Source organism: Nocardiopsis quinghaiensis (assembly GCF_008638365.1).
Taxonomy (GTDB): domain Bacteria; phylum Actinomycetota; class Actinomycetes; order Streptosporangiales; family Streptosporangiaceae; genus Nocardiopsis; species Nocardiopsis quinghaiensis.
In genome coordinates this window covers 24,342-66,656 of the sequence record NZ_ML703342.1, presented here as the reverse complement: position 1 = coordinate 66,656, position 42,315 = coordinate 24,342, and the positions used below count along the sequence as shown (strand labels likewise).

The following is a 42,315-nucleotide window of genomic DNA, read 5'->3' as shown; positions in this document are numbered from 1 at the left end:
GTAGTGTGGGGCATCGAGGGCCTCCTGGTGGTTGGTGTAGACGTCGCAATCCACACCGATACCGGAGGCCCTCTTTGTGTGTGTCAGCCGGGTGGGTGTTACCAACCTCTGTGGTCAGTACATCTAGCCGTCGTGGCGTCGTTTCCGCCCGCGCTCGGAATCCCGGGCGCCCTCGTGTCCGTCGGCCACCGGGTCGTGGGAGGTGTCGCCCACCCCGCCCTCGATCGTGTGCGCCTGGATGAGGGTGCCCGACACGTTCCCGGTCACCGTGTTGGTCGTTCCACTGTTCCTCGGGGTGGGCGTGGAGGCGGTCCCGCCGTCGTCCGCGGCGGAGGCTCGGCGTGCCGTCCACACGGCCGTCGCCAACGCTCCCACGCCCGCGGCCAGCGACCCGACTCCGGACAGCTGGGAGAGCTGGTTCAGGTCCACGAGGAACCGGAACAGGACCCAGGCGCCCCCGAGCACGACCGTCACCGACACCAGAAGCCACACCCACAGCCAACGCATGCGGACATTGTGCCCTGCCCGGTGGGGCGCGGGTAGGCGGTTCGCCCGAACCGCAGGCGCCCGAGGACGGCCGTCCGAAGCAGGTCCGGGCCCGCGAGCCGGGCAAGCTCCCCGAACGCTCCCGGTGGCCGGTTCCGGTCACAGGTGTGCGGCGTGGTGAAAGGAGGCGTAGACGACCGCGGGCTTGGCTAACGTGTCCTGTCTGTACGGGCTTCCCCACGGCGGGGGAGCGTCCCCTGGTCCCACGGTGTGAGGCAGGTACCCCCATGACCGACACGGCACTGCTGGAGCGGGCGACCGCTCTTCTGGTCAACGCCATGGCCACCAGCGACGACCAGTCCTGGGCCCGGGTACGGCAGGCGTGCACCGCCCTGTCCTCCCAAGCCCACAGGGCGGTGGACGCCGAGCTGGAACTGAGCCGAGGCGAACTGCTCCAGCGGCCGGAACTGGCCGAGGAGGCCATCGGCGAGTGGAGGACCAAGCTGCGCCGGCTGGTGGAGGCCGACCCCCACGCCGCAGCGGCCCTGCGTGAGCTGGCCCGGACCCTGGCCGGCCAACGGGGCGGCCGGGTCGCCGAGGGCGGGGTGTCCAACACCATCATCGGCGACGTGTCCGGGACCGCGGTGCAGGCCCACACCATTCACGGCGGCGTCGGCAACACCGGTTGACAGGAGGACCACGTCGACCAGCGCGGTGCTCCGTCCGGGCGGGAGGACTCCGTGGAGCGGCTCCGCCAGGCGCCCGGGGCCCGGTGGGAGCGGGCGCCCGCTCCCACCGGGCCCGTCGGGGTCAGAACAGTTCCCTGCGGCCCGCCAGGGAGTCGAGCCACTGGTGCAGGTAGCCCGTCCAGTCACGTCCGGCACCGTCGTGGTGGTTCACGGTGAAACGGTGGAAGGTGTCGCGGCCCTCGGAGAAGAGCAGGCCCGGCTTCTTGTCCAGTTCCAGCACCACGTCCATGCCGTGCTCGTCGGTGACCAGGGACAGCTCCAGCTCTTTCAGGCCCTGGTAACGGCTGGGCGAGTAGAACTCGATCTCCTGGTAGAAGGGCAGCCGCTGCCTGGTGTGGGCGATGCGGCCCCGCTCCAGGTCGGCGTGCTTGAAGGTGAACCCCAGCGAGAGCAGTGAGTCCAGCACCGCGGCCTGCGTCGGGAGCGGTTCGACGCCCACCGGGTCCAGGTCCCCCGGGTCGACCGCGTTCGCCACGTGCAGGCGGGTGTTGACACCGATGTTCATGTGGTGCAGGTGGCGGCCGTGGTGGTTGGTGAGGGGGGTCTCCCAGGGGACGAAGAGCTCGAAGGGCACCTGGAAGCGCTGCCCCGGGACCAGGGTCGCCCCCTCGCCCAGGCGTACGCGCTGGAACTCCATGTCACTGTTGACCTCCTGGTCGCCGATCTCGGACTCGACCCGGGCCTGGAGACCGACGGTGAGCTGCTCGATCCGCTGCTCGACGTCACCGCCCTCGATGACGACGATGCCTCGCAGGGAGCCGCCGGGGGCGGTCACGGACGAGTCCAGGGAGGTTTCCACCGAGGCTCCGCCGAATCCGATACCGGCGAGCAGGCGCTTGATGACCATAGATACTTCCTCTTCCCGGTGGGTGCGTGGCCGGGACTTCGGGGATGGCAGGGGCACCCGGATTCTGGGGACGCGGCCGTGTCCGTGGGGTCGGCCGGCCGCATCAGTGTGGGCGCCCGGGTTCAGTGGTGCCCGGGCGCTCGTCTAGAACAGGCCGCGCTCGCCGGCGATGGCGTGGACCCATTCGTGGAGCTTGGCCGCGATCTCCTCGGGGTCGGTGTCCTCGTGCTCGATGCTCAGGCGCAGGAGGGTGTCACCGCCCTCGCCGAAGAGGACGCCGGGTTTCTTGTCCAGCTCCAGCACCACGTCCACACCGTCGTCGTCGGTGAGGAAGGTCAACTCCAGCGAGTTCAGGCCCTCGTACCGGCCTGCGGCGGAGTACTCGAACTCCTGGTAGAAGGGCAGCTTCTGGCGGGTGCCGGGAATGTTGCCCTTCTCCAGGTCGACGCCCTTCAGGCCGAAGCCCAGCGCGTGCAGCGCCTCCAGGACCGCGGCCTGGGCCGGAAGGGGCTCGATGAGCAGCGGGTCCACGTCCTTGCGGTCCAGGGCCTTGTCCACGTGCAGGCGGGTGTTGAGGCCCACGTTGTCCAGGACGTGCGTGCCTGCGACGGAGGTGATGGGCGCCTCCATGGGGACGGTCATCTCGAAGGGAAGCTCGAACTCCTGCTCGGGTCCCAGTTCCGTCTCCTCGTCGATGACCGTCTGCTCGGCGACGACCACGTCGATGGTGTACTCGCCCGAGTGCGTCTCGCCCTCGGAGTCCTCGTACTCGTACTCCTTCTCCACGTTGGCGCGAAGACCGACGCTGACGCCCTCCAGCGTCTGGGCGACCCTGCCCCCGGTGACCCTGAGGGTGCCGGTGACGGTACCGCCCGGCTGGACGGTGTCGTCGTCCAGGGTGGTCTCCACGGTGGTACCGCCGATGCCGACACTGGCGAGCATGCGCTTGAGGATCACAGCGTTCTCCTGCCTAGGTCCCTACCCGAGCGCCAGGGGTGCGAGCTTGTGGGACCGGTTGGGGGCGGTGGGGGATCCGGCGCTGTGTCGGTAGGACGCGGCGCCGGCCTCACCGGTTTCGGCATCCGTGGAGTTTTCCGTGCTTTCTCCGGTCTCAGCCGCTGCGCGGGGACAGTCCGCGCATCAGGGCGCGCAGCCCGAAGCCGAAACGGGCCTCGGCCTCGGCGGCGTCGGGAGCACCTTCCTCGTCCTGGTGGCGGACCTGGTGCACGACCGCGCCGACGCAGTAGGAGTGCACGGCGTCGGCGGCGCGCTCCACCTCGTCACCGGACAGGCCGGCCTCGGCCAGGGCGCGGTGCATCAGGGCGCGGGTGGCGTCGGTGCTGGGGGTGTGCGGGGCGCGGTGCACCAGCAGGGACAGTGCGCCGGAGAACTCCAGCAGGCGGGCGCGGTAGGCGTGGGCCCAGTCGGTCAGGCGCACGTCCCAGGGCCGGTTGTCCTCGGCCTCCTCGGCCTCCGGCGCCTGGCCGTCGGAGTCCTCGCCGGCCTCCTCCCCGGGTTCCTCCCCGGGTTCCTCACCGGGTTCGGTGGGGACGGTGCCGCTGGGCGCGGGAGAGGCCACGTAGGCGGCGATGGCGTTGAACAGTTGCTCCTTGCCCAGGGGGAAGTGGTGGTAGATGGCCATGGCCTCCACCTCCAGGGCGTCGCCCAGGCGGCGCATGGACAGTCCGCCCAGCCCGCGTCCGGCGATGATGTGCAGGGCTTCGAGGATGATGCGCTCGCGACTGAGTCCGGCGTAGTTCCTGCTCACAGTGGTCCTTTCGAGGGAGTACGCCGTAAAGGTGGCAGATGCGGGAACGGGCGGCCACCACCGACGCACGGCCCGGGTCGCCAGATGATATTCGTCACCTCTAGAGTGGCCCCGAACACCGATTCGCGTGTACGGAGCGCACACATGGGACTTGCCAAGCAGAGCACGACACAGGCGCGTCAGAGGCTGGAGGCCGACCGGAACCTGGCTGAGGGGCTGCCCGAACTCCTGCGTGCGGTGGCCGAGGCGCAGGAGGCACTGGACCAGGCACGCGAGTGGAACGCACCGGTGGAGGAGCTCCACCAGCGCGGGGTGGCCCTGGACGAGGCGCTGACCGAGGCGATGCGGGCCGCCTACGCCAGGGAACGGACACTGGTGGGGCCCAAGGGGTACGTGGACCGGATCTACCGGCGCAAGCGGCTGGCCCGTCCGGAGGTGCGTGAGGCCACGCAGACGGCCGAACGGCTGCTCACCGCTCGGGAGACCCACCGTCTGCACGGGATCCAGCGGGTGCCGCCCCGAGCCGCGTGAACCTGCCGGCCACGGTGCGTAGTCGCGGTGCGGCCCACACGCGGTAGGTTGGTGTTCGGCCCGTCCCGGGGCCGGACACCGCAGCAGGTGAGTGGGGAGCGCAGTAACAGATGGCGGATTTCATCCGCATCGATCCGACGTCGAAGGTACCGCCCTACGAGCAGATCAGGTCGATCGTGGCGATCGCGGCCGCCAACGGCGAACTGCCGGTGGGCTACCGGCTGCCGACGGTGCGCGCGTTGGCGGGTCAGCTGTCGGTGGCGGTGAACACGGTGGCGCGTGCCTACCGGGAGCTGGAGCAGGCCGGGGTGGTCGAGACCCGGGGCCGCTCGGGCACCTTCGTGGCCGCGAGCGGTGACGACCAGCGCGCCGAGGCCCTGGCCGCCGCACGTGCCTACGCCGAGGTGATCTCGCGGGTGGGCCTGGACCACGACGAGGCCGTGGAGATCCTGCGCGCGGCGCTCGGGAGCTGATCCGTTCCCACCCGTGGTGGCCGTTACCGGTCGGCTTCCACCCCTGCTGAACGACGCGCGTTGCGGCTACCGTCGGAAGGCGTGCCGCCACCCCGGGCGGCGCGCGCACCGAGGGAGGCGCCGATGGGCAAGGGAACTGGTGGACGAGCGGGAGGAAGCCCGTCGGGCGGCGCGTCCTCGCGCGCTGGGGGCCGCGGCGGTGCCGGAGGGAGCGTCCCGGGCCGCGGCGCGGAGTGGGGCCCGGGCGGGCGCCGGAAGCGTCCCGAGGTCAGGCCGGAGCTGAGCGGCAACCGGCGGCGCGACGACTGGTACCACGATGGCGACGACGACGACCACATGGTCGCCTACGCGGGTGACCGCCGTGTGCGCTCCTACGAGGAGGACAACCGCGGCCTCTACCGGCCACGTCCCGGCGCGGTCATCGCGCGGGTGGCCGTCGTCCTGGTCCTGCTGGGGCTGGTCGCCGCGCTGCTGTTCCTGGTCCTCGGCTGAGCGGTCCGGCCGGTCCGGAGGTCAGCGGCGCAGGCCGACGACCGATACGAGGTAGAACACGATCAGTCCGAGCCACACCAGCGGCAGGGCGGCGGGGTTGCCCAGGGCGGCGGTGATGCCGGAGATGGGGATGCTGACGCCCAGGCACACCAGGGAGAGCACGAAGCGCACGGTGTTGGAGGGCATTCCGGCCTTGGCCGGCGCGGCCCCGCCCTGTGCGGCCATGTGGTGGCGGACGCGCTCGGCGATGGTGTCGTCGATCCGCTCGACAAGGGAGGCGGCCACGGCTTCGTCGTACTCGGGGCCGAGTTCACGGCTGGCGTGCAGTGCGGCGGCGACCTCGTCGTCCCGCTGGCGCGGGGGATGGTTCGTCATGCCCCCATCCTGGCACCGCCGTGCCGCCCGCGGGAGGTCACGAGCGCGATACCAGGGACGAACCAGGGTTTCCCCGAGGCGATCGACGCCTCGCGGACACGGCTCGGGGCCGCCCCCGTCTGGGAGCGGCCCCGGTGCCCGGTCCGGCCGAGCCTCTAGCTGGCGAAGTCCAGCAGCTGCTGGGCGCGGCTGGGGTGGCGCAGCTTGGACAGCGACTGCTTCTCCAGCTGACGGATGCGCTCACGGGTCAGGCCCAGGTGCTTGCCGATCTCGTCCAGGGTGCGCGGGCGCCCGTCCATCAGGCCGAAGCGCAGGGACATGATGGTGGCCTCGCGCGGCTCCAGGTCCGACAGCGCGTTGCGCAGCTGGTCGGCCATGAGCTGGCGGTCCACCACCTCGGAGGCCTCCGAGGCGTCCACGTCCTCGATGAGGTCGCCGATGCGGGTCTCGCCGTCCTCGCCGATGGTGGAGTCCAGGCTGATGGGCTGGCGGGTGACCCGCAGCAGCTCCTCGATCTGGGTCGGGGTCTTGTCCAGCTCCAGGCCCAGTTCCTCCGGGGTGGGCTCGCGGCCCAGCGCCTGGTGCATGTCGCGCTCCAGGCGGCTCACCTTGCTCAGGAGCTCCAGGACGTGCACGGGCAGGCGGATGGTGCGCGCCGAGTCGGCGAAACCACGCTGTATGGCCTGGCGGATCCACCACATGGCGTAGGTGGAGAACTTGAAGCCCTTGGTGTAGTCGAACTTCTCCACGGCGCGGATCAGGCCGAGGTTGCCCTCCTGGACCACGTCGAGCAGCGACATTCCCCGGTCGCTGTACTTCTTGGCCACCGACACCACCAGGCGCAGGTTGGCCTCCAGCATGTGGGACTTGGCCTTGCGTCCGTCCTCGGCCACCCACTCCAGCTCGTCGACCTCGGCCTGGGCCAGCGGGAAGGACTCGTCGACCTCGCCGTGCTTGCCGAGCCGGTACTCGGCGTAGAGTCCGGCCTCCACGCGTTTGGCCAGGTCGACTTCCTGCTCGGCGGTGAGCAGTTGACGTCGGCCGATGGCCTTGAGGTAGGTGTGGACCGAGTCGCCCATGGCGGGGGACTGGTCGTCGAGGTCGGCCTCGCCGGTCTCCGGGTCGGTGGTGGCCTGGGTGTTCTCGGTCTTGGCGCGCCGCGTGGAGCGGGCCTTCCTCCGGGTGGAGGGGCCCTTGCGCGTCGCGGCCTTGCCGGATGCGGCCTTGATTGCCTCGTCGGTGTCGGGCACCGTGGCGATGAGAGTGTCTTCCAGCACGTCGTCCTCGGCGTCAGGATCGGCCACCGGTGTGGAGTCGTCGCCCCCGTTGGCGAGACGGACTCCGTTCTCGGTGAGTTCACGCAGGATGGATCGGCCGTCGCCAGCGGAGACTCCGGCCTCGGAGAAAGCGGTACGCAGTTCGGAGAGGGACAGGTGTCCCTGCGCGCGTCCGCGGGTGAGCAGATCAGCCAGGGTCGCGTCCGCGGCCGCGCCATCGCTGTGAGCGGTGTCAGCGGGGACTTCGGCGGTGGGTGCCGAAGCGGCTGGGGCAGTGCTCGTCATCTGGGCACCTCCCTCCCTTCCAAGGCGTGTGGCACGCGGCGGGCGGTTCCTGCCGACTGGACGCGCCAATATGTCCAACGTGTCAGGGAGTCAAATGTTCCCTGTCTCGATTGGATCTCAGCCGAAGTGGTATGGATCACTGTCCCGAGAGTGGCAAAACGCGGCGGGAAGCGGGTAAAGGAGCGTGCCCGGAACCGGTTCGGATGGAGGGACGGACCCAGCGGGGAGGAGGGCGCAGGAGCACGAGCGAGTGGACCGATGGCTGTCGCCAACTGCGGACCTCCTTGGGAGAGGGGCCGAGACCGGATACTCAGGTAGACGTCGGGGAGCTTTGGGAAGTTCCCTCCCTTTTGTCGGACACGGCCGTCGTCGACCGGGCCGGGACCGTGCGTGCGGGGGTCGGCCGGGCCTTCGCGTCGCACCGGTGGTCCACGGGGGTCGCGGGGTCGGTCGCGGCACCCGACGCGCCCCAGGGTCCCATGTGTTCGGAGTGCACCGGTACACGAACCTTCCCCGAAGGGCGCTGGTGAGGGTGCCGGGGAGGGTGGGAGGGGCCGCTGCCGGGTCAGGGGCGGGGGCCGCGCAGCGCCACCAGGTCGGGCTTGCCCGAGGCCAGCATCGGCAGGGCCCGGCGCACCTCCAACTCACGTGGGGCGGCGTAGGAGGGCAGGCGTTCGCGTACCCACGAGCGCAGTTGCTCCAGGGACGGCGGCGCGTCCGGGTCGGCGGACACCACGACCGCGCTCACCCTCTCACCCCACTCGGGATCGGGGCGGCCCACCACCACCGAGTCGGCCACCGCCGGGTGCTCCATCAGCAGGGCGTTGACCTGGTCGGGCACCACCTTGTGGCCGCCGGTGTTGACCACCTCGTCCACACGGCCGAGCACGCGCAGGCGCCCGTCCCCGTCCAGGCGCCCCAGGTCGTTGGTACGCAGCCACCGGGTCCCCTCGCCGTCGGTGGCCAGCGCCTCCGGATCGCCCTGGGCACCGGGAGCGAGCCGGTAGCCGCTCAACAGCATCGGTCCCGACAGCAGGATCCGCCCGGGTTCGCCGGGGGCCTCGGAGTCCACCCGCACCCGCACACCCCGCAGCGGGACGCCGTCGTAGACGCAGCCCCCGCAGGTCTCGCTCATGCCGTAGGTGGTCAGCACCCTGCCTCCGGCCGCCCGGGCGGCCTCCAGCAGCGCGGGTTCGGCGGCGGCGCCGCCGAGCAGGACGGTCCCGAACGTCGACGGGTCCACTCCGGCCTCCAGCAGCCGCCGCAGCTGGGTGGGCACCAGGGACACGTGCGGTCGCAGCTCCCGGGCCAGCTCCGCCACCCCCTCCACGGAGAAGGGCGCGTGCACCGCCTCGGTACCCGTGGCCAGGGCACGCGTCATCACCTGGATACCCGAGATGTGCCCGGCGGGCAGTACGCACAGCCACGCGTCTCCGGGGGCGGCGCCGATACGCGCCACCGACGCCCGGGCGGCCGAGCGCAGGGCGGCCGAGGACAACTCCACGCCCTTGGGGGCGCCGGTGGAGCCGGAGGTGGTGACGACCAGGGCGGTGTCCGCGCCCGCGGGGGCGGCTCCGTCGAGTTCGGTGACCCCGTCGGGGGTGCGCAGACAGGTCGGGCGCATCGCGGTGAGCAGCTCGTGAACACGAGCGTCGGGGGTCCCGTCGGGGATCGGCAGCAGGGCTGGTCCCCGCCCCTCCAGGGCTCGGGCCAGCAGATCGCCCAGGTGTTCGGGGGCCAGGCCGCGCACCGCCTGGAGAGGTCGCCCCCCGTGGGACGGGGGATGTGTCGCCGGAGCGCCGGCCTGTTTCTCGCGTGCCACGACCGACAGGGTACGCCCGCCGGGAGGGCCCGGGACCTCCCGGTTCCGGCTGGCCCGGGGGTGTGCCCGCGCGTGGCGGCCCGCCTGGCACAATGCGTAGGGTTGGCGCTTGGACGTGGCCGCCTTCCGGGTGCGTCCGCGCCGTCCCCAGTGTCCCCGTGAGGAGAAGCAGCAGCCGTGAACAGCGTGATCGAGTGGCAGCGGTCGGGCGAGTACTCCGACATCATCTACGAGACCGCGGAGGGTATCGCCAAGATCACGATCAACCGCCCCGAGCGGCACAACGCGTTCCGGCCCCAGACGCTGTTCGAGCTCCAGGAGGCCTTCAACCTCGCCCGCGACGACTCCGAGGTCGGCGTGATCGTCTTCACCGGCGCGGGTGACCAGGCTTTCTGCTCCGGCGGCGACCAGAAGATCCGCGGCGAGGACGGCTACATGGGCGACGACGCCGTGGCCCGCCAGGGCATCGGCCGCCTCAACGTGCTCGACCTGCAGGTGCAGATCCGCCGCACGCCCAAGCCCGTCGTCGCCATGGTCGCGGGCTGGTGCGTCGGCGGCGGCCACGTGCTCCACGTCTGCTGCGACCTGACCATCGCCGCCGACAACGCCAAGTTCGGCCAGACCGGGCCCAAGGTCGGCTCCTTCGACGGCGGCTACGGCTCCTGGCTGCTCGCCCAGACCGTGGGCCTGAAGAAGGCCCGGGAGATCTGGTACCTGTGCCGGCAGTACAGCGCCCAGGAGGCGCTGGACATGGGTCTGGTCAACACCGTGGTGCCGCTGGAGGACCTGGAGAGGGAGACCGTGTCCTGGGCGCGCGAGATGCTGGACAAGTCGCCGCTGGCGCTGCGCATGGTCAAGGGCGCCATCAACGCCGTCAGCGACGGCGCCGCCGGGATGCAGCAGTTCGCCGGCGACGCGACGATGCTCTACTACATGAGCGAGGAGGCCCAGGAGGGCCGCGACGCGTTCAAGGAGAAGCGTCGCCCGGAGTTCGACAAGTTCCCGCGTCGCCCGTGACACGTGTGGAACCCGCCCCGGCGGGGACTCCCGCCGGGGGGCGTGCCTTCGCCATCGGCCTGCGCAACCGCTTCCGCGGCGTCACCGTCCGCGAGGGCATGCTCGTGCGCGGGCCCGCAGGGTGGGGTGAGTTCTCACCCTTCGCCGAGTACGGGCCGCGCGAGTGCGCCCGCTGGTGGGCGGCCTGCCAGGAGGCCGCCCAGCGCGGCTGGCCCGCCCCGGTCCGTGACCGGGTGCCGGTCAACGTGACCGTGCCCGCGGTGGACCCCGAGCGCGCCCACGCGATCGTCGCCGCGGGCGGCTGCGCCACCGCCAAGGTCAAGGTGGCCGAGCGCGGGCAGGAGGAGGCCGAGGACCTGGCCCGCGTCGAGGCGGTCCGCGACGCCCTGGGCCCCTCGGGCAGGGTGCGGGTGGACGCCAACGGCGCCTGGGACCCCGACACCGCCGTGCGGATGGTGCGTGCGCTGGACGACCGGTTCGGCCTGGAGTACGTCGAGCAGCCCTGCGCCACCCTGGAGGAGCTCGCCGCGGTGCGCCGCCGGGTGTCGGTGCCGGTGGCCGCCGACGAGTCGATCCGCAGGGCCGAGGACCCGCTGCGGGTGCGCGCCGCCGACGCCGCCGACATCGTGGTCCTGAAGGTCCAGCCGCTGGGCGGGGTGCGCGCCGCGCTGCGCGTGGCCGAGGCGTGCGGCCTGCCGGTGGTGGTCTCCAGCGCCGTGGAGACCTCGGTGGGCCTGGCCGCGGGCGTGGCCCTGGCCGCCGCCCTGCCGGAACTGCCCCACGCCTGCGGTCTGGCCACCATGCAGATGCTGACCGCCGACGTCACCGCCGACCCGCTTCTGCCCGAGGGCGGCTTCCTGTCCGTGCGGCCGGTGGAGGTGGAGGAGGAGAGCCTGCGCGCGGTGGAGGTCGATCCCGCCGCGTGGCGGGACCGCGCCGAGGCGGCCTGCGCCGCCGCCGGCGAGGTCTTCGGCGCCGGATAGCTCCGGACGGCCTCCGCTCCGCTCCACCGAGGTGCGCCGGGACGCGTCCGGGTAGGGGCGGGGATGCGACGCACATGTGTGGTGGTCAACAGTCATGTTCGTTCCCACCGGGCTCCAGATGGGGGTTGACTGTAGGGAGCGGGTCCACATGGTGATACTTAGTACACATTGAGACGATCGAGAGTGTTGATGAATCCGTCCACCGCCCTGGCGCGGGTCCTGGTCGACGAGCTGATCCGCTGCGGTCTGGCCGAGGCCGTCGTTGCACCGGGGTCGCGCTCGACGCCGCTGGCCCTGGCCCTGGTCGCCCATCCCGACGTCAGGGTGCACGTGCGTATCGACGAGCGATCGGCGTCCTTCCTCGCCCTGGGGCTGGCGCGGGTCTCACGGCGCCCGGTCGCGGTGGTGTGCACCTCCGGCACGGCGGCCGCCAACTTCCACCCGGCGGTGCTGGAAGCCGGCGAGAGCGGGGTGCCGCTGCTGGTGCTGACCGCGGACCGGCCCCCGGAACTGCGCGGTACCGGCGCCAACCAGACGGTGGACCAGATCGGCCTGTACGGCGGCGCGGTACGCATGTTCGCCGAGGTGGGCACCCCCGACCCGGTGCCCGGCATGGCCGCCTACTGGCGGTCGCTGGTCTGCCGCGCCTGGGGTTCGGCGGTGGGCGGGCGCCCGGGTCCGGTCCACCTCAACGTGGCCTTCCGCGACCCGCTGACCCCCGACGCCGGGACGGAACCCTGGCCCGAACCGCTGGAGGGGCGCGAGGGCGGCAGACCGTGGATCAGCCGTCCGGGGCCGGTGGTCGAACCCGCTCCGTTCACACTGCCCGCCGTGGAGCGGGGCGTGATCGTGTGCGGTGACGGCGACTACGATCCGGTGCCGTTCCTGGCGTTGGCCGAGCTGACCGGGTGGCCGCTGCTGGCCGAGCCCACCTCCAACGCCCGCCGGGTGGGCGCGGTGTCCACCTACCGGCAGCTACTGGCCTCGCCGCGCCTGGTCTCGGGGCCGTCACCGGAACTGGTGGTGAGCGTGGGGCGGCCCAACCTGTCCCGGCAGACGCTGGCGTTCCTGCGCAGGGCCGGGCGGCACGTGGTGGTCAGTTCGGGAACGGTGGGCGATCCGGCCGCGAGCCTGCCCAACTCCTTCTCCGACCCGGCGCGCACCGCCACCGACGTGGTGGCCGCCGTCGCGCCCCCGGCCGGGCTGGACTTCGACTCGCCCCAGCGCACCGACTGGTCGCGGACCTGGGAGCGGGCCGAGTCGGCGGCGCGGACGGCGCTGGACGCGGTGCTGGACGGTGAGGAGACGCTCAGCGAGCCCCGTCTGGCCCGTGACCTGGTCTCGCACCTGTCCGCCGGTTCGCTGCTCTTCGCCGGGTCCAGTATGCCCATCCGCGACCTGGACGCGACCATGCGCGCCCGCTGCGGAGTGCGGCTGGTCGGCAACCGGGGGGTGAGCGGCATCGACGGGACGGTCTCCACCGCGGTCGGCGCCGCGCTGGCCCACCAGAGCGGTGCCGGGGGACAGGCCTACGCGCTGCTGGGCGACCTCGCGGTGCTGCACGACCAGAACGGGCTGGTCATCGGCCCCGGGGAGGCGCGCCCGGACCTGGCGGTCGTGGTGGTCAACAACGACGGCGGGGGGATCTTCTCCGGCCTGGAGCAGGCCGGGCACCCCGACTTCGAGAGGGTGTTCGGCACTCCGCACGGGATATCCATGGAACGGGTGGCGGCCGTGGCCGACCTGCCCTACACCCGTCTGGAGTGGGCCACCGACCTGCCCAAGGCCCTGCTGGGCGAGGGGCTGCGGGTGATCGAGGTGTGCACGCGCCGCACCGACAGCGCCGCGCTGCGCCGCCGTCTGCAGGCCGCGGTGGACGTCGCCGTGGACGAGGCGCTGTAGACCTTCCTCCTTCGGGCACGCGTGCCCGGTCCTGTTGACCCAACATGGGACAAAGCGGTGGATTGCTGGCGTGTCGTCGGGGGAAGGGGCTGTTCAAGGAGCGGCTTCGGTCGCTGGCGCCGGCGATTCGTGTGTGGCGAGGTGGAGGAATGCACTATGTGCTGCACATGACGGAGCTGGCCCGCTGGCGGTCCGGCGACGGAGACCTGGATGCGGAGAGCCTGCACACCGACGGGTTCGTGCGCGCCTTCGCCGACGAGAACACCGTCCTGACAGTAGCCAACAGCCTTTACGGCTCGGTCACCGAGCCCTACTGTGTGCTGGTGGTGGACACAGCGCGCCTGGCCTGCGAGGTGCGGTGGGAGGCCCCTTCCCCGGCGTTCGCGGCGCGATGGTACGACGACCGCGTCGAGGTGGACGATTCGACGCTCTTCCCCCACATCTACGGACCCATTCCGCGTGAAGCCGTGGTGGGGGTGCGCTATCTGCGCCGCGAGCCGCCCGGTGTGTTCACCGCAGTGGACCAGCGCGGCTCCACGGCCGAGGCCTTGGACCTGTTCCCGCATCCGGAGGGCGGCTGGTTCCGCTCACTGTGGCGCAGTGGGGTGTGGTCGCGCGCGGAGGGCTTCGACGGCGACCGCGAGACGGCCTCGGCCCTCCAGTTCCTGCTCGGGCCGGGGGAGCGGTGCCGGTGGCACCGGCTGCGCTCGGCGCAGATGTGGTCCTTCGGCCGCGGGGGTCCGGCCGTCATCGCACTCGGCGGCTCCGGGCCCTCTCCGGAGGAGGAGGAGCGGCACACCCTGGGACCGCACGTCGAGGCGGGGCAGGAACTTCAGGTGGTCGTTCCGGCGGGGACCTGGCAGACGGCCCACCCGCTCACCGCGCAGGAGACCCTGGCCACCTGCTTCACCTCGCCCGCCTTCGAGTTCGATGACCTGGAGATCGCCGACGCGGGCGACAGCCTGCGCTTCTTCCAGGCTCTGTGACCCAGTGTGCGCGGACGTGGCACCGGCCCTTGCACGGGTGGTGGGCGTCGCGGGCGGGTGCGGGGAGGCCGGCACGGCGCGCCGTTGGAGAGTGGCGGGGCGTGCCGCTTCCCGCCGGGCCGCCCCGGCGGGAAGCGGTGGGCCTCACCCGCGTTCGAAGTGCCGGCGGAGCTCGAAGTCGGTGACCGAGGCCGAGAACGCCGCCAGCTCCGCGCGGCCCGCGGCCGCGTAGTGGCGCACCACGTCCGGGCCGAAGCAGGACCGGGCGACCTCGCTGGACTCCCAGGCCACCACCGCCTCCTCCAGGGAGGCGGGCAGACGGGGCAGGTCCGCGGCCGAGGCGTCACCCGGGGTCGGGTCGGGCAGCGGCAGCGCGTGGTCGATGCCGTGCAGCCCCGCCGCGACGATCCCCGCCACCGCCATGTAGGGGTTGGCGTCCCCGCCCGGCACCCGGAACTCGATGCGCGCCGACTCGCCCGAGCCCACCACCCGCACCGGGCACGTGCGGTTGTCCAGCCCCCAGGAGACCGTGTTGGGCGCGTACCCCTGTGGTGAGAGGCGCTTGAAGGAGTTGACGTTGGGCGCGGACAGCAGCGCGAAGTCGCGCATGCACGCCAGCTGTCCGGCCACGAAGTGCTCCATGTGCTTGGACATGCCGTAACGGCCCGAGCCGTCGTCGGCGAAGACCGGGGAGCCGGTCCCGTCGCGCAGCGACAGGTGCACGTGGCAGGAGTTGCCCTCGCCCCCGTCGAACTTGGCCATGAAGGTCAGCGCCGCCCCGGCCTGGGCGGCCAGCGCACGGGCGCCCGCCTTGTACACCACGTGGTTGTCGCAGGCGCGCAGGGCGTCGCCGTAGCGGAACACGATCTCGTACTGGCCCGGGTGGCACTCCCCGCGCGCGGACTCCACCGTCATGCCGGTGCGCTCCATCGCGGTGCGGATGCGGCGCATGAGCGGGTCGATCTCGGTCACCTCCGGCAGCGCGTAGTCGGAGTTGAACCGGGTGGCGGTGGTCAGGTTCCGGTAGTCGGCCTCGAAGGCCTCCTGGTAGGAGTCGCGAAAGACCAGGAACTCCAGCTCGGTCCCGGCCAGGGCGTGCCAGCCGCGTTCGGCCAACCGGTCCAGCTGGGCCCGCAGCACCTGGCGCGGCGCCACCGGCACCGGTCGGCCCTCGGCGTCGCGCGCGTCGCCCAGGACCAGGGCGGTGCCCGGGTCCCAGGGCAGGTAGCGCAGCGTGTCGGGGTCGGGCACGATCGAGAAGTCGCCCAGGCCGCCGCCCCAGGGGTCGGTGGCATACCCCGGCCGCGACTCCATCTCCACGTCGGTGGCCAGCAGGTACAGGCATGCGCCGAAGCCCTGTGAGAGCACCCGGTCGGTGAAGTCACGCGGGTTGAGGCGGCTGCCCTGCACCCGGCCCTGCAGGTCGGGCAGGGCCACGATCACGTCGGTGACCGCTCCCGTGGCCGCGTCCTCGCGCAGTCTCTCCAGCGGGACGGGGAAGGGCGGCGGTGGCGGGGCGGGCGGCAGGGTCTCGCGCAGGGGCGGCAGGTCGTCTCCGATCAGCGGGCTCACGCGTGCTCCCCGGTCCGGGCGGCGGTGTGCAGCGGGTTGGGGACGGGCGGGGCGTCCATGTGGAACTCGGCGTCGCGTTCGGCCCGGTCGTGGTAGCCGCCGCCCAGCAGTCGCTCCCGGTTCAGGCACACGCGCTCGAAGGAGGGCGCCGCGAGGTCGAACAGGGCGAACCGGTCGGCGAGTTCGGGGAACTCCCCCTGGTAGTGGTCGACCTCGGCGCGCACCAGTTCCCAGAACCGCTCCTCTGCCACCCCGAGCTGTTCCTGGGCCAGAGGTGCCAGGTAGCGGAAGTGGCCCACGAACAGGGACTTGGCGATGGAGGAGGTCAGCTCGTCGGCGTTGAAGCGCATCAGTACGCCCAGCGCCTCGGCGGGCAGGCCGGAGTACTCGGGCAGGTCGGTGTCCAGCAGCTTCATGTCGTCCACGAAGTCCTTGACCGCCAGCCGTACGGGGCGGTCGCGGTCGTCGTAGACCACGATGGCGTTCTCGCCGTGCGGGTTGAACGCCAGCCCGTACCGGTAGAGCAGGTGCAGGACGGGCGGCAGGACGGCGCGGAACAGGGCGCGCAGCCACTCCTCGGCGTCCAGCCCCGAGCGCTCCACCAGCTCGGCGGTGAACGCCCTTCCCCCGCCGTCCACGTGCAGCAGCGCGGCCAGGGTGCGGGCGCGCTCGCCCGGGTCCAGCCGCTGGGTGACCGGTTCGCGCCACAGGGCGCCCAGGAGTTGCCGGTGCCGGTAGGGGGCGTCGGGGATGTCCTCCAGGACCGGGTGGCGCACGGCCACGGCGGCGACCTCGCCGGGCAGGATCACCCGGCACCGCCGGGACAGGAAGTCGTCGCCCTCGTACAGGGCGTGCACCCACCTGGTGCTGGCGGGCGCGGCCCTGCACAGCTCGGTGGGGATGCCCCGGTAGACCATCGTGTTGAGGATGGCCAGGGACAGCTTGACGTTGAGCCGGTCGGGGCGGGTGAGGTTGGTGAAGGTGCGGATGGACTGCTGGGGGAGGTAGTCGTCGGCGGCCTCGCCCAGCGGCACGATCAGTCCCTCGGCGAGTTCGGCGGCGAACAGGGGCACCACCACCTCGTCCCACTGCCAGGGGTGGACCGGCAGCCACACGAACTCGGCGGCCCAGGCGCCGGTGCGCCGGGCGGCCTCCTCCAGCCTCCGGGTGAACAGCGCGGTCAGGTCCGCGCCCAGCTCACCGGCGAGCAGCGCCTCCTGGTCCAGGCCGGGCACGCCGTGGTGCTCGGCCAGGGAGCGGTGCACGGCGATCCACGGCAGGCGGACGGGCCGCAGGGCCTCGGGCGGGTACTGGGCCCGGTCGCGGGCGGAGAAGCCCACCCGGCCCTTGTTGGCGAAGATCCACGGGTGGCCGCCCTGGTGGCCCTCCAGGTGGGCGTGGGGCAGGTCGGCCAGGTCGGCGCTGGTGGTGGCGGACTCGGCCAGGCGGGCGTCGGAGCTCAGGGTCGCGGTCAGCTCCCCGACGGTGAAGGCCTCCACCGCCGGGTCCACGGTTCCGGCCGTGCCCAGGTCGCGCAGCAGGGCGAAGGGCGAGGCGGGCGCGGTCGTGCCGTCGGCGGCCTCGCGCAGGGCGGTGCCGGGCACGACCCTCCAGCCGTCCATGGTGGTGCGCCGCCCCCGGAACAGGTAGGCGGCTCCGGGATGGACGCGGGCACGCCAGGGGCCGGTGCCGTCGTGGCCGGAGGGCCCGTCTCCGGGCTCGGGGCGCAGCGCGTACTCGAAGCACAGCTCGGCGAGCATCTTGGCCGCCAGGTGGTCACCGGCCCGGCGCCAGTGCTCGCGGGTCAGCTCGGAGGGCACCGGCAGCGGCGGCGGTGCCGCGTTCCCGTCCGCGGCGGTGCCGGTGACCGGAGCGGACTCCTCGGCGTGCGCCGCCGGGGCGGGGGTCGGGGCGGACCGGCCGTCGGCCGTGTCCGGGGCGTGGGCCGTGGCCGGCGCGGCGCCCGGGGCGGGGTGGGTGTGCATCGGTGTCTCCGGGGTCGTGGTGGTGGCGGGCGCGGCCGCGCCGTCGCCGAGCGCGGGGCGGCTCACCGCCCGGCCTCCGGGGCGGCCAGCGGGTTGTCGACCAGGCCGTGCATGACGTCGAACTCGGCGTCGCGTTCGGCGCGCTCGTGGAACCCGCCGCCCATCAGCTGCTCGCGGTTCAGGGCGACCCGGCCCACCTTCGGGGCCAGCAGGTCGAACCAGGCGAAGCGCTCGGCCAGCTCGGGGAAGCGCTCCTGGTAGGCCAGCACCTGCTCGCGGGCCAGTTCCCACAGTCGGTCGCCGGGCACGCCCAGCTGCCGCTGGACGATGTCGGCGAGGAAGCGCAGGTGCCCGGCGCAGATCGCGGAGAGCACCGAGTGCGCCAGCTCCTCGGGCTTCCACCGGTGCAGCACGGCACGTACGTGGTCGGGGATCTCGGCGTACTCGGGCAGGTCGAAGGGCAGCAGCTCCACGTCCGAGCCGAAGTCCTTCAGCGCGATGCGCACGGGGGCCTCGTCGGCGTCGAAGACGAGCACGACGTTCTCCCCGTGCGGGGTGAAGGAGGCCCCGTACCGGTACAGGTAGTGCAGCACGGGCGGGAACAGCGCGCCCAGGAAGCGGCGCAGCCACTCCTCGGCGCCCAGCCCGGAGCGCTCCACCAGCTCGGTGGCCAGGGCGCGCCCGTCGGCGCCCTCCAGCAGCAGGCACGCCATGGTGCGGGCGCGCTCGCCCGGGGCCAGGTGGTGGTGGATCGGCTCGCGCCAGATGGTGCCCAGCAGCTCGTGGAAGCGGTAGGGGGCCTGCGGCATCTGGTCGAACACCGGGTGGGGGACGGTGGCCGAGGCGCGCTCGGCGAGCATGGCCACCCCTGTCCGCTCGAAGAACGCGTCGCGCTCGGCCAGGTCCCGCAGCCAGGTGCTGGTGTGCGGGGCGCACCCGGTCTGGGTGCCCGACAGCCCGCGCCACACCAGGGTGTTGCGGATCATCAGGGGCACTTTGACGTTGAGCCGGTCGGGCCGGTCCAGGTTCATCAGGGTGCGGATGGACTGGAAGGGCCGGTAGCGGTCGCGGCTGTGCCCCAGGCGCACCAGGCGCCCCAGGGCGATCTCGGAGGCGAACAGCGGGGCGACGACCTCGTCCCACTGGAAGGGGTGCACCGGCAACCACAGGTAGGCGTCGGGGTCACCGCCCCGCTCGCGGATCCGCTCGGCGAACGCGGCGCGCTGGTCGGCGTCCAGCTCCCCCTCCAGCAGACCGGCGCGGTCGGTCCCGGCCATCGCCTGGAAGCGGCCCAGGTCGGGGTGGACGGCGATCCACACCAGGTGGAAGGCGCCGCGCGCCTCGGGGGTGTAGCGGGCGGCGTCGGCGGCGGAGAAGCCCAGGCGTCCCTTGTTGACGAAGATGCAGGGGTGCCCCGTCTGGTATCCCTCCAGGTCCTCGTAGGGCAGGTCGGCCAACGCGGCGGCGCCCGGGGAGGCGGCCGTCAGGCGGGCGTCGGCGGCGTGCGTGGCCATCAGGTCGCGCACCACCTCGGCCAGGGAGTCGCCCGGCAGGCCCACGGTCTTCTGGGCGTCGGTGACGAACAGGGTGGGGTCCCAGGCCGGCTCCCGGCCGCGGTCGGTGGTGCGGGTGAGGGAGTCGGGGTCCACGTGCCAGGAGCCGAACCCGCCCCTGCGCGCGGTGAAGGCGTAGGCCACCCCGCCGTCCACGGCCAGGGTCCAGGCGTCGTCGCCGGGCTCGGGCCGGGGCAGGACCATCTCCTCGTAGGCCATCTCGCCGATCATGTGGGCGAGCAGGCGCCGTCCGGCGCGGCGCCAGGTGTCGGCGTCGGTGGTCACGGTGGAGGCGTCCTCGTGGGCGGCGTGGGTGGTCTGTGTGGTCTCAGGCATGCTGTGTGTCTTCCGTCCGGTGCGCGGTCGTGGTCTGTGGCGCGGGCTCGGGTTCGGGGGCGGTGGCGCTGGGAGGCGGATGCGCGGGCAGCAGGGCCAGGGTGAGGGCGAGCACGCCGAACAGGGCGGCCCCCGCGGCCAGGGGCAGTCCCAGGCCGGCCCCGGCCAGCGCGGTGGCCAGCACGGGGCTGATCAGGGTCGCGCCCACCCGCACGGTGGCCACCGCCGAGAAGGCCGGTCCGCGTGCCCCGGTGGCCTCGAACACCCGAAGGTCCAGGGCGACGTGGCCCAGGCCCAGCCCGGCGCCGAACGCCACGCGCCCCAGGGCGAGCAGGACCGGGTCGGGGGCGAGGAACTGCGCCAGCAGGCCCAGGGCGGCCACTAGGCAGGCGGTCGGCAGCAGGGCCCGGCCCAGCAGGGCGTGCGCCCGGCGCGCCAGCGGGAGGACCACCAGCACCGTCGCCTGGGGCAGCAGGAACAGCACGGCCGCCGCCGTGGTGCCCGTTCCGCCGTCCTCCGCGTAGAGGGTGAAGAAGGGGCGTACCACCAGGCGGGCGGTCTCGGCGGCCAGCACGGCCGCGCACACCGCCACCAGTGCGGTCGTGGCCGCGCGTGCGGCTCCGCCGCCCGAGGGGGCGCTGTCCGGGGGAGCGCCCCCTCCGGGTGCCCCGGGGGCGGGGTGTCCGTCCGCGCGTGCGCCCTCGTGCCCGGTACCGCCGGAGGCGGCCCCCTCGCTCGCAGCGGGGACGATCGCCGTGCGGTCGGCCGTGCGGGGCAGGTGGCGGTGGCACAGCGCCGCCAGCGCCACGTACAGCAGCGCGCACGCCGCGATTCCGTAGCGCGGGTTGGGCAGGGCCATGACGGCGGCGCCCAGGACGGTGGCCACCACGACCCCGCCGTTGACCACGTAGGCGAACAGCGTCACGTCGCACAGCCGGTCGCGGCCGGTGCCCACGAACGCCGGATAGGCCAGGGTGAAGGCCATGGTGACCACCACCTGCGTCGCTGACAGCACCAGGAACACCGTGTACGTCGGCGCGGCGGCCAGGACCAGTTCCAGCACCGCCGCCACCGCCAGCGCGCCCACCACCAGGGTGCGCATGGGCGCGCGGCGTGCGGCCAGGCCCCACAGGGGCATGGCCGCCAGGGCGGCGGCCCGGCACACCCAGATGAAGGTTCCGGTCGCGGCGGTGTCGGTGACCCCGAACAACCGCTCGAACAGCTGCGGATAGAACGGGCTCAGCGCCACGTCCCCCACCAGGTGCAACAGGATGACGAGCAGGTACAGGCGGCGGAAGGCCGGGTCGGTCACCGCCCCTCCCCGGCCGGGGCCCCGAAGGACGTGAACGCCGTTCGCGCGGGCAGGCGGTAGGCGGTGCGTCCGGTCAGGCTGTTGAGGATGGTGGCCGCCCGCCAGGCGCCCAGCCCCAGGTCGGGGGCGCCGACACCGTGCGTGTGCAGCTCGGCGTTCTGCACATGGATGGGCGCGGTCAGCTCCGGCTCGGTGGCCAGGCGCAGGTCCTGGCCGATCACCGGCCGTCCCCGGGCGTCGGTCCGCAGCAGTTTGGCCACCGGTGTCAGGAAGTCCGGGCTGCGCTGGGCGTAGCCGGAGGCGGCGACGACCGCGTCGGTGCGCACGGTGAAGTCCCGGTCCTGCTCGCGGTGGTGGAACACCAGGACGAGCCCCTCGCCGTCGGCGTGGGCCTCCACCAGTTCGCACTGCGCACGCAGGGAGGCGCCCACCGGGGCCCCGGCGATACCGCGTTCGTAGAGCACGTCGTGGATCTCGGCGATGGTGTCACCGCTGATGCCCTTGTACAGCTGCCACTGTTCGGGCACCACCCGGTCCTTCACGTGCTGGGGGAGGGTGTGGAAGTAGCGGGTGTAGTCCGGGGTGAAGTGTTCGAGCCCCAGCTTGGAGTACTCCATCGGCGCGAACGCCTGGGAGCGGGTCAGCCAGTTCACCTGCGTGTCGCGGTGCGCGGGCGAGCGCAGCAGGTCCAGGAAGACCTCGGCGCCGGACTGCCCCGAGCCCAGCACGGTCACGTCGCCCAGCCCGGCCAGGCCGGGGGCGCGGTCCAGGTAGTCGGCGGCGTGGAAGACCCGCTCGCCCACCAGGTCGGCCAGCGGTCCGGGCAGCACCGGTTCGGTGCCGATGCCCAGCACGAGCGCGCGTCCGCGCACGGTGGAGTGCGTGCCCCGGGCGTCGGCGTACTCCACGGTGAACACGCCCTCGTGGTGGTGCACGGTGGTGGCGCGGGCGTCGAAGCGGCAGGAGGGAAGCCGGTGGGCGACCCAGCGGCAGTAGTCGTCGTACTCGCGGCGGGGCACGTGGAAGTGCTCGGAGAAGTAGAACGGGAACAGCCGGTCGTGCTCGTGCAGGTAGGACAGGAACGACCACCGGCTGGTGGGGTCCACCAGGCTGACCAGGTCGGCGAGGAAGGGCACCTGCAGGCGGGCGCCCTCCAGCAGCAGGCCGGGGTGCCAGGAGAAGGAGGGGCGCGCCTCCAGGAAACGCGCGCTGAGGCCGGGGAGGGCGTCGGCGAGCGCGGCCAGGGCCAGGTTGAACGGGCCCAGGCCCACACCCACCAGGTCGTGCACGCGGCCGTCGTCAGGGCGGGGGAGCGGGGCGTTGGTCGGCTGGGCGGAGGTCAACGGGACTCCTTCAGGGCGGCGGCCTCGGCGTCGCCCGCGGCGACGACCTCGGCGAGCAGGGACGCGGTGTCGTCCGGGGTGGTGTCGGGGTTGAGCAGGGTGAGCTTGAGCCACACGCGGCCCTCGACCTGGGTGCGTCCGACCACGGCCCGGCCCTCCCGCAGCAGGCGTCGGCGCAGCCGGGCGTTGACGGTGTCGCTGTGCTCACCGGCGTCGTAGCGGAACACGACGGTGGTCAGGGAGGGCGAGGCGGCCAGGACCAGGCGGGGTTCGCCGACCACGTGGGCCGCGGTGCGCAGGGTCAGGTCGCGGCACAGGTCCACCAGGCGGCCCAGGCCGTCCGTGCCCAGGGCGCGCAGGGTGACGGCGATCTTGAACACGTCGGCCCGGCGGGTGGTGCGCAGGGAGTAGCCGAGCAGGCTGGGGTACCCAGCCTCCTCGTCGTCGGTGGGGTTGAGGTAGTCCACCGAGCGCGAGAGCGGGGCGAACAGCGCGCGCTCACGGGTGAGCAGGATCCCGGCCGCCACGGGCTGCCAGCCGAGTTTGTGCAGGTCCATGCTGACCGAGTCGGCCCGTTCCAGCCCGGCGAGCAGTCCGCGCAGGCGGCGGGAGAAGAGCAGTCCGCCTCCGTAGGCGGCGTCCACGTGCAGCCACACGCCGAACTCGCGGGCGATGTGGGCGATGGCGCCCAGCGGGTCGATGCCGCCCAGGTCGGTGGTTCCGGCGGTGGCCACGACGGCGACCGGGAGGTCCCCGTCGGCGCGCAGGCGCAGCAGGGCCTCGCGCAGGGCGGCGGGGCGCATCCGGTGCTGGGAGTCGACCTCGACGGTGACCACGGCGTCCTCGCCCAGCCCCAGCAGGGCGGCCGAGCGCTGCACCGAGAAGTGCGCGACCTTCCCGCACAGGATGCGGGGACGCGCTCCGTCGGCGGCCCGGGCCACACCGTGGCGGCTGGCGTCGCGGTCGGGGGAGGCGGTGAGCGCGTGGTCGCGGGCCAGGAGCAGGGCGGTGAGGTTGGACTCGGTGCCGCCGGAGGTGACCACGCCGCCCGCGTGCTCGCCCCGGTAGCCGACGAGGTCGGCGAGTTCGGCGACGACCTGGGTCTCCATGGCCGTGGCGGCGGGCGCCTGGTCCCAGGAGTCCAGGGACTGGTTGAGGACGGAGGCGACGGTGTCGGCGGCCACCGCCACCGCCAGGGGCGGGCAGTGCAGGTGTGCGGCGCAGCGGGGGTGGGCGGGGTCGGCGGCCCCGGCGGCGAGCGCACGGGTCAGCCGGGTCAGGACGTCGGCGGCGACGGTGTGTCCGGGGCCCGGGGGAGCGGCGCCGTCGAGGGGGCCGAGCGCCTCGCGGACCGCGTCGGCGACCTGGCGCGGGGTCTGGGCCGGGAGGGGGCCCTCGCGTTCGGCGCAGGCCCCGGCCAGGGCGCGGGTGGCCGCCTCGACCAGGGCCGCGACCGTGGCCGGTCCGCCGGGCGCTCCCGCGAGCCCGTCGGCCAGCAGTGTCGCCGCGCTGGTGGGCACGGGACAGGCACGGGGGCCGGGCGCCCCGGTGCCGGTGGCGACTGAGTCAACACTCGGAGTGATGGGCATGGGCGTCGGGCTCCAGTTTTCCGTGGTCGATCATGGGCGCGCGGAGTCGGGCGAGGGGCGTGTCCGGGCCGCGGGCCCGGCGGGGGAGAGGCCTTCGCGGTGTGGAGGGAGTGTGGGGCCGTCAGCCGTGCAGCGGCATGAGCAGGCAGTGGTGCCCGCGCCAGCCCGGGTGCGGGGCGAGGTCGCCCACGTGCTGCCAGCCGTTGCGCAGGAAGATGTCCCGCGCGTGGGTGTTGGTCTCGGCCACCAGTCCGGCGGCGCGCTCCTCCTTGCGTCCGCTGAGGAAGAAGGGCATCGAGTGCTCCACGATGCCGCTGCCGCGGAAGGGGGCGTGCACGAGCGCCTCGCACATGGCGAAGGTCCGGCCCGGGCGCTCGGCGGTGACGTCCTCGGCGTCCACGCCCGGCAGCGGGACGAACCCGTTCCACCAGCCGGTGGTCGGCGGCAGGGTGTAGCCGTAGGCGAATCCGGCCAGCTCGCCGTCCACATGGCAAGCGGTGAGCCGGAAACCCGGGCGGTTCGCACTGAAGGCCAGACGCTCGGCGAAGGGCGGGGCGCTGTGGTCGGGCAGGTGCAGGACGTCGGCGTAGACCGTCTCGTAGGCGTCGGTCCAGGGGGCGGGGTCGGCCAGCACGTCGGCGCCGGTGAGGTTGTCGACCCTCCAGGCGGTGACGGATCCGGCCGGTTCGGTCGGCGCGGTCGTGGCGGCGGTGGTGGAGGGCGGCACGGGCACGGGGGCTCCTTCGTCGGGACGCGGGCACTCTGCGGCGGACCCCGGATGTGCGCGGGGGCGCACACCGGAGCCGCAGTAAATTAGGGCAGGCTTACCTAATCATGTCAAGGTATGTAGGGCTCGGAGTGATCCAGGACACACGACCGGTCAGGGCGTGCGGCTGTCCACGGTCAGGCGGGGCGCCGCCGGGTGCGCCAGGAACGCGGGCATGGCGAACTCGTGCCCGTAGGCACCGGCGTTGGGGAAGACCAGCACGTCACCGGCACGCAGGGACTCCACCCGCACGTCCCTGGCCAACACGTCCTCGGGGGTGCACAGCTCCCCGCACACCGTCACCGACTCCCCGCTCGCCCCCGGCCGGGGCACCCCGTCGGGCCACGCACCGCCCTCCAGCACCGCGAAGTTGTGGCGGATCTCCCAGGACGTGGGGAGCTGGAAGTGGTTGATCCCTCCCCGCACCACCGCGAAGCAGCCGCCGTAGGCCGACTTCACGTCCGTCACCCGCGCCGCGTACCAGCCGGTGGGGGCCGCGATCCAGCGCCCCGGTTCCAGCACCACCTCCACCCCCGGGTCGGGCAGCTCCGCCAGGGCGGCGCCGAACCCCTCCAGGTCGAAGTCGTCCTCGTCCTCCTCGAAGGGCACGCCCAGACCGCCGCCCACGTCCACCAGACGCAGGTCCACCCCGTGCGCGTCCGCCGTCCGCCGCGCCCACTCCAGGCACCAGCGCACGTAGGCGGCGTGCGCGGCGGCGTCGGTGTTGCCGCTGACCGCGTGCACGTGGAAGCCCACGAGGTCGATCCCGGGCAGGGACAGGGCCGTGCGCACGGCGTCGGCGGCCAGGGGCTCGGGGACACCGAACGGGCCCGGGGTGCCGCCCATCACCAGTGCCCCGCTGACCGGGACGTGCTCGGGGTTGACGCGCAGGGCCACCGGCAGCACCGTGCCCGCCTCGCGTGCCGCGGCCGAGACGCGGTACAGCTCCAGCTCGCTCTCGGCGTTGACCACCACGTCGGCGCCCCGCTCGACGCGCAGGCGGGCCAGCCCCGACAGCAGTTCGGGGGTCTTGCCCGGGCCGCTCACCGCGATCCGCCCGCCGGCCTCCTCGCGCCGGGTGCGCAGCACGGCCAGGGCGGTGCGCGCCTCGTGCAGGGAGGCCGCCTCGAACCCGTCCACCGCCTCGGCCAGGTGGGAGAGCACCGGCTCGAAGCCGTTGGCCTTGACCGCGAAGTAGACCCGGGCCCATGGGGGCAGCGCCTTGCGCAGCGTGCGGACCCGGTCGGCGGCCAGCGCCGGGTCGTAGACGTAGCCGGAACCGGTGCCGTCGGCCAGGTCCACGGCCGCCCGGCGCACGCGCTCGGGGATCCGTTCGGCGGGGAGTGCGGGGGTGTGCTCGAAGGAGCGGGGCGGTTCCATGGAGGATTCCTCCGGTGAGCGTGGTGGGTCGGACACGCCGTGTGCGCGGCACACGGCAGGCGACGGGGACGGAACCCGACTGACGGGTCCCGTCCCGAACCGCCCGGTGGTGGGAACACCGGCTCGGCCCCTGGGGGCGTGGTCCGGGCGCCGGCGGGGTCCTGGAGGATCCGAGGGTTCCCGCCTATGGGGCGCTCGCACACGGGGCGAGGCGGAGCGGAGCCCCGGAGAGGACACGGCCTAGCGCTGGGGGTCGACCTCGAAGATCTCGGCGACGTCGTCCAGCACGGCGTGCGCGGCGATCAGGCCCACGCCGGAGATCCAGTAGGCGTCGTCCACCTCGGTCTTGGTGCCCTCCAGTTCGCTCCACAGCGGGTTGGAGGTGTAGCGCTCCTTGTCCTTGTCCACCTCGCCGACACCGTCGTCGTAGGTGGACACCAGGATGCGGTCGGCCTCCAGGTCCATCAGGCGCTCGGGACTGTGGTAGGTCACGATCTCCTCGGTGTCGGTGGCGGTGCCCTCGCTGGCGGGCAGGCCCAGGTCGTCCAGGACCACGCCGATGTAGGAGTTGCGGCTGTACAGACGCACGCCGTCGGCGTCACCGGCGAAGCGCACCACCGACACGGTGGGCAGCTCCCCGTCCGCGGACCCGGCGATCTCCTCGCCGATGGCGGCGGCCCGCTCCTCGTACTCGGTCACGAGGCGGTCGGCCTCCTCGGCCATGCCCATCGCCTCGCCGTTCAGGCGCAGGTTCTCCTTCCACGTGGCGCCGGTGGTCTCCGACATCACCGTGGGGGAGACCTCGGAGAGCTGGGCGTAGCCGTCGCCGTGGCGGACCTCGGCGGACAGGATCAGGTCCGGCTCACTCTGGGCGACCAGCTCCGGGTCGATCTCCCACAGCAGGCCCACCGACTCGGCCTCCTCGGCGCTGCCCACGTTCCAGTCGCTCCCGAGCAGGTACTCGGGCAGGGCGTCCTGGCCCTCGGCGATCTGCGTGAAGCCCACCACGTTGCCGCCCAGGGCGAGGGTGGCGTCCACGTAGGTGGAGTCCAGCGGCAGCACACGCTCGGGTGCGGCCGGGATCTCGGTCTCGCCCATGGCGTGCTCGACGGTGATCGGGAAGCCCTCGGCGCTCTCCTCCCCGGATCCGGTGGAAGCGTCCTCCTCCGGGCCGCTCGCGCCGCAGGCGGTCACCAGGGTCAGGGAGGCCGCGACGGCCAGGGGCAGGCCCGCGCGGCGCAGGTGGGCGAGAGTGGTCATGGTGGAGCTCCGGTCGGTTCAGGGGATCAGGGAAAAGCTGTTCTGTTGACACGAAAGCGATACACATCATCAGGAGATGTGTCGTCTTCGTCCGAGACGTGGCAAACTTAGAGCATTCAACTGTGGCTAGGCAAACCTAAGTTAGGTTGGCCTGGCCTTCGTCATGATTGGGAGACCGGGTGAGGGAGACCACCGGGCCGCCGCGAACCCCCACGGCGCCGGCCCCGACGACCACCGCGGGCGGCGCGGTCGCGGCTCGCCGGGCGCGCCGGATCTCGGGCCTGGGACTGATGCTCCTGCTGCTGTGCCTGGCCGTCCTGGCCAGCGTGCTCGTCGGCGCCCGCGGCCTCAGCCCCGGCACCGTGTGGCTGGCCCTGACCTCCACCGCGGGAGGCGAGGCCGACATCATCGTCAACGAGATCCGGCTGCCGCGTACCGCGCTCGGACTGCTCGCCGGGATCAGCCTCGGTCTGGGCGGCGCCCTCATGCAGGGCCACACCCGCAACCCGCTGGGCGATCCCAGCATCCTCGGCGTCACCTTCGGCGCCGCCCTGGCCGTGGTGCTGGGCATCATGCTCCTCGACACCACCACCCTGTACACCCAGGCCTGGTTCGCCTTCGCGGGCGCCGCCGTGGCCGTGGTCCTGGTCTACGCCATCGGCTCGGTCCCCGGACGCGGCCCCACACCCATCACCCTGGCCCTGGCCGGGACCGCCGTGAGCTGGATGGCCTACTCCCTGACCTCCGGTCTGGTCCTGCTCGACCAGTCCACCATGGAGGACTTCCGGTTCTGGCGGGTGGGCTCCCTGGTGGGCCGCGACCCCGCGATCCTCGGCCCCATGCTGCCCGTGGTCGTCCTCGGCGCGGTCCTGGCCCTGACCAACACCCGCGCCCTCAACGCGCTGGCCCTGGGCGAGGACACCGCGCGCGCACTGGGCTTCCGAATCGGCCGCGCCCGCGTCACCGGCCTGCTCGCCATCACCCTGCTCACCGGCGTGACCGTCGCCGCCTGCGGTCCCATCGCCTTCGTCGGACTCATCGTGCCCCACCTGGCCCGCGGCATCGTCGGCGCCGACTACCGCTGGCTGCTGCCCTACTCGGCGCTGATGGGCGCGGCCCTGCTCCTGACCGCCGACGTCCTGGGCCGCTTCCTCGCCCCGCCGGGCGAACTCCAGGTCGGCGTGGTCCTGGCCATACTCGGCGCCCCCTTCTTCATCCACATCGTCCGCCGCCGGAGGCTGCTCTCACTATGACCTCCACCCTCGCCCCCGACGACGCCCGGCAGCGGGCCGACGACCGTCTGGCCCGCCGGGGCCGGGCCGTCCGCATGGGCCCGGTCTCTTTCCCCCTGCGTCCCCGCCTGGTCGCCGTCGGCCTGCTGACCGCCCTGGTCCTGTTCGTGCTGGTGGTGCTCAACCTCTCCGTCGGATCGACGTTCATCCCGCCCGACCGAGTGTGGGCCAACGTCGTCGGCACCAGCTACGACGACTACTTCACCATCTGGCGTGTGCGCATGCCGCGCGTGGTGGTGGGCATGCTCGCCGGGGCCGCCCTGGCCGCCGCGGGCGCCATCACCCAGACCATCATGCGCAACCCCCTGGCCAGCCCCGACCTGCTGGGCGTCACCCACGGCGCCAGCGCGGGCGTGGTCGGGGTGATGGCCTTCGGCGGCAGCTACGGCATCATCAGCGGGCCCCTGGCCGACATCGGCGTGCCCGCCCTGGCACTGACCGGCGGCCTGGCCGCCGGGGCCCTGTGCTACGGGCTCGCCTGGCGCGGCGGCATCGACGGCTTCCGCCTGCTGCTGGTGGGTGTGGGCGTGTCCACCGTGCTGATGAACCTCACCCTGTGGATGCTCACCCTGGGGGACGTCAGCGACACCGGCCGCGCCATGGTCTGGATCGCGGGCAGCCTGGCCATGAGCACCTGGCAGGACGCGCTCCCCGTCACGGTGGCCCTGGTCCTGGTACTGCCCCTGGCCCTGGTCGCCGCGCGCACCCTGGACGTGCTCTCCTACAGCGACGAAGTGGTCCGCAGCCTGGGCGTGCGTCTGGAACTCGCCCGCACCACCACGCTGGTGCTGGCCGTGCTCCTGGCCGCCTTCGGCACCTCGGCCGCCGGACCGATCCTGTTCGTGTCGCTGGCCTGTCCGCAGATCGCGCTGCGTCTGGCCCGCACCTCCCGGCCGCCCGTCCTGCTCTCCGCGCTCGTCGGCGCCGTCCTGACCTGTGCCGCCGACCTGCTCGCCCGCAACCTGATCAGCGTCCAGCTCCCGGTCGGCATCGTCACCGGCTGCCTGGGCGCCCTCTACCTGATCTACCTGCTCGTCCGCGGCAATCGAAAGGTGCAGGCGTGACCACACAACAGATTCGTGCGCACACCACCCCCGAACCCGTCGCCGCGCCGGTACGGCTGAGCGCGCGCGGACTCACCCTGGCCTACGACGACCACACCGTCGTGCACGGCCTGGACGCCGACATCGTCGAGGGCACCGTCACCTGCGTCATCGGCCCCAACGGGTGCGGCAAGTCCACCATGCTGCGCGCCCTGGGACGTCTCATGAAGCCCAGGTCGGGCCTGGTCGAACTCGACGGCCGCGACATCCACCGCGTGCCCACCCGCGAGGTCGCCGAGGTGCTGGGCGTGCTGCCCCAGCAGCCCGTGGCGCCGGACGGGCTGACCGTGGCCGACCTGGTCGCCCGGGGACGCCACCCCTCCCAGCGCTGGTACCGGCAGTGGTCGGGTGAGGACCACCGCGCGGTCTCCGACGCCCTGGAGCAGACCGGGCTGCTGGAGCTGGCCGACAGCCCTCTGCAGGAACTGTCGGGCGGCCAGCGCCAACGGGCGTGGATATCCATGGTCCTGGCCCAGGGGACCGACCTGCTGCTGCTGGACGAGCCCACCACCTTCCTGGACCTGGTCCACCAGGTCGACGTCCTGGACCTGGTACGCGACCTGCACCAGGACGGCGGGCGCACCATCGTCATGGTGCTGCACGACCTCAACCTCGCAGCCCGTTACGCCGACACCGTCATCACCATGCGCGAGGGACGTGTGGTGGCCAGCGGGACCCCGGCCGACGTGCTCACCCCCGAACTGCTGCGCGAGGCCTTCGACCTGGAGGCGGTCGTGGTGGAGGACCCGGTCACCGGGGGGCCGATGGTGGTGCCGGTCGGCCGCAGCGGCCAGCGGTCCTAGAGGGGCGTCGCGGGTGCGGCGGACGTGGCCGGGAACGGGCGGGGGCCAACGGTCACCTGCGGGGGAGTCCCGCCCGGGAGGGGCGCAACGCGGGGCATGGGGCACATCCGGGGATTTTTCCGGGCGTGGCATGTGGACCGGGCAGGTCCGCACAGGTCATGATCACAGCAAGAATCAACAGCTCGTGTTCATTTGACTCTGGAGAGTGACACACCAGGGAATGCGCCGGAGTTGTAGGGGCGTTTACCTCGGTTTCACCCGTGCGTGTGGAGCCTCGGCCAGGGTCGGGAGCGACCGGTGGCGAACCCCGCCGGACCTGGAGAAGCCGCACGTCCCGGCTCGACCCGCACCGGCCGGAGCACGCGGACCAGCACGATCCCCAAGGAGAAGGTGTGCCCGAATCCGCGCCCCGCCGCCGCCCACTGCCGTTGATCGGTCAGGTAGGGGGCGGCCGTTCCCGCGCAACGTGTCAGCTGCGCTGTGGCGACGCCTGCTTCCACCCCGCCCCCAACACCAGCGACAATCCCTACTTCGGGGACATCTTCGCCAAGGCGCTCTCCCGCCGCACGGCGCTGCGCGCCGGAGCGGTCACCGCCGGGGCCGGAGCACTCGGGCTCTCCGCGCTCGGCCCCGTCGCCTCCGACCCCCGCGGCTCCGACCGGCCCCACCCCTCACCGCGGCCCACCTTCAAGAGCGTCCAGCCCAACACCGACGACAAGGTCACCATCCCCAAGGGTTACGACCAGCACGTCGTCATCCGCTGGGGCGACCCGGTCCTGCCCGACGCACCCGAGTTCGACGTGCACGGCCAGACCGCCGAGGCCCAGGCCCGGCAGTTCGGCTACAACTGCGACTACGTCGGCTTCCACCAGCTCGACGACGACCACGGCCTGCTGTGGGTCAACCACGAGTACACCAACGAGGGCCTGATGTTCCCGGGGTACACCGACGGTGCCTCGGCGAGCGAGGAGCAGATCCGCATCGCCATGGCCGCACACGGCGGCTCCATCGTCGAGCTGGAGCGCGACGGCCGCACCGGTAAGTGGGTGCTGTCGGAGGGGGAGCGCGCCTTCAACCGCCGCGTCACCGCCACCACCCCCATGCGCCTGACCGGCCCCGCCGCGGGGCACGACCTGCTCAAGACCGCGGAGGACCCCACCGGGACCCTGGTCAGGGGCATGCTCAACAACTGCGCGGGCGGGATGACCCCCTGGGGCACCTTCCTCACCGCCGAGGAGAACTTCCACCAGTACTTCGGCGGAGCCTCCGGCGCGACCGAGACCAGACGCTACGGCATCGGCACCGGGCTTCCCGGGCGCCGCTGGGACCGTGTCGAGGAGCGCTTCGACCTGGCCAGGCACCCCCACGAGGCCAACCGCTTCGGCTACATCGTGGAGGTCGACCCGCTCGACCCCGGGTCCGAGCCGTGCAAGCGCACCATGCTCGGCCGCTTCAAGCACGAGGGCGCCACCATCCGCCTGGCCGAGGACGGCCGCGTGGTCGCCTACATGGGCGACGACGAGCGCTTCGACTACATGTACAAGTTCGTCAGCGCCAAGAAGTACGTCGAGGGCTCGCGGCGCCACAACCTCACCCTGCTGGACTCGGGCACGCTGTACGTGGCCCGCCTGAGCGGCGACAGCCCGGCCGAGGAGTTCGACGGCTCCGGCGCACTGCCCTCCGACGGCGGGTTCGACGGCTCCGGTGAGTGGGTCGCGCTGTGCACCGACACCGAGAGCTTCGTCGACGGCTTCGGCGTCGCGGAGGTGCTGGTGTACACCCGCCTGGCCGCCGACGCCGTGGGCGCGACCAAGATGGACCGGCCCGAGGACTTCGAGCCCAGCCCGGTCACCGGCAAGGTGTACTGCGCGCTGACCAACAACTCCGCCCGTGAGCCCGGCCAGGCCGACGAGCCCAACCCGCGCGGTCCCAACCGGCACGGCCACATCCTGGAGATCGTGGAGGAGGGCGACGACGCCGCGGCCACCGCGTTCGCGTGGAACGTGCCGCTGGTGTGCGGGAACCCGGAGGACGAGGACACCTACTACGCGGGCTTCGACAAGTCCAAGGTCATGCCGATCTCCTCACCGGACAACCTGACCTTCGACAAGGACGGCAACCTGTGGATCTCCACCGACGGCCAGCCCGGCTCGCTGGGGATCAACGACGGTCTGCACGTCATGCCGGTCGAGGGCCGCTTCCGCGGTGAGCTCAAGACCTTCGCGACCGTCCCGGTCGGCGCGGAGGCCTGCGGCCCCTTCATCACGAAGGACGGCAGGACGGTCTTCCTCGCCCCGCAGCACCCGGGTGACGGCGGCTCGTTCGATGCGCCCACCAGCACCTGGCCCGACGGTGACATGCCCCGCCCGTCCGTGGTGTGCATCTGGCACAAGGGAGGCCGTGAGGTGGGCAGGTAGCCCGCCTCCGTAGAAGACCACCGGCCCCGGCTTCCATCGTGGGGGCTGCCGGGGCCGGTCCTGCTCTTTCCGGTCCTCAGAGCACCTTGCCGAAGCAGTGCGAGGACGGTGAGTCGACGTAGGCGCCGAACCTCGGAACGGGCGTGTAGCCCGAACGGGTGTAGAACCGCACGGCGTCGGGCTGGCGGTCGCCCGTCTCCAGGAGCAGGCGCTTCCAGCCGCGCTCGCGGGCCCACTCCTCCAGCGCCGCCAGGACCAGCGGGGCCGTGCCCGACCCCCGGTGTCCGGGCGACACGTACATGCGCTTGACCTCGCCCGTCCCGTCGCCGAGGTCGCGCAGGCCGCCGCAGCCCACGGCGGTGCCCCGCTCGTCGCGGGCCACCACGAACACCGCGATGTCGTCGGCCGAGGGCGCCACACCGGGCTCGGAGTCGGGAGTGCCGTACCGTTCGGCGATCTCCGCCCGCTGTCCGGCCCGTAGTGCGCCGGCGTCGGGGTCGTCCCAGGGAACCATGTCGATACGCATGCGCGTGAAGCTAGCGGCGCCGTGTTTCGTGCCCGTGAACGCCGGCTCAGCCGGGGTCGGTGAGGGCCTCGCGCATCACCCGGAACTTGGACTCGGTCTCGGCCAGCTCCGAGCGCGGGTCCGACCGGGAGACGATGCCGCCCCCGGCGAAGAGCCGGGCGCGCGCGCCGTCCACGCGGGCGCAGCGCAGGGCGATGCCCCACTCGGCGTTGCCCGCCCCGTCCAGCCATCCCACCGGACCGGCGTAGCCGCCCCGGTCCATGCCCTCGACCTCGGCGATCAGCCGCATGGCGGCGGAGGTGGGGGTGCCGCCCACGGCGGCGGTGGGGTGCAGGGCGGCGACCGCGTCCAGCGCCGACACCCCGGTGGACAGGCGTGCGCGCGCGGGGGTGGCCAGGTGCTGCACGTTGGCGAGTGCGAGCAGGCGGGGCCGCTCGGGCACGTCCAGTTCCTCGGTGAGCGGTCCCAGCGAGGCGCGCAGGGAGTCCACGGCCATGCGGTGCTCGTCCACGTCCTTGGCCGAGGCCAGCAGTTCCTCGGCCAGGGCCCGGTCGCTGTCGGCGTCCCCGCCCCGGGGGCGGGTCCCGGCCAGGACCAGGGAGGTGAGCCGGTCACCCTCGCGGCGCATCAGCAGCTCGGGGGTGGCTCCGACCATGCCGTCCACGGAGAAGGTGAAGCAGCTGGGAAAGCGCAGGCGCAGCCGCTCCAGCAGGGTGCGCACGTCGATGGGGGAGCCGGCGTCGGCGAAGGCGTCGCGCGCCAGTACGGCCTTGTCGAGTTCACCCGCGTGGATGCGCTCGACGGTGTCGGCCACGGCGGCCATCCACCGCTCGTCGGTCAGCGATCCCCGGCTCCAGGAGACCGGGCCGACCGGCCGCGTCGCGGAGGTGGGACGCGGGGGCTCGGGCGGGTGCTCCCCGGGCCGGTCGGTGACGGTGGTCAGCCATGTGCGGCCGTCGCGCCGTCCGAGGAGCACGCGGGGCACCACCAGGGACGAGTCCCCGGAGGCGGGGGAGAAGGCGAACGTGCCGAAGGCGACCAGGCCGGTGCCGGGCCGGTTCACCTCGTCCCGGACATCGGAGCGCTCCATGAGGCCGTTCGTCCAGCGGGCCGCCTCGGTGAAGCGGGTGGTGTCGGTGGGCTCGGCCGCGCCGGGGTCGCCGCCCAGTTCCAGCCGTGCGGCCCGTCCCCAGCCCACGATCCCCTCGTCGCCGGTCAGCCAGGCCAGCGGGGAGTCGGCTGGCAGGCGGCGCACCAGGCTGGAGGCGTCCTCGGGCAGGGAGACGGTGCGTACGTACAGGTGGGGCGGGCTCAGGGCGGCGTTCACGGTCCCCGAGTCTAGAACCTCGTCTGTGACGGTGTGTCCGGATCCGTCGAGGCGTCGGCGGTGCGCCGCGCCCTGTGCCTCCGTGCCGGAGTTGTGCGGGAAACGGACTCCCTGCCGTTTTCCGGGGAGAGGCGGCCTCTCGTGGCCCTTCGGGCGGACGCGACGCCGACCGGTGGGGATGCTCCCGGAACCGAAGTGCGCGAGGCCGTCCACGGGTTGGCTGAATCGTGTCTGAAAATTGACGTTCTGGCTTATTCTGGTGCGCGGCGCGACGCCACGGTGACGGCGTCGTGCGACGACCCCGGAGGAGATCTGCCCCATGGCCCCAGTGGCACGTGCCACGCCCCCGACGCGCGCCGCGCTCCGGTGGGCGGCGACGGCCGCCGCGACCGCCGTCCTGCTGTCGGGATGCACCCCGTGGGGTGCCGGTGCGGAGTCCCCAGACCAGGCCGGTGCGGCCGCCCCGTGCGGAAACGACGGGAACGAGCGCCGGATGCGCGGAGCATGGCTGACCACGGTCCGCAACATCGACTGGCCCTCCGAGCCGGGCCTGTCCGCCGAGGAGCAGAGGGCCGAACTCGACTCCTACCTCGACGCCGCCGCCGGCATGGGCCTCAACGCCGTCTTCCTGCACGTGCGTCCCACGGCCGACGCGGTGTACGCCTCGGAGCTGGAGCCGTGGGCGCGCTACCTCACCGGTGAGCAGGGCGGCGACCCCGGCTACGACCCGCTGGAGTACGCCGTGGCCGAGGCGCACGAGCGGGGGCTGGAACTGCACGCCTGGTTCAACCCCTACCGGGTCGGGTTCCAGGACCCCGACGTGGAGAACCTGGTCGAGGAGCACCCGGCCAGGCAGAACCCCGAATGGCTGGTCGACTACGGGGACGAGGCCTACCTCGATCCCGGAGAGCCCGAGGTCCGCGCGTGGGTGGTCGGGGTCATCATGGACGTGGTGGAGCGCTACGACGTCGACGGTGTGCACTTCGACGACTTCTTCTACCCCTATCCCAAGGGCGGCGAGGAGTTCGACGACGACGCTTCCTGGGAGGAGCACGGCGGGGGCTTCGACGACCGGGGCGACTGGCGCCGCGACAACGTCGACCGGCTCATCGCCGACGTCCACGAGGGCATCGAGCGGGCCAAGCCGTGGGTGAGCTTCGGGATCTCGCCGTTCGGCATCTGGCGCAACGACTCCACCGATCCCAGCGGCTCGTCCAGCGCGGGCCTCCAGTCCTACGACGCCCAGTACGCCGACACCCGCGCCTGGATCCGTGAGGGCACGGTCGACTACGTCGCGCCGCAGCTGTACTGGAAGCGGGGCTTCGAGACCGCCGACTACGAGGCCATGGCCGACTGGTGGTCCCAGGAGGTCGAGGGTACGGGCGTGGACCTGTACATCGGCCAGGCGGCCTACCGGGTGGGCGAGGACGGCTGGCGCGGTGAGGACGCGCTCAGCACCCAGCTCGACTACTCCGGCGAGCTGGCCGGGGTCGACGGCGACGTCTACTTCTCCATCAGGAGCCTGCGCGAGCAGGCAGCCGACGCCTACGCCGTGCTGGCCGGGGCCCACTACGCGCGTCCCGCGCTGCCGCCGCGCTCCGACGCATCCGAGGGCCAGGGACCGCTGGTCGGCGCGGTCGGGGGCGTCACCGCCCGGGCCGGGGACGAGCGCGTCGACGTCGAGTGGGAGGCCGTCGACGGCGCCCGCTTCTACGCCGTCTACCGGCTGCCCGCCGACACGGCCGGGGTCGGTTCCGAGGAGGCGCGCTGCGAGGCCGTGGCCGCGGAGCACCTCGTGGGCGTCACCGGGCGTACCGCGCTGACCGACACCGCACCGCTGGAGGACGGCGCCGGGTACGTGGTCACCGCCCTGGACGACTACCGGGCCGAGGGGCCGGTCGGCGAGGTCGCCGACGTGCGCGGCTGATTCCGGGGAGTCCGCGGTGGACGGCGGGCTCCCTCCGGCGGAGGACGGTCGTCGGGCGGGGACCGCTCGCTTGCGGAGGCCGGAACCCGTCCGACGGGACCGTGCTCTGTCGCAATGTGGCAATGTCGCATAATCCAGAATCGTGTGCGAAAAAGCTCTGATCTGCTGGCGAAAATGTTCTTCTGCGTCAGCAGATGCGAGGATAGGTTGGCCCCATGCCGACCTTCCAGATCCGTGAGGCCGCCACCCTGCTCGGGGTCAGCGCCGACACCGTCCGCCGATGGGTCGACTCCGGCCGTCTGCCCGCCGCCCGCGACGCCTCCGGTCGGCGCCGGGTCGACGGCGCCGAGCTCGCCGCCTTCATGCGCGCCGGAGCCGACGATGACCCGGCACGCCACCTGTCCTCGGCCCGCAACCGCTTCCGCGGACTGGTCACCGACGTCGTCCGCGACCGGGTGATGGCCAGCGTGGAGATCCAGGCCGGACCCCACCGGGTGGTCTCCCTGATGAGCCGCGAGGCCGCCGACGAACTCGGCCTGGAGGTGGGCACCGTCGCCACGGCCGTGGTCAAGTCCACCAACGTGGTCGTGGAGACCACCGGAGGACACCATGCCTGACCGTGCTCCCCGGCACCTCCCGCACGTCCTGTCCCGTGCCCTGACCGCGAGCGCCCTCGCCCTCAGCGCCCTCACCGCCTGCTCCCCCGGGGACACCGGCGCCACGGGGGGAGGCGGCCGGCTCAACGTCTTCGCCGCCGCCTCCCTCACCGACGTCTTCACCGGCCTCGCGGAGGAGTTCGAGGACCGGCACCCGCGGACCGAGGTGGTCCTCAACTTCGCGGGCAGCAGCGACCTGGCCGTCCAGATCAACTCCGGTGCCCCCGCCGACGTCTTCGCCGCCGCCGACACCGCCACCATGGGCCGTGTCGTGGAGGGGGAGGGGCTGGACGCCGACTGGGCCGCGGGGCACGGCGGGCGGGGCGCCGTCTTCGCCACCAACACCCTGCGTATCGCCGTTCCCCCGGGCAACCCCGCCGGGGTCCGAAAGCTGGCCGACCTCACCGGTGAGGACGCCACCGTCGCGTTCTGCGCCGAGGAGGTCCCCTGCGGCGCGGCCACCGACGCGGTCCTGGAGGAGGCCGGGCTGGAGGTCACCCCCGACACCTACGAGGAGGACGTGCGGGCGGTCCTGACGAAGGTCGAGCTCGGCGAGGTCGACGCCGGGCTCGTCTACGCCACCGACGTCGTCTCCGCGGGGGAGCGGGTCGAGGGCGTCGGGTTCGCCGAGGCCGACGCGGCGGTCAACGACTACCCCATCGGGGTCGTGTCCTCCGCCTCCGACGCCGGGCTCGCCGCCGAGTGGGTGGAGCTGGTCCGCTCCGGGACGGGCGCGGAGGCCCTCGACGCCGCGGGGTTCGAAGTACCGTGACGCCTGAGCACACACCAGTCCCCGCTCCGAGGCGTGGGCGGGCGCTGCGGGCACGTCCCGGACGCCCGCCCTGGATCCTGGTCCTGCCCGCGCTCGCCGGAGCCGCCTTCCTCGTCCTGCCCCTGGCCGGCCTGCTGGTGCGCGCGCCCTGGTCCACCATGGGCAGCCGCGTCACCGAGCCCGAGGTGCTGGCGGCCCTGTGGCTGTCGCTGTCCACCGCCACCGCGGCCACCCTCCTCTCCCTGCTGCTGGGGGTGCCGCTGGCCTGGCTGCTGGCCCGCACCGACTTCCCCGGACGCCGCCTCGTGCGCGCCCTGGTCACCGTTCCCCTGGTGATCCCGCCCGTGGTCGGCGGTGTGGCGCTGCTCCTGGTCCTGGGCCGCAACGGGCTCCTGGGCCGGTACCTGGACGCCTGGTTCGGGGTCACCCTCCCCTTCACCCCGGCCGCCGTCGTCCTCGCCCAGATGTTCGTCGCCATGCCGTTCCTCGTGATCAGCGTGGAGGGCGCGCTGCGCGGGGCGGACCGCCGCTACGAGGAGGCCGCCGCCACCCTGGGCGCCAGCCGGGTCACCGTCTTCGTCCGCGTCACCCTGCCCCTGGTGCTGCCGGGCATCGGCGCGGGCGCGGTCCTGTGCTGGGCGCGTGCCCTGGGCGAGTTCGGCGCCACCATCACCTTCGCCGGGAACTTCCCCGGCACCACGCAGACCATGCCGCTGGCCGTGTACGTGGCCATGCAGCACGACCCCGAGGCCGCCATCGTGCTCAGCCTGGTCCTGCTGCTGGTCTGCCTGGCCGTCCTGGCCACCCTGCGAGAGAGATGGACGAACGCCTGATGGCGCCGACCGACGAGCTCCCCGCCGCCCCCGAGCCCGCACTCGACGCACGGCTGTGCCTGGACCGGGGCGACTTCAACCTGGACGTGGAACTGCGGGCCCGGCCCGGTGAGATCCTCGCCCTGCTGGGGCCCAACGGCGCGGGCAAGTCCTCGGCCCTGCGCGCCCTGGCCGGACTGGTGCCCCTCACCGACGGCCACGTGCGTGTGGACGGCCGCGACGAGACCGCCACTCCCGTGGAGCGCCGCCCCATCGGCATGGTCTTCCAGGACTACCTGCTCTTCCCGCACATGAGCGCCCTGGACAACGTCGCCTTCGGCCCGCGCTGCCAGGGCCTGTCCCGGCCCCGGGCCCGCGAACGCGCAGCCGGGCTGCTCGCGCACATGGGCCTGTCCGAGCACGTCCGCTCCCGGCCGCGCGGACTCTCCGGCGGCCAGGCCCAGCGGGTGGCACTGGCCCGCGCCCTGGCCGTGCGCCCGCGCCTGCTGCTGTTGGACGAGCCCATGGCCGCTCTGGACGCCAGTACCCGCATCGACGTGCGTGCCCGGCTGCGCCACCTGCTGGAGGAGTTCGACGGTGCCACGGTGCTGGTCACCCACGACCCGCTCGACGCCATGGTGCTCGCCGACCGGGTCGCGGTCATCGAGAGCGGCAGGACGGTCCAGCAGGGGCCGCCCGCCGAGGTGGCGCGTCGCCCCCGCACCGCCTACGTCGCGCGGCTGGTGGGGCTGAACCTGTTCCGGGGCACGGCTGAGGGCACCACCGTCACCCTGGAGGCCGCCGGGAACGGTGGCCCCGGGGGCTCCGGCGGGCCCGCCCGGGTGGAGGCGCACGAGGCCCACCACGGCCCCGCCCTGGTGGCCTTCCCGCCGCGCGCCGTGGCCCTGTATCCGCGGCGTCCGCACGGCAGCCCGCGCAACGTGTGGCGGCTGAGGGTGGAGGGGATCGAGCGCTTCGGAGACCAGGTGCGGGTGCACCTGGCGGGTCGGCCGTCCCTGGCCGCCGACATCAGTCCGGCGGCCCTGGCCGAACTGGGCCTGACCCGGGGGGACGAGGTGTGGGCGGGGGTCAAGGCCGCCGAGGTCGAGTGCTATCCGGGCTGACCCCGACAGCGTCCGTGACACACGGTCCGCGCCCCGATGCCATCGCCTTTGTCAGTAAAAAGTACATAGGTCTACCCAGTGGGAGATATCAAAACCAATACTGGAAAACCTGTGTGCATCTGGATATCTCACGCTTACGCGGGGGAGACTATAGAAACCTGGCGACGAACAGTCCTTCCCCTGAGCGGCTGAGGAGGGTGCCATGTCCCTGAGAGAGCACGAGAGAAGGATCCTCGAGGAGATCGAGCGGCAGCTCAACGAGGAGGAGCCGGACCTTGCCGGACGTATGGAGTCCTTCGGATCCGATGATCCCGACGCTCCGGCGGATCCCAGCCTGGCCAGTTGGAGGCCGTGGGTGGCGTGCGCTCTGATCGCCGCGGTCACGTCCGGCCTGCTGGTGCTGCTGTTCGTGCTCACACCGAGCGCGCCACAACCGTCCACGCCGACGCCCACCGGGACGTCGGAGACCACCGACGTCTCGGTGCCGGGGGATCATCCTCTGGACACCGATCCGGCGAACACCGGCTCCAACGGCACCGAACAGGTCGGAACACCCTGACCACCGCCGGGCGGCGGACACCTCCGTTGCGGCGGGGCCGCCCGTGGGGGTCACCCGTGGACCCGGTCGAGCGGATCCACGGGGACGCGGGGACGCGGTTCGTCGAGGACTCTCTTTCGGGCGGTACCACAGGCCCTGACACGTGACGGCGTGCGGCGCGCACCTGTACGAGTGCGCGTCACACGCCGTCGTGCGTTCACCGGCGGTGCGGGACGCACTTCCCGCCGGGGAGCGCGTTCAGGAGCCGTAGCCGAGGATCAGGGTCCAGAAGGGGCCGTCCTCGTCGTGCACGACACCCGCTCCGATCTCCTTGGCGGAGCACTTCATGAGCACCCTGGTGTGTCCGGAGTGGTCCGTCCAGGCCCGCACGGCCTCGTCTGGCGTCTCGAAGCCCCTGGCCACGACCTCGCCGGCGACGCGGTCGTATCCCCGGTCACGGGCACGGTCACCGGCCGAGGCGCTCTGGAGGAACGGTGCACCGGCGGCCGTCCCGCCCCCGGCCCTCGCCCGGCTGTGCTCGCGGGCCGCCTCGGCGAGCACCCGGTCGGTGCTGAGAGCGGAGCACCCGGCCTGGGACCTCTTCTCGTTCAGCAGCCGTACGACCTCGCCCTCGGCCTCGGGCCAGGGCTCGGCCTGGCGCTCCGCATCGTCGGTCCAGGGCGTCGGCCGTCCGTCGCCGGGCCCGGTGACGGACGGCGGGGACCCGTCCCCGGACACGTCGGGGTCGGCTGCCCCCGTCACACCAGCGCAGCACAGGGCCATCGCCAGCCCCGCGAGGACGGGGCCTCGCACCCACCGGTTCCGCATGTCCTTCCACCTTCCGTACGCGCGGCTCCGCCTGTCGCGGCGCCTTCGCGCACACCAGGGGCGGACGGCCGGAGACCGCCCGCCCTCGTGTGAACTCACCTAGCGACGCTGGTGGTCCTGTCCACCGTGGCGCCGTTCATGGAGGCCGTGTAGGTCACGTACTCGTAGGTGACCTTCCCGTCATCTCCCGCGTGGCTGTGGACCACCGTCATGGTGGCTCCCTCGGCGCCGGCGGCGCCGAAGCTGCCGTGGAAGCTCGCGTCGGCGGCCGCGACCGAGGGCGCACCCAGGGCCAGGCCGGACACCAGAACGGCCAGGAACAGCGTTCGTCGTCGTGGGGTCATTGGTCCTCCTCGGACTACTGGTCGGGCCACACCCGCCGGACGCGGCGGTCCTCGGACCTCCGCGTCCGGCAGAACCGGTGCCTACTAGCGCGCACCGCTGACGGCGCTGTGGAAGCCGGCGCCGTGGGGGCCCGCCCAGGTGGCGCTCTGCTTGAAGAAGGCGCCGCCGCCGTGGTGGCCGTTGTCGTCGTCCTTGTCGTGGTGGCCGTGGTGGCCGTGGTGGCCGTGGTGGCCGTCGAAGGCGGCCGCCTTCACGTCGTAGCTCACGGCCCCCTTGGGGCCTGCCGCGTTGGCCTCACCCGAGAAGAAGCTGTCCGCCAGGGCCGTGGCCGGGGCGCCGAAGGCGAGGGCCGGAACGGCGACAGCGGCGAAGGCGAGCCGGGTGAGAGTCGTGCGATTCATGCTGTGTCCTTTCGAGGCGGACTGACGATCTGCCAGACCGATGGCGCCGGCTCCCCTACCTCGACCCCGGAGGGAACCGTTCTCTTGGCGCCGTTCGTACATCTGCCCCGAGACCAACTGTATTAACTCTTAGTAGTATGCTAATAGCTTAAAGTAATAATTGGCAGTTTTGGGTCCGCTTTTCCCTGTTCTGAGAGGAACACGGGCTCCGAACCGGGAAGGGACCGGACCGCCTCCGACCGCAGCGGCCTCGGCACCCGCGCCCACCGCGGAGGCGCACGAAACGAGCGGCGCGCACCGGTTTCGCCGGGGCGCGCCGCGCGTTTGGGCGGGGGCCGAGGGGGGTGGGGTACGT

At 72.9% G+C, this 42,315-nt stretch carries 39 protein-coding genes; 18 read left to right on the top strand and 21 right to left on the bottom strand.

The genetic code is table 11. The annotated features are described in order from the left end of the window. Window positions 1-123: 123 nt before the first annotated feature. Complete coding sequence (locus tag FYX01_RS04370; RefSeq protein ID WP_150237798.1) at window positions 124-507, bottom strand: hypothetical protein; 384 nt, start codon at window positions 505-507, stop codon at window positions 124-126. Between the two features lie 266 nt (window positions 508-773). On the opposite strand from FYX01_RS04370, the gene FYX01_RS04365 reads away from it, so the two are divergent. Beyond that, entirely contained in the window at window positions 774-1,175 is a 402-nt protein-coding gene (locus tag FYX01_RS04365) for a hypothetical protein (protein ID WP_150237796.1), read from the top strand. A 121-nt stretch (window positions 1,176-1,296) separates the two neighbouring features. Here the strand turns inward: FYX01_RS04365 and FYX01_RS04360 are convergent, their stop codons facing one another. The 3 genes from FYX01_RS04360 to FYX01_RS04350 all read right to left on the bottom strand — a co-directional run bounded on the left by FYX01_RS04360 (window position 1,297) and on the right by FYX01_RS04350 (window position 3,850). Beyond that, window positions 1,297-2,082, bottom strand: a complete 786-nt coding sequence (locus FYX01_RS04360) for a sporulation protein (protein ID WP_150237794.1) — start codon at window positions 2,080-2,082, stop codon at window positions 1,297-1,299. Window positions 2,083-2,226: 144 nt separating this feature from the next. Next, entirely contained in the window at window positions 2,227-3,039 is an 813-nt protein-coding gene (locus tag FYX01_RS04355; RefSeq protein ID WP_150237792.1) for a sporulation protein, read from the bottom strand. A 154-nt stretch (window positions 3,040-3,193) separates the two neighbouring features. After that, the gene (locus tag FYX01_RS04350) at window positions 3,194-3,850 is read right to left on the bottom strand and encodes a TetR/AcrR family transcriptional regulator (protein ID WP_150237790.1); all 657 of its coding nucleotides are present in this window, start codon (window positions 3,848-3,850) and stop codon (window positions 3,194-3,196) included. 144 nt (window positions 3,851-3,994) lie between these two features. Between FYX01_RS04350 and FYX01_RS04345 the strand changes: the two genes are divergently transcribed. The 3 genes from FYX01_RS04345 (at window position 3,995) to FYX01_RS26000 (ending at window position 5,346) form a co-directional block, all read left to right on the top strand. Next, entirely contained in the window at window positions 3,995-4,381 is a 387-nt protein-coding gene (locus FYX01_RS04345; protein WP_150237786.1) for a hypothetical protein, read from the top strand. Between the two features lie 110 nt (window positions 4,382-4,491). Continuing rightward, window positions 4,492-4,854: a GntR family transcriptional regulator gene (locus FYX01_RS04340; RefSeq protein ID WP_150237783.1), complete on the top strand. Its 363-nt coding sequence runs from the start codon at window positions 4,492-4,494 to the stop codon at window positions 4,852-4,854. Window positions 4,855-4,977: 123 nt separating this feature from the next. Continuing rightward, a complete protein-coding gene (locus tag FYX01_RS26000) occupies window positions 4,978-5,346 on the top strand; it encodes a hypothetical protein (RefSeq protein WP_190394170.1) in 369 nt (122 codons plus the stop codon). 21 nt (window positions 5,347-5,367) lie between these two features. Here FYX01_RS26000 and FYX01_RS04330 read toward each other — a convergent pair whose 3' ends face one another. The 3 genes from FYX01_RS04330 to FYX01_RS04320 all read right to left on the bottom strand — a co-directional run bounded on the left by FYX01_RS04330 (window position 5,368) and on the right by FYX01_RS04320 (window position 9,105). Then, window positions 5,368-5,721: a hypothetical protein gene (locus FYX01_RS04330; RefSeq protein WP_150237779.1), complete on the bottom strand. Its 354-nt coding sequence runs from the start codon at window positions 5,719-5,721 to the stop codon at window positions 5,368-5,370. Window positions 5,722-5,876: 155 nt separating this feature from the next. Further along, on the bottom strand, window positions 5,877-7,283 hold the full coding sequence (locus FYX01_RS04325) for a sigma-70 family RNA polymerase sigma factor (RefSeq protein WP_150237777.1): 1,407 nt from the start codon (window positions 7,281-7,283) through the stop codon (window positions 5,877-5,879). 565 nt (window positions 7,284-7,848) lie between these two features. Next, the gene (locus FYX01_RS04320) at window positions 7,849-9,105 is read right to left on the bottom strand and encodes an AMP-binding protein (RefSeq protein WP_150237774.1); all 1,257 of its coding nucleotides are present in this window, start codon (window positions 9,103-9,105) and stop codon (window positions 7,849-7,851) included. A 177-nt stretch (window positions 9,106-9,282) separates the two neighbouring features. Here FYX01_RS04320 and menB point away from each other — a divergent pair, with 177 nt between their 5' ends. From menB to FYX01_RS04300, 4 genes are all read left to right on the top strand, one after another. Beyond that, the gene (menB, locus tag FYX01_RS04315) at window positions 9,283-10,122 is read left to right on the top strand and encodes a 1,4-dihydroxy-2-naphthoyl-CoA synthase (RefSeq protein ID WP_150237771.1); all 840 of its coding nucleotides are present in this window, start codon (window positions 9,283-9,285) and stop codon (window positions 10,120-10,122) included. Next, window positions 10,119-11,105: an o-succinylbenzoate synthase gene (locus FYX01_RS04310; protein ID WP_150237770.1), complete on the top strand. Its 987-nt coding sequence runs from the start codon at window positions 10,119-10,121 to the stop codon at window positions 11,103-11,105. The genes menB and FYX01_RS04310 overlap by 4 nt, the downstream gene beginning before the upstream one ends. A gap of 189 nt (window positions 11,106-11,294) precedes the next feature. Next, window positions 11,295-13,007, top strand: a complete 1,713-nt coding sequence (gene menD, locus FYX01_RS04305) for a 2-succinyl-5-enolpyruvyl-6-hydroxy-3-cyclohexene-1-carboxylic-acid synthase (protein ID WP_150237769.1) — start codon at window positions 11,295-11,297, stop codon at window positions 13,005-13,007. 149 nt (window positions 13,008-13,156) lie between these two features. After that, window positions 13,157-13,993: a cupin domain-containing protein gene (locus FYX01_RS04300; protein ID WP_150237767.1), complete on the top strand. Its 837-nt coding sequence runs from the start codon at window positions 13,157-13,159 to the stop codon at window positions 13,991-13,993. A gap of 144 nt (window positions 13,994-14,137) precedes the next feature. On the opposite strand, the gene FYX01_RS04295 is transcribed toward FYX01_RS04300, so the two are convergent. From FYX01_RS04295 to FYX01_RS04255, 9 genes are all read right to left on the bottom strand, one after another. Then, window positions 14,138-15,565, bottom strand: coding sequence for a glutamine synthetase family protein (locus tag FYX01_RS04295; RefSeq protein ID WP_150237765.1), 1,428 nt, complete (start codon window positions 15,563-15,565; stop codon window positions 14,138-14,140). Then, window positions 15,562-17,616: an IucA/IucC family protein gene (locus FYX01_RS04290; protein ID WP_223830305.1), complete on the bottom strand. Its 2,055-nt coding sequence runs from the start codon at window positions 17,614-17,616 to the stop codon at window positions 15,562-15,564. Before FYX01_RS04290 ends, FYX01_RS04295 begins: the two co-directional genes overlap by 4 nt. Continuing rightward, the gene (locus tag FYX01_RS04285; RefSeq protein ID WP_150237764.1) at window positions 17,613-19,439 is read right to left on the bottom strand and encodes an IucA/IucC family protein; all 1,827 of its coding nucleotides are present in this window, start codon (window positions 19,437-19,439) and stop codon (window positions 17,613-17,615) included. The genes FYX01_RS04290 and FYX01_RS04285 overlap by 4 nt, the downstream gene beginning before the upstream one ends. Beyond that, entirely contained in the window at window positions 19,432-20,751 is a 1,320-nt protein-coding gene (locus FYX01_RS04280; protein WP_150237762.1) for an MFS transporter, read from the bottom strand. The genes FYX01_RS04285 and FYX01_RS04280 overlap by 8 nt, the downstream gene beginning before the upstream one ends. Beyond that, a complete protein-coding gene (locus FYX01_RS04275; RefSeq protein WP_150237760.1) occupies window positions 20,748-22,094 on the bottom strand; it encodes a lysine N(6)-hydroxylase/L-ornithine N(5)-oxygenase family protein in 1,347 nt (448 codons plus the stop codon). Before FYX01_RS04275 ends, FYX01_RS04280 begins: the two co-directional genes overlap by 4 nt. Then, window positions 22,091-23,614: a pyridoxal phosphate-dependent decarboxylase family protein gene (locus FYX01_RS04270; protein ID WP_223830304.1), complete on the bottom strand. Its 1,524-nt coding sequence runs from the start codon at window positions 23,612-23,614 to the stop codon at window positions 22,091-22,093. The genes FYX01_RS04275 and FYX01_RS04270 overlap by 4 nt, the downstream gene beginning before the upstream one ends. Before the next feature lie 190 nt (window positions 23,615-23,804). Then, a complete protein-coding gene (locus FYX01_RS04265; protein WP_223830303.1) occupies window positions 23,805-24,416 on the bottom strand; it encodes a GNAT family N-acetyltransferase in 612 nt (203 codons plus the stop codon). Between the two features lie 147 nt (window positions 24,417-24,563). Next, window positions 24,564-25,829: an alanine racemase gene (locus FYX01_RS04260; RefSeq protein ID WP_150237757.1), complete on the bottom strand. Its 1,266-nt coding sequence runs from the start codon at window positions 25,827-25,829 to the stop codon at window positions 24,564-24,566. Between the two features lie 240 nt (window positions 25,830-26,069). Next, a complete protein-coding gene (locus FYX01_RS04255) occupies window positions 26,070-27,089 on the bottom strand; it encodes an ABC transporter substrate-binding protein (protein WP_150237755.1) in 1,020 nt (339 codons plus the stop codon). Between the two features lie 179 nt (window positions 27,090-27,268). On the opposite strand from FYX01_RS04255, the gene FYX01_RS04250 reads away from it, so the two are divergent. From FYX01_RS04250 to FYX01_RS04235, 4 genes are all read left to right on the top strand, one after another. After that, window positions 27,269-28,342 carry a FecCD family ABC transporter permease gene (locus FYX01_RS04250; RefSeq protein WP_150237754.1) on the top strand — a complete coding sequence of 358 codons (1,074 nt, stop codon included), beginning with the start codon at window positions 27,269-27,271 and terminating at the stop codon, window positions 28,340-28,342. Continuing rightward, window positions 28,339-29,445: a FecCD family ABC transporter permease gene (locus FYX01_RS04245; RefSeq protein ID WP_150237750.1), complete on the top strand. Its 1,107-nt coding sequence runs from the start codon at window positions 28,339-28,341 to the stop codon at window positions 29,443-29,445. Before FYX01_RS04250 ends, FYX01_RS04245 begins: the two co-directional genes overlap by 4 nt. After that, window positions 29,442-30,287, top strand: a complete 846-nt coding sequence (locus tag FYX01_RS04240) for an ABC transporter ATP-binding protein (RefSeq protein ID WP_150237748.1) — start codon at window positions 29,442-29,444, stop codon at window positions 30,285-30,287. The genes FYX01_RS04245 and FYX01_RS04240 overlap by 4 nt, the downstream gene beginning before the upstream one ends. Before the next feature lie 392 nt (window positions 30,288-30,679). Beyond that, window positions 30,680-32,704, top strand: a complete 2,025-nt coding sequence (locus tag FYX01_RS04235) for a PhoX family protein (protein WP_150237746.1) — start codon at window positions 30,680-30,682, stop codon at window positions 32,702-32,704. A gap of 76 nt (window positions 32,705-32,780) precedes the next feature. Here the strand turns inward: FYX01_RS04235 and FYX01_RS04230 are convergent, their stop codons facing one another. Together FYX01_RS04230 and FYX01_RS04225 are read right to left on the bottom strand one after the other, a co-directional pair. Further along, window positions 32,781-33,230 carry a GNAT family N-acetyltransferase gene (locus FYX01_RS04230; RefSeq protein WP_150237745.1) on the bottom strand — a complete coding sequence of 150 codons (450 nt, stop codon included), beginning with the start codon at window positions 33,228-33,230 and terminating at the stop codon, window positions 32,781-32,783. A 46-nt stretch (window positions 33,231-33,276) separates the two neighbouring features. Beyond that, a complete protein-coding gene (locus tag FYX01_RS04225) occupies window positions 33,277-34,557 on the bottom strand; it encodes an isochorismate synthase (RefSeq protein WP_150237743.1) in 1,281 nt (426 codons plus the stop codon). A gap of 319 nt (window positions 34,558-34,876) precedes the next feature. Here FYX01_RS04225 and FYX01_RS04220 point away from each other — a divergent pair, with 319 nt between their 5' ends. The 6 genes from FYX01_RS04220 to FYX01_RS04195 all read left to right on the top strand — a co-directional run bounded on the left by FYX01_RS04220 (window position 34,877) and on the right by FYX01_RS04195 (window position 40,407). Further along, a complete protein-coding gene (locus FYX01_RS04220) occupies window positions 34,877-36,484 on the top strand; it encodes a glycoside hydrolase family 10-like protein (protein WP_150237742.1) in 1,608 nt (535 codons plus the stop codon). Between the two features lie 215 nt (window positions 36,485-36,699). Then, a complete protein-coding gene (locus FYX01_RS04215; protein WP_150237740.1) occupies window positions 36,700-37,101 on the top strand; it encodes a TOBE domain-containing protein in 402 nt (133 codons plus the stop codon). After that, entirely contained in the window at window positions 37,094-37,912 is an 819-nt protein-coding gene (gene modA / locus FYX01_RS04210; protein WP_150237739.1) for a molybdate ABC transporter substrate-binding protein, read from the top strand. The genes FYX01_RS04215 and modA overlap by 8 nt, the downstream gene beginning before the upstream one ends. Continuing rightward, on the top strand, window positions 37,909-38,745 hold the full coding sequence (locus tag FYX01_RS04205) for an ABC transporter permease (protein WP_150237737.1): 837 nt from the start codon (window positions 37,909-37,911) through the stop codon (window positions 38,743-38,745). The genes modA and FYX01_RS04205 overlap by 4 nt, the downstream gene beginning before the upstream one ends. After that, entirely contained in the window at window positions 38,730-39,848 is a 1,119-nt protein-coding gene (locus FYX01_RS04200; protein ID WP_223830301.1) for an ABC transporter ATP-binding protein, read from the top strand. The genes FYX01_RS04205 and FYX01_RS04200 overlap by 16 nt, the downstream gene beginning before the upstream one ends. 202 nt (window positions 39,849-40,050) lie before the next feature. Then, the gene (locus tag FYX01_RS04195; RefSeq protein ID WP_150237736.1) at window positions 40,051-40,407 is read left to right on the top strand and encodes a DUF3040 domain-containing protein; all 357 of its coding nucleotides are present in this window, start codon (window positions 40,051-40,053) and stop codon (window positions 40,405-40,407) included. Between the two features lie 237 nt (window positions 40,408-40,644). Here FYX01_RS04195 and FYX01_RS04190 read toward each other — a convergent pair whose 3' ends face one another. The 3 genes from FYX01_RS04190 to FYX01_RS04180 all read right to left on the bottom strand — a co-directional run bounded on the left by FYX01_RS04190 (window position 40,645) and on the right by FYX01_RS04180 (window position 41,960). Next, complete coding sequence (locus FYX01_RS04190; protein WP_150237734.1) at window positions 40,645-41,214, bottom strand: CAP domain-containing protein; 570 nt, start codon at window positions 41,212-41,214, stop codon at window positions 40,645-40,647. Window positions 41,215-41,309: 95 nt separating this feature from the next. Continuing rightward, window positions 41,310-41,558 (bottom strand): hypothetical protein, encoded by a 249-nt coding sequence (locus FYX01_RS04185; RefSeq protein ID WP_150237732.1) that lies wholly within the window; start codon window positions 41,556-41,558, stop codon window positions 41,310-41,312. An 84-nt stretch (window positions 41,559-41,642) separates the two neighbouring features. Continuing rightward, window positions 41,643-41,960 carry a hypothetical protein gene (locus FYX01_RS04180; protein WP_150237729.1) on the bottom strand — a complete coding sequence of 106 codons (318 nt, stop codon included), beginning with the start codon at window positions 41,958-41,960 and terminating at the stop codon, window positions 41,643-41,645. Window positions 41,961-42,315 lie beyond the last annotated feature (355 nt).

Excerpts from the sequence above, each read along its gene's own strand:
- FYX01_RS04370 (WP_150237798.1), bottom strand. The coding sequence starts at position 507 with ATGCGTTGGCTGTGGGTGTGGCTTCTGGTGTCGGTGACGGTCGTGCTC.
- FYX01_RS04365 (WP_150237796.1), top strand. The coding sequence starts at position 774 with ATGACCGACACGGCACTGCTGGAGCGGGCGACCGCTCTTCTGGTCAAC.
- FYX01_RS04360 (WP_150237794.1), bottom strand. The coding sequence starts at position 2,082 with ATGGTCATCAAGCGCCTGCTCGCCGGTATCGGATTCGGCGGAGCCTCG.
- FYX01_RS04345 (WP_150237786.1), top strand. The coding sequence starts at position 3,995 with ATGGGACTTGCCAAGCAGAGCACGACACAGGCGCGTCAGAGGCTGGAG.
- FYX01_RS04340 (WP_150237783.1), top strand. The coding sequence starts at position 4,492 with ATGGCGGATTTCATCCGCATCGATCCGACGTCGAAGGTACCGCCCTAC.
- FYX01_RS26000 (WP_190394170.1), top strand. The coding sequence starts at position 4,978 with ATGGGCAAGGGAACTGGTGGACGAGCGGGAGGAAGCCCGTCGGGCGGC.
- FYX01_RS04330 (WP_150237779.1), bottom strand. The coding sequence starts at position 5,721 with ATGACGAACCATCCCCCGCGCCAGCGGGACGACGAGGTCGCCGCCGCA.
- FYX01_RS04325 (WP_150237777.1), bottom strand. The coding sequence starts at position 7,283 with ATGACGAGCACTGCCCCAGCCGCTTCGGCACCCACCGCCGAAGTCCCC.
- menD (WP_150237769.1), top strand. The coding sequence starts at position 11,295 with ATGAATCCGTCCACCGCCCTGGCGCGGGTCCTGGTCGACGAGCTGATC.
- FYX01_RS04300 (WP_150237767.1), top strand. The coding sequence starts at position 13,157 with ATGCACTATGTGCTGCACATGACGGAGCTGGCCCGCTGGCGGTCCGGC.
- FYX01_RS04285 (WP_150237764.1), bottom strand. The coding sequence starts at position 19,439 with ATGCCTGAGACCACACAGACCACCCACGCCGCCCACGAGGACGCCTCC.
- FYX01_RS04260 (WP_150237757.1), bottom strand. The coding sequence starts at position 25,829 with ATGGAACCGCCCCGCTCCTTCGAGCACACCCCCGCACTCCCCGCCGAA.
- FYX01_RS04255 (WP_150237755.1), bottom strand. The coding sequence starts at position 27,089 with ATGACCACTCTCGCCCACCTGCGCCGCGCGGGCCTGCCCCTGGCCGTC.
- FYX01_RS04245 (WP_150237750.1), top strand. The coding sequence starts at position 28,339 with ATGACCTCCACCCTCGCCCCCGACGACGCCCGGCAGCGGGCCGACGAC.
- FYX01_RS04230 (WP_150237745.1), bottom strand. The coding sequence starts at position 33,230 with ATGCGTATCGACATGGTTCCCTGGGACGACCCCGACGCCGGCGCACTA.
- FYX01_RS04220 (WP_150237742.1), top strand. The coding sequence starts at position 34,877 with ATGGCCCCAGTGGCACGTGCCACGCCCCCGACGCGCGCCGCGCTCCGG.
- FYX01_RS04215 (WP_150237740.1), top strand. The coding sequence starts at position 36,700 with ATGCCGACCTTCCAGATCCGTGAGGCCGCCACCCTGCTCGGGGTCAGC.
- modA (WP_150237739.1), top strand. The coding sequence starts at position 37,094 with ATGCCTGACCGTGCTCCCCGGCACCTCCCGCACGTCCTGTCCCGTGCC.
- FYX01_RS04200 (WP_223830301.1), top strand. The coding sequence starts at position 38,730 with ATGGACGAACGCCTGATGGCGCCGACCGACGAGCTCCCCGCCGCCCCC.
- FYX01_RS04195 (WP_150237736.1), top strand. The coding sequence starts at position 40,051 with ATGTCCCTGAGAGAGCACGAGAGAAGGATCCTCGAGGAGATCGAGCGG.
- FYX01_RS04190 (WP_150237734.1), bottom strand. The coding sequence starts at position 41,214 with ATGCGGAACCGGTGGGTGCGAGGCCCCGTCCTCGCGGGGCTGGCGATG.
- FYX01_RS04185 (WP_150237732.1), bottom strand. The coding sequence starts at position 41,558 with ATGACCCCACGACGACGAACGCTGTTCCTGGCCGTTCTGGTGTCCGGC.
- FYX01_RS04180 (WP_150237729.1), bottom strand. The coding sequence starts at position 41,960 with ATGAATCGCACGACTCTCACCCGGCTCGCCTTCGCCGCTGTCGCCGTT.